This is a genomic window from Alphaproteobacteria bacterium (assembly GCA_041396705.1).
In the GTDB taxonomy this organism is placed as follows: domain Bacteria; phylum Pseudomonadota; class Alphaproteobacteria; order CALKHQ01; family CALKHQ01; genus CALKHQ01.
The window spans coordinates 113,503-171,173 of the sequence record JAWKYB010000002.1; the positions used below are offsets into that span (position 1 = coordinate 113,503).

The 57,671-nt window shown below is 71.2% G+C and carries 44 protein-coding genes and 2 pseudogenes (2 of these 46 only partly in view); 18 read left to right on the forward strand and 28 right to left on the reverse strand.

What is annotated here, in order from left to right; all coding sequences use genetic code 11:
• The 4 genes in view from R3F55_00585 to R3F55_00600 are tightly spaced (at most 5 nt apart) and all read left to right on the forward strand, a layout consistent with a single transcriptional unit that may run on beyond the window.
• A protein-coding gene (locus R3F55_00585; protein MEZ5665940.1) for a sugar ABC transporter permease crosses the window boundary here: on the forward strand, positions 1-637 show its 3' portion. The gene continues 242 nt to the left of window position 1, outside the view; only the last 637 of its 879 coding nucleotides appear in the window; the start codon falls outside the window, past its left edge; the stop codon is at positions 635-637.
• 3 nt (positions 638-640) lie between these two features.
• Positions 641-1,504, forward strand: coding sequence for a carbohydrate ABC transporter permease (locus tag R3F55_00590; protein MEZ5665941.1), 864 nt, complete (start codon positions 641-643; stop codon positions 1,502-1,504).
• A gap of 2 nt (positions 1,505-1,506) precedes the next feature.
• Positions 1,507-2,616, forward strand: coding sequence for an ABC transporter ATP-binding protein (locus R3F55_00595; GenBank protein MEZ5665942.1), 1,110 nt, complete (start codon positions 1,507-1,509; stop codon positions 2,614-2,616).
• Positions 2,617-2,621: 5 nt separating this feature from the next.
• Positions 2,622-3,728: an ABC transporter ATP-binding protein gene (locus R3F55_00600; GenBank protein ID MEZ5665943.1), complete on the forward strand. Its 1,107-nt coding sequence runs from the start codon at positions 2,622-2,624 to the stop codon at positions 3,726-3,728.
• A 186-nt stretch (positions 3,729-3,914) separates the two neighbouring features.
• On the opposite strand, the gene R3F55_00605 is transcribed toward R3F55_00600, so the two are convergent.
• The 5 genes from R3F55_00605 to R3F55_00625 form a co-directional block, all read right to left on the reverse strand.
• Entirely contained in the window at positions 3,915-4,673 is a 759-nt protein-coding gene (locus tag R3F55_00605; protein ID MEZ5665944.1) for an ABC transporter ATP-binding protein, read from the reverse strand.
• Complete coding sequence (locus R3F55_00610) at positions 4,670-5,425, reverse strand: ABC transporter ATP-binding protein (GenBank protein ID MEZ5665945.1); 756 nt, start codon at positions 5,423-5,425, stop codon at positions 4,670-4,672. The genes R3F55_00605 and R3F55_00610 overlap by 4 nt, the downstream gene beginning before the upstream one ends.
• A 14-nt stretch (positions 5,426-5,439) precedes the next feature.
• Positions 5,440-6,609: a branched-chain amino acid ABC transporter permease gene (locus R3F55_00615; GenBank protein ID MEZ5665946.1), complete on the reverse strand. Its 1,170-nt coding sequence runs from the start codon at positions 6,607-6,609 to the stop codon at positions 5,440-5,442.
• Between the two features lie 3 nt (positions 6,610-6,612).
• The gene (locus R3F55_00620) at positions 6,613-7,629 is read right to left on the reverse strand and encodes a branched-chain amino acid ABC transporter permease (GenBank protein ID MEZ5665947.1); all 1,017 of its coding nucleotides are present in this window, start codon (positions 7,627-7,629) and stop codon (positions 6,613-6,615) included.
• Between the two features lie 107 nt (positions 7,630-7,736).
• Positions 7,737-9,080: a substrate-binding protein gene (locus R3F55_00625; protein ID MEZ5665948.1), complete on the reverse strand. Its 1,344-nt coding sequence runs from the start codon at positions 9,078-9,080 to the stop codon at positions 7,737-7,739.
• Positions 9,081-9,287: 207 nt separating this feature from the next.
• On the opposite strand from R3F55_00625, the gene R3F55_00630 reads away from it, so the two are divergent.
• The 8 genes from R3F55_00630 to R3F55_00665 all read left to right on the forward strand — a co-directional run bounded on the left by R3F55_00630 (position 9,288) and on the right by R3F55_00665 (position 27,990).
• A complete protein-coding gene (locus R3F55_00630) occupies positions 9,288-10,859 on the forward strand; it encodes a short-chain fatty acyl-CoA regulator family protein (protein MEZ5665949.1) in 1,572 nt (523 codons plus the stop codon).
• 92 nt (positions 10,860-10,951) lie between these two features.
• A complete protein-coding gene (locus R3F55_00635; GenBank protein ID MEZ5665950.1) occupies positions 10,952-11,353 on the forward strand; it encodes a response regulator in 402 nt (133 codons plus the stop codon).
• 22 nt (positions 11,354-11,375) lie between these two features.
• Positions 11,376-11,639 carry a hypothetical protein gene (locus R3F55_00640; protein MEZ5665951.1) on the forward strand — a complete coding sequence of 88 codons (264 nt, stop codon included), beginning with the start codon at positions 11,376-11,378 and terminating at the stop codon, positions 11,637-11,639.
• Between the two features lie 5 nt (positions 11,640-11,644).
• Positions 11,645-14,392, forward strand: coding sequence for a sensor histidine kinase (locus tag R3F55_00645; protein ID MEZ5665952.1), 2,748 nt, complete (start codon positions 11,645-11,647; stop codon positions 14,390-14,392).
• A gap of 272 nt (positions 14,393-14,664) precedes the next feature.
• Positions 14,665-17,211 (forward strand): hypothetical protein, encoded by a 2,547-nt coding sequence (locus R3F55_00650; GenBank protein MEZ5665953.1) that lies wholly within the window; start codon positions 14,665-14,667, stop codon positions 17,209-17,211.
• Between the two features lie 344 nt (positions 17,212-17,555).
• Positions 17,556-19,883 carry a hypothetical protein gene (locus R3F55_00655; protein MEZ5665954.1) on the forward strand — a complete coding sequence of 776 codons (2,328 nt, stop codon included), beginning with the start codon at positions 17,556-17,558 and terminating at the stop codon, positions 19,881-19,883.
• A gap of 52 nt (positions 19,884-19,935) precedes the next feature.
• Positions 19,936-22,665, forward strand: coding sequence for a hypothetical protein (locus R3F55_00660; GenBank protein MEZ5665955.1), 2,730 nt, complete (start codon positions 19,936-19,938; stop codon positions 22,663-22,665).
• An 87-nt stretch (positions 22,666-22,752) separates the two neighbouring features.
• A complete protein-coding gene (locus R3F55_00665; GenBank protein MEZ5665956.1) occupies positions 22,753-27,990 on the forward strand; it encodes a VWA domain-containing protein in 5,238 nt (1,745 codons plus the stop codon).
• Between the two features lie 10 nt (positions 27,991-28,000).
• On the opposite strand, the gene R3F55_00670 is transcribed toward R3F55_00665, so the two are convergent.
• The 9 genes and pseudogenes from R3F55_00670 to R3F55_00710 form a co-directional block, all read right to left on the reverse strand.
• A complete protein-coding gene (locus R3F55_00670) occupies positions 28,001-28,414 on the reverse strand; it encodes a GNAT family N-acetyltransferase (GenBank protein MEZ5665957.1) in 414 nt (137 codons plus the stop codon).
• 118 nt (positions 28,415-28,532) lie between these two features.
• Positions 28,533-29,426: an SMP-30/gluconolactonase/LRE family protein gene (locus R3F55_00675; GenBank protein MEZ5665958.1), complete on the reverse strand. Its 894-nt coding sequence runs from the start codon at positions 29,424-29,426 to the stop codon at positions 28,533-28,535.
• A 51-nt stretch (positions 29,427-29,477) separates the two neighbouring features.
• A complete protein-coding gene (locus R3F55_00680) occupies positions 29,478-30,410 on the reverse strand; it encodes a 3-keto-5-aminohexanoate cleavage protein (GenBank protein MEZ5665959.1) in 933 nt (310 codons plus the stop codon).
• Positions 30,411-30,422: 12 nt separating this feature from the next.
• Positions 30,423-31,373 (reverse strand): 3-hydroxyacyl-CoA dehydrogenase, encoded by a 951-nt coding sequence (locus R3F55_00685; protein ID MEZ5665960.1) that lies wholly within the window; start codon positions 31,371-31,373, stop codon positions 30,423-30,425.
• A gap of 14 nt (positions 31,374-31,387) precedes the next feature.
• Positions 31,388-32,179, reverse strand: coding sequence for an SDR family oxidoreductase (locus R3F55_00690; protein ID MEZ5665961.1), 792 nt, complete (start codon positions 32,177-32,179; stop codon positions 31,388-31,390).
• Between the two features lie 15 nt (positions 32,180-32,194).
• Positions 32,195-33,160, reverse strand: coding sequence for an ABC transporter permease (locus R3F55_00695; GenBank protein ID MEZ5665962.1), 966 nt, complete (start codon positions 33,158-33,160; stop codon positions 32,195-32,197).
• 205 nt (positions 33,161-33,365) lie between these two features.
• Positions 33,366-34,059, reverse strand: a pseudogene (locus R3F55_00700) (ABC transporter permease).
• A gap of 203 nt (positions 34,060-34,262) precedes the next feature.
• Complete coding sequence (locus R3F55_00705) at positions 34,263-35,786, reverse strand: sugar ABC transporter ATP-binding protein (GenBank protein ID MEZ5665963.1); 1,524 nt, start codon at positions 35,784-35,786, stop codon at positions 34,263-34,265.
• Positions 35,787-35,882: 96 nt separating this feature from the next.
• Positions 35,883-36,971 carry a sugar ABC transporter substrate-binding protein gene (locus tag R3F55_00710; GenBank protein ID MEZ5665964.1) on the reverse strand — a complete coding sequence of 363 codons (1,089 nt, stop codon included), beginning with the start codon at positions 36,969-36,971 and terminating at the stop codon, positions 35,883-35,885.
• A 380-nt stretch (positions 36,972-37,351) separates the two neighbouring features.
• Here R3F55_00710 and R3F55_00715 point away from each other — a divergent pair.
• A pseudogene (locus R3F55_00715) lies at positions 37,352-37,816 on the forward strand (GntR family transcriptional regulator).
• Between the two features lie 132 nt (positions 37,817-37,948).
• Here the strand turns inward: R3F55_00715 and R3F55_00720 are convergent.
• From R3F55_00720 to R3F55_00745, 6 genes are read right to left on the reverse strand one after another with little or no spacing between them, the layout of a single operon-like run.
• On the reverse strand, positions 37,949-38,674 hold the full coding sequence (locus R3F55_00720; protein MEZ5665965.1) for a glucosamine-6-phosphate deaminase: 726 nt from the start codon (positions 38,672-38,674) through the stop codon (positions 37,949-37,951).
• Between the two features lie 31 nt (positions 38,675-38,705).
• Entirely contained in the window at positions 38,706-39,767 is a 1,062-nt protein-coding gene (locus R3F55_00725) for an iron-containing alcohol dehydrogenase (protein ID MEZ5665966.1), read from the reverse strand.
• A gap of 28 nt (positions 39,768-39,795) precedes the next feature.
• Positions 39,796-40,863, reverse strand: coding sequence for an ABC transporter ATP-binding protein (locus R3F55_00730; GenBank protein ID MEZ5665967.1), 1,068 nt, complete (start codon positions 40,861-40,863; stop codon positions 39,796-39,798).
• Positions 40,864-40,871: 8 nt separating this feature from the next.
• The gene (locus R3F55_00735; GenBank protein ID MEZ5665968.1) at positions 40,872-41,720 is read right to left on the reverse strand and encodes a carbohydrate ABC transporter permease; all 849 of its coding nucleotides are present in this window, start codon (positions 41,718-41,720) and stop codon (positions 40,872-40,874) included.
• The gene (locus R3F55_00740) at positions 41,717-42,625 is read right to left on the reverse strand and encodes a sugar ABC transporter permease (protein MEZ5665969.1); all 909 of its coding nucleotides are present in this window, start codon (positions 42,623-42,625) and stop codon (positions 41,717-41,719) included. Before R3F55_00740 ends, R3F55_00735 begins: the two co-directional genes overlap by 4 nt.
• Before the next feature lie 46 nt (positions 42,626-42,671).
• Positions 42,672-43,961 (reverse strand): extracellular solute-binding protein, encoded by a 1,290-nt coding sequence (locus R3F55_00745; protein ID MEZ5665970.1) that lies wholly within the window; start codon positions 43,959-43,961, stop codon positions 42,672-42,674.
• Positions 43,962-44,075: 114 nt separating this feature from the next.
• On the opposite strand from R3F55_00745, the gene R3F55_00750 reads away from it, so the two are divergent.
• Together R3F55_00750 and R3F55_00755 are read left to right on the forward strand one after the other, a co-directional pair.
• Positions 44,076-45,245, forward strand: a complete 1,170-nt coding sequence (locus R3F55_00750) for an ROK family transcriptional regulator (GenBank protein MEZ5665971.1) — start codon at positions 44,076-44,078, stop codon at positions 45,243-45,245.
• Between the two features lie 106 nt (positions 45,246-45,351).
• Positions 45,352-46,527, forward strand: a complete 1,176-nt coding sequence (locus R3F55_00755; protein ID MEZ5665972.1) for a Gfo/Idh/MocA family oxidoreductase — start codon at positions 45,352-45,354, stop codon at positions 46,525-46,527.
• Positions 46,528-46,536: 9 nt separating this feature from the next.
• Here the strand turns inward: R3F55_00755 and R3F55_00760 are convergent, their stop codons facing one another.
• The 8 genes from R3F55_00760 to R3F55_00795 all read right to left on the reverse strand — a co-directional run bounded on the left by R3F55_00760 (position 46,537) and on the right by R3F55_00795 (position 54,977).
• Positions 46,537-47,319 (reverse strand): SDR family oxidoreductase, encoded by a 783-nt coding sequence (locus R3F55_00760; GenBank protein MEZ5665973.1) that lies wholly within the window; start codon positions 47,317-47,319, stop codon positions 46,537-46,539.
• Between the two features lie 24 nt (positions 47,320-47,343).
• On the reverse strand, positions 47,344-48,135 hold the full coding sequence (locus R3F55_00765) for an ABC transporter permease (GenBank protein ID MEZ5665974.1): 792 nt from the start codon (positions 48,133-48,135) through the stop codon (positions 47,344-47,346).
• Positions 48,132-48,992 carry an ABC transporter permease gene (locus R3F55_00770; protein MEZ5665975.1) on the reverse strand — a complete coding sequence of 287 codons (861 nt, stop codon included), beginning with the start codon at positions 48,990-48,992 and terminating at the stop codon, positions 48,132-48,134. The genes R3F55_00765 and R3F55_00770 overlap by 4 nt, the downstream gene beginning before the upstream one ends.
• Entirely contained in the window at positions 48,989-50,086 is a 1,098-nt protein-coding gene (locus R3F55_00775; GenBank protein ID MEZ5665976.1) for an ABC transporter ATP-binding protein, read from the reverse strand. Before R3F55_00775 ends, R3F55_00770 begins: the two co-directional genes overlap by 4 nt.
• A gap of 156 nt (positions 50,087-50,242) precedes the next feature.
• The gene (locus R3F55_00780; GenBank protein ID MEZ5665977.1) at positions 50,243-51,265 is read right to left on the reverse strand and encodes an extracellular solute-binding protein; all 1,023 of its coding nucleotides are present in this window, start codon (positions 51,263-51,265) and stop codon (positions 50,243-50,245) included.
• Positions 51,266-51,437: 172 nt separating this feature from the next.
• Positions 51,438-52,658 carry an ABC transporter substrate-binding protein gene (locus R3F55_00785; GenBank protein MEZ5665978.1) on the reverse strand — a complete coding sequence of 407 codons (1,221 nt, stop codon included), beginning with the start codon at positions 52,656-52,658 and terminating at the stop codon, positions 51,438-51,440.
• Positions 52,659-52,678: 20 nt separating this feature from the next.
• On the reverse strand, positions 52,679-54,268 hold the full coding sequence (locus tag R3F55_00790; protein MEZ5665979.1) for an ATP-binding protein: 1,590 nt from the start codon (positions 54,266-54,268) through the stop codon (positions 52,679-52,681).
• 7 nt (positions 54,269-54,275) lie between these two features.
• Positions 54,276-54,977, reverse strand: coding sequence for a response regulator transcription factor (locus R3F55_00795; protein ID MEZ5665980.1), 702 nt, complete (start codon positions 54,975-54,977; stop codon positions 54,276-54,278).
• Between the two features lie 460 nt (positions 54,978-55,437).
• Here R3F55_00795 and R3F55_00800 point away from each other — a divergent pair, with 460 nt between their 5' ends.
• The 3 genes in view from R3F55_00800 to R3F55_00810 are tightly spaced (at most 29 nt apart) and all read left to right on the forward strand, a layout consistent with a single transcriptional unit that may run on beyond the window.
• Positions 55,438-56,748, forward strand: coding sequence for an ABC transporter substrate-binding protein (locus tag R3F55_00800; protein MEZ5665981.1), 1,311 nt, complete (start codon positions 55,438-55,440; stop codon positions 56,746-56,748).
• Positions 56,749-56,777: 29 nt separating this feature from the next.
• Positions 56,778-57,512 (forward strand): ATP-binding cassette domain-containing protein, encoded by a 735-nt coding sequence (locus R3F55_00805; GenBank protein ID MEZ5665982.1) that lies wholly within the window; start codon positions 56,778-56,780, stop codon positions 57,510-57,512.
• 22 nt (positions 57,513-57,534) lie between these two features.
• Positions 57,535-57,671: the 5' portion of an ATP-binding cassette domain-containing protein gene (locus R3F55_00810; GenBank protein MEZ5665983.1), read on the forward strand. The gene runs 571 nt beyond the window's last position; 137 of the gene's 708 nt are visible here — the first part of the coding sequence; its start codon is at positions 57,535-57,537; its stop codon lies beyond the right edge, outside the window.

Genomic DNA, 57,671 nt, shown 5'->3' on the forward strand with positions numbered 1-57,671 from the left:
CGTCGCGGTCGAATTCGTGCTCGGCTTCCTGCTGGCCTTCCTGTTCAGCGCGAAGGTCCGCGGCCTCGGCACCCTGCGCAAGATCTACATCCTGCCGATCATGGTCATGCCGATGGTGGCCGGCCTGGTCTGGTTCTACATGTTCAACGAGAATTTCGGGGTGGTGAACTGGCTGGTCACCCTGTTCGGCTCGGAACGGCTCGGCTTCCTCACCGACAACGCGCTGGCGATGGTCAGCCTGGTGATCGCCGACATGTGGCAATGGACGCCGTTCGTCATGCTGGTGCTGTTCGCCGCCATCCAGTCGCTGCCGGAATATGTCTACGAGGCCGCCAAGATGGACGGGCTCGACCGGTGGCAGACCTTCTGGCGCGTCACCGTGCCGTTGCTGCGGCCGGCGATGATCATCGTGGTGCTGATCCGCTTCGTCGATGCCTTCCGCATGGTCGAGCTCGTGTTCATGATGACCCAGGGCGGCCCCGGCGGCCGCACCGAGGTGATGCCCTGGTACCTCTACACCACCGGTTTCCGGTCGATGCAGCTCGGCTACGCCGCGGCGATGGCGGTGCTGATGATCGTGCTGATCACGATCCTGACCCAGTTGTTCGTCCGCCGCCTCGGCTATCGCGAGGCCTGAGCGATGGCCGACGCAACGATCGTCACACCGGCTGCGCGGCGGGGCTTTCCGGTCCGCAACGCCGCGGTGCTGATGGCCGCCTGCGCCGCCGTCGGCTTCAGCCTGCTGCCGCTCTACATCATCCTCACCACCGCGCTCAAATCCGAGAACGCGATCTTCGCCTGGCCGCCGGACTGGCTGTTCGAGCCGACGCTCGACAACTTCTACAGCGCCTTCTTCGTCTTCGGCGGGCGCAGCGCCGCGCTGTTCATCCTGAACAGCGTGGTGATCACCGCCGCCAGCACGCTGGTCGCCGTCACCCTCGGGGCGATGGCCGCCTACGGCCTTGCCCGCTTCCGCTTCGCCGCCAACAAGCACCTGGCCTTCTACATCCTGTCGACGCGGTTCGCGCCGCCGGTGGCCTTCATCGTGCCGATCTACCTGATGGTGAACGGGGTCGGCCTGATCGACAGCCACATCGCGCTGATCCTGATCTACGCCAGCATGAACCTGTCCTTCGTCGTCTGGATCCTGCGCGGATTCTTCCTGGAGATCCCGATCGAGATGGAGGAGGCCGCGCTGGTCGACGGCTACACGCGCTGGCAGATCTTCTGGCGGGTCGCCCTGCCGCTGGTCCGGCCCGGGCTGGCGGCGACCGCCATCCTGTCGGCGATCTTCGCCTGGAACGAGTTCCTGTTCGCGTCGGTCCTCACCCAGACCGGCGCGGCCACCCTGCCGGTCTACCTGGCCGGCTTCTCCGCCTCGATGGGCCTGGCCTGGGGCGAATTCATGGCGGTCGGGTTCTTCGCCATCCTGCCGATCATGATCTTCACCATCGTCCTGCAGCGCCACCTGGTGCGCGGGCTGACCTTCGGCGCCGTGCGCTGACCATGGCCGAGGTCGCGTTCAGCCACGTCGAGAAGGTCTACCCGGACGGTACCCAGGCCGTGTTCGACCTCGAGCTCACGCTGGCCGACCGCGAGCTGCTGTGCGTGCTCGGCCCGTCCGGATGCGGCAAGTCTTCCACCCTGCGCATGCTCGCCGGCCTGGAAACGGTGACCCGCGGCGAGATCCGGATCGACGGCGCCCGCATCAACGAGGTCCCGCCGCAGCGGCGCGACATCGCCATGGTGTTCGAGAACTACGCGCTCTATCCGCATCTCAACGTGTTCGACAATCTGGCGATGCCGCTGCGCGCCCAGGGCGTCGAGCGGGCGGCGATCCGCAGCCGGGTCCAGGCCGTGGCCGAGACGCTGCAGATCACCGACCAGCTGCGCAAGCGGCCGTCGCAGCTCAGCGGCGGTCAGCGCCAGCGCGTCGGCCTCGGCCGCGCGATCGTGCGCACGCCGCGCATCTTCCTGATGGACGAGCCGCTGGGCCATCTGGAGGCGTATCTGCGGGTGCAGCTGCGTTCCGAGCTGCGCCGGCTGCACGAGCGCCTCGGCGCCACCACCTTCTACATCACCCATGACCAGGAGGAGGCGGCCGCCATCTCGGATCGGATCGCGGTGATGAGCGAGGGCCGGCTGCAGCAGACCGGCAGCCTGCTGGAGCTGCTCGACAACCCGGCGAACCGCTTCGTCGCGGAGTTCATCGGCAACCTGCCGATCAACATCCTGCCCGCCGCGTTGCGCGGCGGCGCCGGCAGCGTGGCCGTCGCGGTCGATGGCGCCAGCGTGGCGCTGCCGGCCGCGAAGGCGGCGATGCTGGCCGAGGCCGCGGCGGACACGGCCGCAGGCCTCGAACTGGGTATCCGCCCGGTCGACATGCGCCTGCACCGCCAGCCCGGACCGGACCGGATCGCCGCCACCGTGGCCGTGCTCGAACCGCAGGGCGACACCACCGTGGTGATCGCCGACGGCCCGGGCGGACGCATCAGTGCGGTCGCGGCCGACGACGACGTGCCGGCCGTCGGCACGGCGGTCTTCGCCGCGCTGGACGCCGACCGCATCCACCTGTTCGGTGCCGACGGCCGCAACCTGCTGGCTCGGACGGGCTGACGGCGATGACCGAAATCCGCTTCGAGAAGGTCGGCAAGAGCTTCGGCACCGTGCACGTGTTCAGCGACATCGACCTGACCTGCCCGGCGCACGCCTATCTGTGCCTGCTCGGTCCGTCCGGCTGCGGCAAGACCACGCTGATGCGGCTGGTGGCCGGGCTGGAGGCGCCCGATGCCGGCGACATCTACATCGGCGGCAGGCGCGTGAACGACCTCGCGCCCGCGGCGCGCAATGTCGGTTTGGCGTTCCAGAACTATGCGCTCTATCCCCATCTCTCGGTGGCGGAGAACCTGGCCTTTCCGCTGCGCGCGCCGATCCGGCGCAAGGACTTCAGCCCGGAAGAGGTCGCGCGGCGGGTCGACGAGGTGGCCGCGCTGCTGCGGATCGAGTGGCTGATGAAGCGGTCGGTCAACGCGCTGTCCGGCGGCCAGCAGCAGCGGGTCGCGCTCGGCCGCGCGCTGGTGCGCAAGCCGCCGGTGCTGCTGCTCGACGAGCCGATCACCCATCTCGACGCGCGGTTGCGCTATGAGATGCGTGCCGAGCTGAAGACACTGCACCGCCGGATCGGCACGACGACCATCCATGTCACCCACGACCAGAGCGAGGCGCTGGCCGTCTCCGACCTGATCGCGGTGATGAACGAGGGCCGGATCGAGCAGCTCGGTTCGCCGCAGGAGGTCTACCGCAATCCGCGCACCGCCTTCGTCGCCGGCTTCGTGGGCGATCCGCCGATGAGCGTGATCGAGGCCGAGCTGGTCGACGGAAGCGCGGTCAGTCTCGGCGGCCAGATCCTGCCGCTGCCCGCCCGGGTTGCCGGAGCACTGGCCGGCAATCGCGCGCCGGCCGTCAGGCTGGGCCTTCGGCCGGCGCAGGTGTCGCTCTGCCCCGACGACGCACCGGGCGCGGTGGCCGCGACCGTCTACGGACATGAGATGATCGGACGGAGCCTGCAGCTGATGCTGCAGATCGGCACTGCGATCGTGCGCTACCGCACCGAGGACGTCCGGCCCTGCGCGGTCGGCGACCGAGTTCGCTGCCGCCTCGATCTCAACGACGTCAGGCTGTTCTCGGCAGACACCGGCGCAGCCCTCGCAGCGCCGAAGGGCGACTGACGGCGGCTCGCGCGGTGAATGCGACCTGCCGTCGGGGCCGCCCTCGCGACAGCGACCGGGGCGGGCACGTTCTTGATTTGTCCGACGGCGCGGCGCAGGTTCTACCTTTGTCCTGTGTGATTGGGATTTTTTGACGAAAAGGCCGAATATGCCATTGGCCGCTGCCGGCGGCGGCCGGAGTGCGCTTCAGATCGCCAGATACTGCAGGCGCAGGTCCTCGTCGTCGAGGACGTCGCGGGCGGCGCCGTCGAACACCACCTCGCCCATGTCGAGGATGATCGCGCGGTCGGCCAGGTGCAGCGCGGCGATCGCGTTCTGCTCGACGATCAGGATGGTGAAGCCGAGGCCCTTGATCTCCTCCAGGATGCGCTCGATCTCGTGCACGATCACCGGGGCCAGGCCCTCATAGGGCTCGTCGAGCAGCAGCAGCTTGAGGTCGCGGGCCAGCGCGCGGGCCACCGCCAGCATCTGCTGCTCGCCGCCCGACATGGTGACCGCCTCCTGCCGCCGGCGCTCGGCCAGCCGCGGGAAATGCTGGTAGATGCGCTCGATCGACCAGCCGACCGGCGCGGCGATCTGGGCCAGCTTCAGGTTCTCCTCGACCGTCAGGCCGGGAATGATGCGCCGGTCCTCCGGCACAAGTCCGACGCCGAGGCGGGCCGCCTGGAACGCGTTCATCCGGTGCAGCGGCTGGCCGTCCAGCCAGATCTCGCCCTCCTTCAGCTCCGGGTTGGCCAGCCGGGCGATGGTGCGCAGGGTCGAGGTCTTGCCGGCGCCGTTGCGCCCGAGCAGGGCGACGATCTCGTGCTGGTTGATGTCGAAGCCGACGCCCTGGACGATATAGCTCTCGCCGTAGAAGGCCTTCATGCCGCGGCAGGAGAAATAGGCCCGCCCGCCCGCAGCGGGACCGGCGGCGGTGCGCCCGGCTTCGGCGACGTCGCTCATAGATGCGCCCCCCCGAGATAGGCTTCCTGCACCTTGGCGTCGCCCTTGATCGCCTCCGGCGGCCCCTCGGCGATCACCCGCCCCTGCGCCAGCACGGTGATCTTGTGCGCCAGCGAAAACACCACGTGCATGTCGTGCTCGATCACCACCTTGGTCACGCCGCGCTCGCCGATCTTCTTCAGCAGGTCGATGGTGGCATTGGTGTCGGCCCGCGACATGCCGGCGGTCGGCTCGTCGAGCAGCAGCAGTTTCGGGTTCTGCACCAGGCACATCGCCAGCTCCAGCCGGCGCTTGTCGCCGCGCGACAGCGTGCCGGCGTGGTCGTCCTTCTTGTCGCCCAGCCCGACGTCCTCCAGCATCGCCTCGGCCTGGTCGCGGATCTCGGCCTCGCCGTCGATCCGCCGCCAGCCGTGCAGGCTGAAGGCGCCGTAGCGCTTGGCGATCGCCGGGATCTTGACGTTTTCCAGCACGCTGAGGTCGCCGAAGATCTCCGGCGTCTGGAACACCCGCGCCACCCCGGCCTGGTTGATCCGGTGCGGCGCGATGCCGAGCAGCGAGTGACCGTCGCACATGACGATGCCGGTGTCGGGCTTGAGCCGGCCGACGAAGCAGTTCAGCAGCGTCGACTTGCCGGCGCCGTTGGGCCCGATGATGGCGTGGACGGTGCCGCGCTCGACGTTGAGGTTGACGTCGCTCAGCGCCTGCAGCCCGCGAAAATGCTTGCTGACGCCGCGCACCTCGAGGAAGGACATCGCCCCGGCCTCCCCTATTCCGCCGGCTGCCGGCCGGCGGTGGCGCCGTCCTTGGCGCGGCCGCCTTCGACCGCCGCAGGCGCCGATCGCGACCGCGACGCGCGCCGGCTGATGCGGCGGATGCCCTCGACCAGCCCGCCCGGCCAGAAGATCACGATCAGCATGAACAGCACGCCCAGCGTCAGCTGCCAGCCCTCGCCGACGAACAGGCCGATCACGCCGACCACCACCGATTCCACGCCGTCGGGCAGGAACGCGAAGGTGTCGTGCAGCAGCTGATCGTTGAACTGCGAGAAGATGTTCTGCGAGTACTTGATGATGCCGGCGCCCAGCACCGGGCCGACCAGCGTGCCGCTGCCGCCGAGGATGGTCATCAGCACCACCTCGCCCGACGCGGTCCACTGCATGCGCTCGGCGCCGGCCAGCGGGTCGGTCACCGCCAGCAGCGAGCCGGCCAGCCCGGCATACATGCCGGAGATGACGAAGGCGGCGAGCGTGTAGGGCCGGGTGTCGAAGCCGGTGTAGCGCATCCGGTTCTGGTTCGACTTGATCGCGCGCAGCGCCATGCCGAACGGCGAGCGGGTGATGCGCATGGCCACGTAATAGGCCAGGATCAGCATCGCCGCGCAGAAGTAGAAGCCCTCGTACCCGTTCATCGGCAGGCCGAACAGGTTGGTCGAAGGCAGGCCCTCGCCGGCCTCGACGAACATGGCGTCGATCACCCGCGGGTCCTCGCGCGTCAGCTGCAGCCCGGTCTCGCCGTTGGTGATCGGCGTCAGCACCGAATAGGCGAGGTTGTAGCACATCTGCGCGAACGCCAGCGTCAGGATCGAGAAGTAGATCCCGGTGCGGCGCAGGCTGACATAGCCGATCACCGCGGCGAACAGGCCGGCCAGCACCACCGCGAAGATCACCGCCGGGATGACGTTCATGGTCAGAAGCTTGAACGACCACACCGCGGTGTAGGAGCCGACGCCGAGGAAGGCGGCGTGACCGAAGGAGAGATAGCCGGTCAGCCCGAACAGGATGTTGAAGCCGACCGCGAAGATGCCGAAGATCGCGAACTTCTGCAGCAGGTCGGGATAGGCCGCGCCGATCGGCATCAGCCACAGCGGCATCGCCAGCACGGCGACCGCGAAGATCAGGAACCACAGGTGGTCCCGGCGCGAGGCGCTGCCGCCCATGGCTCAGCTCTCCATCATGCCCCGCCGCCCCATCAGGCCGCGCGGGCGCACCAGCAGGATGACCACCGCCACCAGGTAGATCACGATCTGGTCGATGCCGGGGAAGATCGCCTTGACCTCGTTCATCGAGGCGAAGGACTGCAGGATGCCGAGCAGGAAGCCGGCGACCACGGCGCCGGCCAGCGAGCCCATGCCGCCGGCCACCACCACCACGAAGGACAGCACCAGGAAGTCCATGCCCATGTGGTAGTCGGGCGACAGGATCGGCGTGTACATCGAGCCGGCCAGGCCTGCGACGATGGCGGCGATGCCGAACACGATGGTGAAGCGGCGGTCGATGTCGATGCCGAGCAGGCCGACGGTCTCGCGATCCTGCATGCCGGCACGCACCACCATGCCGAAGGTGGTGAAGCGCAGGAAGGCGAAGACGGCGCCGATCACCGCCAGCGAGAAGGCGAGGTAGACCAGTCGCCACCAGGGATAGACCACGTGGCTGCCCAGCCCGACCCACTCGCCGACGGCGGCGCTACCCGACAGCGCGTCCGGGGCCGGCGTCGGAATCGGGTTGGCGCCGAAGAAGGCCTTGATGATCTCCTGCAGCACGATGGCCAGGCCGAAGGTGACCAGGATCTGCTCGGCGTGCGGGCGCTTGTAGAAGTGCTTGATCAGGCCGCGTTCCATCACCAGGCCGAACAGCAGCATCAGCGGCACGGTCAGCAGCAGCGAGATCGGCACGGCGAGGTCGATGATGGTGTCGCCGGCGTCGCCGAACCACAGCCGCATATAGGGCTCTTCCTTGAACGCGGCGAAGGCGGTGATGCTCTCGTCCTTGATCTGCTTCGACAGGGTCAGCAGCTTGGCCACCGTCACCGTGCAGAATGCGCCGAGCATGAACAGGGCGCCGTGGGCGAAGTTGACCACGCCCAGGGTGCCGAAGATCAGGGTGAGCCCGAGGGCGATCAGCGCATAGGCGCCGCCCTTGTCGAGGCCGTTCAGGATCTGCAGGACGATGGCGTCCATCGGTCAGCGATACCCCACCCGTTCAGCGCTGGCCTGGCAGCGAAACCGGACCGGCGGCGGCGGAGGAGAGGAGAACCGCCGCCGATCCGTTTCGTCGGCCGGACGGCTCAGACCTCGTAGGGCCCGAGCTCGCCGCCGAAGATCGAGGAGTCGTACTCGACCTGGGCCCGCGGGACGATCTGCACGACCTCCAGCAGGTCGAACTGGCTGGTCGGGTTCTCGTTGCCGCGCACGACCAGCACGTCCTTGAAGCACTGGTGGTCCTCGCCGCGATACAGCGTCGGCCCGTTGCCCATGCCGTCGAAGTTGAAGTCCTCCAGCGCCCGGATCACCTCGGGCGGATAGAAGGTGCCGGCCATCTCGCACGCATTGGCATAGAGCAGCGCCTGCACGTAGCAGGTGTGCGCGGCCTGCGACGGCGGGAAGCCGTATTCCTGGCCGAACGACGAAACGAAGGCCTGCGAGCCGGCGTCCTGCAGCGACCAGTGCCAGTTGGTGGTGCCGAGGATGCCCTTGATCGCCTCGCCGGCGCCCTGCGCCATCAGGCGCGAATACAAAGGCACCACGATCTCGAAGTTCTTGCCGTTGACCTGCATGTCGCGCAGCCCGAACTGCACGGCCTGGGTCAGCGAGTTGACCATGTCCTTGCCGTAGTGGTTCAGGATCAGCACGTCGGCGCCGCTGTTCAGCACCGGCGTGATGTACTGCGAGAAGTCGCCGGCGCCCAGCGGGGTGCGCACCGTCTCCACCGTCTGCCAGCCCAGCGCCTCTGTCGCCGCCTTGATCGACTCCTCCTGGGTCCAGCCCCAGGTATAGTCGGCGGTCAGGTGATAGGCGCGGCGATCGTTGCCCATCTCGGCCTCGAGCACCGGGCCGAGCGCCTGGCCCGACATGTAGGCGTTGAAGAAGTGCCGGAAGCCGTAGCGGCGGCGGTCCTTGCCGGTGGTGTCGTTGGAGTGGGTCAGGCCGCACATGAAGACGACGCCCATCTCCTGCGCCAGGCTCTGCACCGCGACAGCGACCGCCGACGACGAGCCGCCGGAGAACATGATCACGCCGTCGGCCTCGATCATGCGCTTGGCCGAGGCCCGGGCCTCGTCGGCCTTGGTCTGGGTGTCGCCGGTGACGAACTCGACCCGCTTGCCGAGCACGCCGTTGCCGGTCAGCGACAGCGGCTGCATCGTGTTCAGCAGGCCGCCGTCGCCCTCGCCGTTCAGGTGCTTGACCGCAAGCTGGTAGGCGCGCAGTTCGTCGGCGCCCTCGTCGGCATAGGCACCGGTCTGCGGCACGTTGAAGCCGAAGGTGACGGTCGGGCTGTCCCCGGGGTTGTTGCGGAACTCCTGCGCCCACGCGCCGCGCGTGAACACCGTCGGCGCCATGCCGGCGCCGACCAGGCCCGCGCCGGCCTTCAGCACCCGGCGGCGGTTCCAGTGACCCTTGTTTGCAGACATGAAGTCCTCCCTTGCTGTTGCCCGGCGTGCCCGCGGCACGCGCCCGCGCTGCGGACTCCGGGTGGTTCTTCTTGTCGGCACCCTAGGACCGGTTCATGACAGTCCTCAACAACCGGTTGATACCATTGTGATTTTTTGTCAATATATCAGAGACGTGAAGTGCGATCTGTAAAAGAGTGAAAATTCCTCCAGACTCGCGGGTGGGTCATGGCGCGGATTCCGATCGGTTACCGCCTGCGTGAGCGCCGGCGGGCGCTGGGCATGACCCAGACCGAGCTGGCACAGGCGGTCGGCATCTCGCCCAGCTACGCCAACCTGATCGAGCACGACCGCCGCCAGATCGGCGGCGCGCTGCTGGCCAACCTCGCCCGCGTGCTCGGCCTCGACCTCGACAGCCTGACCGGGGCGCAGGAGGCGCGGCTGATCCAGGCGCTGGGCGAGCTGGCCGGCGACCCGGCGCTGCGCGGGCTCGACCTGCCGCCGGGCGATGCCGCCGACCTGGTCGCCCGTCACCCGGCCTGGAGCCGGGCGCTGCTGACCCTCTATCGCAGCCTGGTCGACACCCGCGGCCAGGTCGCGGCGCTGACCGAGCGGCTGAGCCAGGATTCGGTGCTGATGGACATCGGCCACCAGATCCTCACCCACATCACCTCGATCCGCTCCTCGGCGGAGATCCTGGAGGAGTTCACCGACCTCGACGATGCGCGCCGGCGCCAGTTCCTGGCGGTGGTCGCCGGCGAGAGCACGCGGCTCGCCGCCGCCGCGCAGGCGCTGTTCGCCTTCTTCAAGGACGCCAGCGCCGATGCACGCACCTCCTCGCCGATGGAGGAGGTCGACGACTTCATCATCGACAACCGCAACTACTTTCCCGCCCTGGAAGAGGCGGCCGCGGCGCTGCGCCGGCGGCTCGACGCGCCGGAACGGCTGGAGACGGCGGCGCTGGCCGCGCACCTGGAAGGCCGCCACGGCATCGCCTGCCGCACCGTCGCCGCCGGCGGAGCGGACGAGGCGGCGTCGGCCGCCGCCTGCCGCTACGACCGGGCGGGTGCGGTCATGCTGATCCCAGAGGGGCTGCCGGCGATGACGGTGCGCTTCCAGCTCGCCCACCTGGTCGCCGAGCTGGAGGCGGCAGACGCCATCGCTGCACAGGTGGCGGGCGCGCGCCTGAGCAGCGAGGAGGCGCGCCGCCGCGCCGAGCGGGCGCTGGCCTCCTATGTCGCCGGCGCCGTGCTGTTCCCCTACGAGGCGTTCCACGACGCCGCCACCCGCACCCGCTACGACATCGACGTGCTGGAGCACCGCTTCGGCGGCAGCTTCGAGCAGGTCTGCCACCGGCTGGTCACTCTGCGCCGGCAGGACCTCAGCGGCGTGCCGTTCGCCTTCATGCGCGCGGACCCCGCCGGCAACGTCACCAAGCGCTTCAGCATCCCCGGGCTCAGCCTGCCGCGCTATGGCACCGCCTGTCCGCTGTGGGCGATCTACCGCGCGCTGCAGGCACCCAACCAGACGGTGGCGCAGATGGCGTGCATGCCCGACGACAGCGCCTTCCTGTTCATCGCGCGCGCCATCGTCAAGCGGCCGCCCGCGCACCGGCGGCCGGGCACCGCGTTCAGCGTGATGATCTGCTGCGAGGCGCTGTATGCCGACCGCATCGTCTACGGCGACGGGCTCGACCCCGGCCGCCCGTCGCTGCTGACCCCGGTCGGCACCACCTGCCGGCTGTGCCCGCGCGACGACTGCGCCCAGCGCGCCTATCCGCGCGTTCTCGCCCCGGCATGAAACGGCCGGCGTTGCGGGCATGGCCAATCTGACCTACGCTTCACGCAACAAATTGGGGAGCGGCGCCCGCGAAGGCGCCGCCGGTTGGGGGAGTGAGCCGTGTGGGATCGTCGATCCTGATCGTCGAGGACGAGCCTTTTATCGTCGAATCCCTGCGCTTCCTGCTGGAGCGCGAGGGCCACACGGTGCAGGCAGTGAGGGACGGCGCCGCCGCGATCGCGGCGATCGACCGGGCGCGGCCGGACCTGATCGTGCTCGACGTCATGCTGCCCAAGCGCAACGGTTTCGAGATCCTGAAATGGGTGCGCGGCCATCGCACAGTCAGTGACGTCCCCGTGCTGATCCTGACCGCCAAGGGCCAGGACGCCGACCGCAGGAAGGCGGAGGAGTTCGGCGTGGACGCCTTCGTCACCAAGCCGTTCTCAAACCGCGACGTCATCCGCCAGGTCACCGACCTGCTCGCCGCCGGCCGGGCGCAGGCGGCGGCGCACTAGGCCAGCGGCGGATGCCGGCCGGATGACCAGGTTCACCCGCGCCAAGGAGGCGGCCTTCGTCGTCCCGCTGTTCGGGTTGTTCCTGCTGCTGCCGCCGATCCTGGCGCTGTTCGACACCGACAGCACCCTGTTCGGCATTCCGGTGCTGCACGTCTATGTCTTCGCGGTGTGGTTCGGCCTGGTCGCCGCCGGCTGGTGGCTGTCGCGCCGGCTCGCCGCCGGCGAGGCCGATGCGACAGGCGGCGACACGGCCGACAAGGGCCGGCCGGCCGACGGCCCGGACTGAGCGCCGTGCTCGACACCGGGCTCGTCCTCTTCACCGCGCTGTCCTATGTGGCGCTGCTGTTCGTGCTCGCCTTCCTCAGCGACCGCCGCGCCAAGGCCGGCCAGCGCGGCCTGCTCGGCTCGCCCGCGGTCTACACCCTGTCGATCGCGGTCTACTGCACCTCGTGGACCTTCTACGGCGCGGTCGGCTCTGCCGCGCGCAACGGGCTGGAGTTCGCGGCGATCTACCTGGGCCCGACCCTGGTGTTCATCGGCTGGTGGTTCCTGCTGCGCAAGCTGGTGCGGATCAGCAAGACCCACCGCATCACCTCGATCGCCGACTTCGTCTCCTCGCGCTACGGCAAGAGCACCTCGCTGTCGGTGCTGGTCACCCTGATCGCGGTGATCGGCACCACGCCCTATATCGCGCTGCAGCTGAAGGCGGTCACCATCAGCTTCGGCGTGGTCGCCCAGGCGGCCGGCAGCGTCGACCCCGACGGCTTCGCCGGCCCGCTGTTCGACACCGCCTTCTGGGTCGCCGTCGCCATGGCGGCATTCACCATCCTGTTCGGCACCCGCAATGTCGACGCCGACGAGCATCACCCCGGCGTCGTCGCCGCCATCGCCTTCGAATCCCTGGTCAAGCTGATGGCGCTGGTCGCCGTCGGCCTGTTCGTGGTGTTCGGGCTCGGCGGGGTCGGGCTGGCCGGCGTGATCGACGGCGCTGCGCTGGGCCGGGCGATGGACCAGCTGGTCCACCTGCCCGACGGCTTCGCGCCGCGCTGGATCACCATCACCTTCCTGTCGGCGACCGCGATCCTGTGCCTGCCGCGCCAGTTCCAGGTGACGGTGGTGGAGATCTCCAACGAGCGCCACCTCTACACCGCCTCCTGGCTGTTCCCGCTGTATCTGCTGCTGATCAGCCTGTTCATCATCCCGATCGCCGCGGCCGGGCTGATCACCCAGCCGGCCGGCGCCAATCCCGACCTGTTCGTGCTGACGGTGCCGATGTCGGAGGGGCAGAACGGACTGGCGCTGTTCGCCTTCATCGGCGGCTTCTCGTCGGCCACCTCGATGGTGATCGTGGCCTGCATCGCGCTGTCGATCATGATCTCCAACCACATCGTCATCCCGGTGCTGCTGCGGGTGCCCGGGCTGTCGGCCAGCCCGCGCTGGAACGTGAAGACGCTGCTGCTGGCCAGCCGGCGGATCAGCATCGTGCTGATCCTGCTGCTCGGCTGGCTCTACTACCGGATCAGCGCCCAGTCCGACGCGCTCGCCTCGATCGGGCTGATCTCCTTCGCCGGCGTCGCCCAGTTCCTGCCGGCGATGCTGGGCGGGCTGTTCTGGCGCGGCGGCACCGCGCGCGGCGCCATCGCCGGGCTCAGCGCCGGCTTCCTGCTGTGGGCCTACACCCTGCTGGTGCCCAGCCTGGAGCGCTCCGGCTGGGCCTTCGCCGGACTGATCGAGCACGGCCCTTGGAACGTCGCCCTGCTGCGGCCGGAGGCGCTGTTCGGCGCCGAGGGCTGGGACCCGCTGGTCCACGCGCTGTTCTGGTGCCTCAGCGCCAACGTGTTCTTCTACGTGGCGGTGTCGCTGCTCAGCGAGGCCAAGCCGCTGGAGCGCCTGCAGGGCACGCTGTTCGTCGACGTGTTCCGCAACCCGCCGGGCAGCGAACCGCGGGTGTGGCAGCGCTCGGCCGCGGTCGAGGACCTCTACATGCTGGCCCAGCGCATCATCGGGCCGGAGCAGGCGGTGCGCATCTTCCAGGACTATGCCCGCGGCCAGGGTGGCGGCGACAGCCTGCCCGACCCCGACCCCGAATTCATCGCCTTCGTCGAGCGCCAGCTCGCCGGCTCGATCGGCGCCGCCTCGGCGCGGGCGATGGTGTCGCGGGTGGCGACGGGCGAGACCATCAGCCTGGACCAGGTGATGAAGATCCTCGACGAGACCCAGCAGCTGATCGAGTACAGCCGCCGGCTGGAGGAGAAGTCGCGCGAGCTGGAACTGACCGCCGAGCAGCTGCGCAACGCCAACGAGCAGCTGAAGCGGCTGGACATCATGAAGGACGACTTCCTCAGCCGGGTCAGCCACGAGGTGCGCACGCCGATGACCTCGATCCGCTCCTTCTCCGAGATCCTGCTGGAGCTGAAGGATCTGGACAGCGAGCAGGCGCGCCGCTTCCTCGACATCATCGTCAACGAGAGCCAGCGGCTGACCCGCCTGCTCGACGAGATCCTCGACCTGAGCCGGCTGGAGAATGCCGACGTGCCGTGGCCGGTGCAGGTGTTCGACCCCGACGCGGTGCTGGCCGACGCCGTCGCCACCATGTCCGGCCTGGCCGAGCGCGCGGCCACCCGGATCGAGACGGCGCCGCCCGGCCGCGCCGCCCTGGTCCGCGCCGACCGCGACCGGCTGAAGCAGGTGTTCATCAACCTGCTGTCCAATGCGATCAAGTACAACGACGCCGCCGACCCGCGCGTCTCCGTGCGCAGCGAGGTGCGCGACGGCCGCTACCAGGTGCACATCGCCGACAACGGGCCCGGCATCGCCGAGGCCGACCAGGCGGTGATCTTCTCCAAGTTCGCGCGCGGCTGGGACGCCGGCGAGCGCAGCTCCGGCGGCAGCGGGCTGGGGCTGGCCATCGCCCGCCAGATCGTCCAGCAGTTCGGCGGGCGGATCTGGGTGGTGTCGACCAAGGGTGCCGGCGCCACCTTCTCGGTCAGCCTGCCGCTGGTGCGGGCCGAGGCGCGCGGCGAGACCCAGGCGGCATAGGGCGGCGCCGGCCCCCGGCGCAATCCGCGAGACAACGCCCCCGCCCGGGTATAATGTAGCAGCCGCATCTGCACATCTGCCGAGGGTCCGGCGGTGCGTCGCGGTTCCGTGCTCGCTTTCGCGTTCATCGCCGTGGGGCTCGTCGCCGCGCGCGGGCAGGATGCCGCCGCGGACGACGCATCCGCAGCCGACTGCGACCGGCTGGCCGCGCTGCCGGGTACGGTGCCGGCGTCGCCGGCGTCGCCTTTGCCGACATCGATGCCGAAGCCGCCATGGCCGCCTGTGCGGCCGCGGTGCAGGCCCAGCCGGGCACCGCCCGCTTTGCCTTCCAGTATGCGCGCGCCCTGCACCGCGCCGGCCAGGCGCCGGCCGCCGCCCGACTGTACGAATGGGCGGCCGGCGACGGCTTCGCGCCGGCGCAATATGCGCTCGGCATCATGTTACAGACCGGCGACGGCGTGCCGGCCGACCCGGCGGCGGCGCGCCGCTGGCTGGACGCGGCGGCGGCCCAGGGCTATGCCGCGGACCCTGTCGTCGCGTCGGGCCCGCCGGCGGCCGCAACCCCCGTCGCCGCAGTCGCCGACCCGTCGCCGACCGACCTGCCGGACGGGCTGGAAGCGCTCGCGGACGCCCTCGACGGCGTGCGCCGCGACGCATCGCGCGATCGGTTCGACCTCGATGCGGTGCCGCTGCCGGCCGGCGCGCCGGTCGAGGCCGTCACCGCCTGGGTGGCCGACCAGACCGCGCTGGTGCCCTATCGCGGCAGCCTGCGCGGCGCCCGCGGCACGCTGATCGACCGGACCGGCAACAGCCTGGATCGCGCCCTGCTGCTGGCCGCGCTGCTGTCGGCCGCCGGCTACGAGGTCAGGCTGGCCCGTACCACGCTCGACGCCGCGACGGCCGCGGCGCTGCTCGACGCCTATGCCGCGCCGCCGGACGAGCCGGCGCCGGCGTTGTCCGCCGAAGCGCTCGCGCAACGCCTGACCGCGGCGGCCGGCGGTGCGGTGCCGGACCTGCCCGCGGCGCTGGCGCGCGCGGCAGCCGACGATCGTGCCGTCGCCGACGCCGTGCAGCGGCGTTCGGACGCGATGAGCCGCGACCTGCTCGCCCGGCTCGGCGACGTCGCGGTCGGGACCGCCGCCGCCGACCGCGCCGCCGCGATCGCGGCGTTGCAGGATCACTGGTGGGTCCAGGTCCGACGCACCGGCGGCCTGCTGCCCGGCTGGACCGACGCCGACCCATCGGCCGGCACGGTCGGGCATGTCGACGCGGCGGAAACGCTGTCACCGACCGATCTGCCGACAGCGCTGCAGCACGCGGTCGTGCTGCGCGTGGTGGTGGCGTTCTGGGTCGACGGCGGGCTGCGCGAGGAAACGGTGCTGGAGCACCGGCTGGTGCCGGCGGACCTGCTCGACCGGCCGGTGGTGCTGCGCCAACTGCCGGTCAGCGCGCTGCCGGCGTTCCGGGCGACGCCCGGTGCCGATGCCACCGAGACGGCGCTGGCGGCGGCAACGGAGGCCTGGGTCTGGCAACCGGAACTCAGCATCGGCGGCGAGGTGTTTGCCGACCGTCTGTTCACAACGGCCGGCACGGTGCTGCCGGCGAACGCCGACTCGCTGCGCGAACTCGGCCTCGGACCGACCCTGTTCGGCGACACCAACGCGGTCTCGCAGGATGCGGTCTCGATGCTGAGCGACGAGCCGGTTGCCGCCGAGCCCGTCGCGCCGGACGAGGCCAACGCGCCGGTGCGGGTCGCGGCCGAGTGGCTGGCGATCGAGATCGACGTGCCTGGCGCCGCGCCGGTGCTGCAGCGGCGCACGGTGTTCGACCTGCTCGGCCCGGTCGCACGTTCGGCGTCCCCGGTCCCTGCACCGACGCTCGACCGCGCCGAACGGCAGCGCCGGGCGCTGGCGCTGCTGCGCGAGGTCGACATCCAGATCGCCGGCGCCTCGACGCTGGCCGACTTCGTCCGCGGCGTGCTGGCCCGCGACATGGCGGCGCTGCTGCGCGCATTGGCGCCGGCGCTGCGGGACGGCGCGGAACCGACGGCGGAGCCGACCGTCGGCCTGCCGCGGATCCCGCTGCCGCTCTACCGCTACGCGGCGCTGCGCTTCGCCGGTACCGCCGCCCGGCCTTATCTCGACCGCCCCAACGTCTCGCTGCTGTGGACCGGCCTCGACGGCGAGCGGGCAGACGCGCTGCAGCCTTGGCAACAATACGACATCGTCGCCAACGACGTCGGCGTGGTGGCGGCCGACGGATTTGCGGCACGGCTGGCCCAGGGCGTGCGCGACTCCGTCACCGAGGACGAACTGGCCGGTACCGGGGTTCCCGGCAGCACCGCCTCGCTCTACGAGGCCGGCCTCGCCGCCGGACGGCCTTGGCTGCTGCTCGACCCCGCCGACCCCGGCGCAGTCGGCGGGCTGGCGCTGCCGGACGCGGCACGGGCCGCCATCGCCGCCGACCTTGCCGGCGGCGCCTACGTGGTGGCACCGCCCAGCCCGGTCGAGACGGACGCCGGGCCGAAGGTCGCATGGTGGCGGATCGATGCACGCAGCGGCACGACCCTGGGCATGACCCCGCACGGCGGTGCCGACATGGTCGAGAACGCCTTTCTGGTCGCCCAGGGCGTGCAGACCGGCCTGTGCTTCATGATGCTCGGCAGGGCCATTGCCGGCAACGACGCCGGCGGCGCCGCCGCCGGCATGGCCTGTGCCGCGGGCGGGGTCGGCGGCGCGGTGGCCGGCGGCATCGGCGGCGGCGTGATTGCCATGGTCACGGCGATGCTGGCCACCGGAATCCTGATCGGGACCGGCTAGCCGGCAGGCCTGGGGGGCAAGGTGACCGGAACAATGCGATCGCGACAACCGGCGTCCCTGTCGGGCGTCGTTTCCGGGCGGAACGCCGGCCTGCTGTGCCGGACCGCCGCCCTGGCGTGCGCCGCCATCGTGGCCGCATCGGCGGCGCGCGCCGACGAGAGCGCCGCGGACGCCTGCGACCGGCTGGCGGCGGAGCCCGGCGGCGTGGCGGGCGTGCCGGGCGTCGCGCTTGCGGACATCGACGCCGCGGCCGCGCTGGACGCATGCGCGCAGGCGCTGCGGGACTTCCCCGCCGAACCGCGCCTGGCCTACCAATATGCCCGCGCGCTGGGCGCAGCGGCGACGTGGAGGCGGCGGCGCGGCTCTATGCCTGGGCCGCCGACGACGGCCTGGCCGGCGCGGCCGAGGCGCTGGCGCGGGTACGGGCGGCGGCCGCCGCCGGCGCGGAGCCGGTCGGCGACGATGCGCTGGCCGCGGGCCTGGACCGCGTGGCCGAGGTCCTCGACGCGCTCGGCCGCGACGCCCCGCGCAGCCGCATCGACCCGGTGGCGGTGTTGCAGGCGGCAGGACCGTCGGTCGAGGCGCTGACCGGCTGGGTCGCCGACAACGTGGCGCTGGTCGGCTATCGCGGCAGCCTGCGCGGCGCCCGCGGCGCCTTGCTGGACCGCCACGCCAACAGCCTGGACCGCGCGCTGCTGCTGGCCGAGCTGCTCGGCATGGCCGGATACCAGGTGCGGCTGGCGCACGCGACGTTGGACGCCGCTTCCGCGGCCGCCCTGCGCGATGCCTCCGCCGTCGCCATCGCCGACGACCCGGCGCCGGACCGGGCCGCCACCGTTGCCCGGCTTGCCGAAGCTGCCGGCGACGCGCTGGCGCCGCTGGCCGAAACGGTGGCGCGCGAGACCGAGGGGCAACGCGCGCTGGCCGAGACGGTCGACCGGCGCAGCGACACCATCGCCGCCGATCTGCTGGCAGCACTGGGCGAGCGCGGGACCGGCGCCAGCGGCGACTTCGACGCGGCCCTCGCCGACCATTGGTGGGTCCAGGTCGCCGAGGGCGACGGCTGGGTCGACGCCGATCCGTCCGCAGCACTTGTCGCCGCACCGGCGGCGCAGGAGAGCTTCGCCGCCGACGCCCTGCCGGACGCGCTGCAGCACCGCGTCACCCTGCGGCTGGTGGTCGAGTTCTGGGAGCAGGGGCGCCTGCGCGAGCAGACGGTGATGACCGAGCCGCTGGTCCCGGCCGCGCTGATCGGCCGACCGGTGGTGCTGCGCCACATCCCGATGAGCGCGCCGCCGGCCGCGTCCGTGCTTTCGGACACCCCGGCGGATCTCGCGACGACGGCGCTTGCCGCCGCCGCCGACGCCTGGGTGTGGCAACCGGTGCTGACCGTCGGCGACGAGGCGCTGGAGGAGAACCTGTTCACCACCCGCGGCGAGGTGCTCCCGGCCGGCCCCGAGACGCTGCGTGGCCTGGGCATCGGCACCGGCATCTTCGGCGACCTCGGCGACCGCCTCGGCACCGTGTTCGACGAGCAGCCGGCCGAGCCGGCGTCGCCGCCCGACGAGGCGACCGCGCCGCTGCGGCTGACCGCGGAATGGCTGGAATTCACGGTCGAGGTGCCGGGCGCGCCGGCCGCGGTTCACCGCCGGCCGGTATTCGACCTGATCGGGCCCGCCGCGCGCGCCGCGGGCGTGCCGGCCGCGCCGGCCGTGGGTCCGGCCGAACGGCTGCAGCGGGCGCTCGGCATGATGCGCGAGGTCGACATTCTGGTGACCGGTGCGGCCCTGCCGGCCAGCTTCGTCCGCGCCACGATGGGCCGCGACGCCGCCGCGCTGCTGCGCGCGCTGCCCGCCCTGCTCGGCCAGGGCCCGGATGCGGCGGTGGCGCCGATGGACACCATCCCGCGCATCCAGCTGCCGCTGTACCGCCATGCGCTGCTGCGCCAGGACAGCCGCGCGGACGCGCAGCCGTACCTGGACCGGCCGAACATCGTGCTGGCCTGGAGCGGCTGGGCCGGGACCGGCAGGGACGACCTGCGCGCCACCCTGCTTTATGACATCGTCGAGAACGGCGTCGGCACGCCGGCCGGCGCCGACGGCTTCGCGGCCCGGCTCGCCCAGGGCGTGCGCGACACCGTCGCCGAGGACGCGCTGGCCGGGCCCGGCCCGACCGGCAACGCCGCCGCCCTGTTCGAGGCCGACATGGCCGCAGGCCAGGACTGGGTGGTCGTGCGGCCGGGCGATGCCGGCACGCTGCGTGGCCTGGCGCTGGCAGACGACGTGCGCACCGCCATCGCCGCGCAGACCGAGGCCGGCGCCGTCGTCCTCGCACCGCCGGCGCCGGTCGCCACGCTGGCGGGGCCGCAGGTCGCGTGGTGGCGGATCGACCCGGCGACCGGCACCACCCTCGGCATGAATCTCGCCGGCGGCGCGGCGATGACCGAGCGCGCGGTGCTGCTGGCGCAGGGCGTTCAGGTCGGCGGCTGCTTCGTCGCGCTGGGCATGGCGATCAGCGGCGGCATGGGCGGGGTCGCGGTGGGTGCGGCGCTGTGCATCGCCGGCGGGATCACCAGCGCCGTCGCCATTGTCGACGGCGCGGCGATGGCCGCGCTGATCGGCGCCTCGGTGGCGTTGGGCGGCACGGTCGCCGCCGCCGTTGCCGGCATATGAGACCACGACGCTCCGGCATGCAGCCGGGGCCGACAGCGGAGTTGCGAAAATCTTGAAGCAGGAAGTCAGGTCGCCCTTGCCCCGGCGCGCCACGGTCGCACGGTGCGTTCTTGCCGCGGCCTTCGTCGCCGCATCGGCCGCGCCGCTGGCCGCTGCGACACCGTCGGAGGACTGCGACCGGCTGGCCGCCGCGCCCGACCCGGCTGCGGGCGTGGCCGGGATCGCCCTCGAGGCCATCGACGCCGAAGCCGCGATCGCGGCCTGCGCCCAGGCGCTGCGCGACCATCCGGATTCGTCGCGGCTGGCCTTCCAGTACGGGCGCGCGCTGCAGCGCGACGGCCAGGCCGACGCGGCGGCGCAGCTCTATGCCTGGGCCGCCACCGACGGACTTGCCGACGCCCAATATGCGCTGGGCGTCATGCTGCAGACCGGCGACGGCGTCGCCGCAGACCCGGTCGCGGCCGCGCGCTGGCTGACGGCGGCCGCCGACCAGGGCTTTGCCCCTGCGGCCGAGGCGCTTGCCAGCCCGCCGCCTCCGGTGGCGACTGCCGCCGCGGATGCAGCCGATCCCGGCCTGGTCGCGCTGGCCGACGACCTCGACGGCCTGGCCGGTGCGCTCGATGCATTCGTCCGCGACGCGCCGCGGAGCCGCTTCGATCCGCTGGCAACGGTGCAGGCCGCCGGCCTCTCGGTCGACGCACTGACCGACTGGACCCGGCAGAACATCGTGCTGGTGCCCTATCGCGGCAGCCTGCGGGGCGCCCGCGGCACGCTGATGGACCGCCACGGCAACAGCCTCGACCGGGCGCTGCTGCTCGCCACGATGCTGGCGGACGCCGGCTACGAGGTGCGGCTGGCCCGCGCCGCCCTCTCGGCCGATGCCGCCGCGGCGCTGCGCGACGCTCCGGCGACGGCGGTCGCCGATGCCGCCGATCCGGCCGGCCGGGCGATCCTGGCCACCCAGATGACCGATGCGTCGGCAGACTTCGCGCAGGCGCTGGCCGCCGACGTGGCGGCGGCGCAGGAGCGCGCGCGCGCCGATGCCGCGACCATCGACAGCCGCAGCGCCCGCCTGGCCGATGCGGTGCTCGCCGCGCTTGGCGACGTGTCCGCCGGTGCCGATGCCGGCGCGGATGCCGAGGCCGTCGCCGCCTTGCAGGATCACTGGTGGGTGCAGGTCCGCGACGGCGACGGCTGGGTCGATGCCGATCCCTCCGCGCCGACCGTGGTCGCGCCGCCGCCGCACGAGACGATGGCGCCGGAGGCACTGCCCGACGAACTGCGCCATGCCGTCGCCCTGCGGCTGGTCGTCGAGATCTGGCAGGACGGGCAGCTGCACGAGGAGACCATTCTCGACCATCGCCTGGTCCCCGGCCTGCTCGACGGGCAGGCAATAACGCTGCGCCAGGCGCCCCTGGGCACCCCCCCGGCCCAGCGGCTGCTCGAGCAGCCCGACCCCGTCGCCGCGGTGCTGCAGGCCGCGGCCGACGCCTGGGTCTGGCAGCCGGAGCTGCGCATCGGCGACGAGCTGGTGACGGACCGGCTGTTCACCATGCGCGGCGAGGTGCTGCCCGCCGACCGCGCGACCATGCAGGCGCTCGGCATCGAGCCGACCATGTTCGGCGACTTCGAGCAGCGGGTCGGCGGCCTGTTCGACGACGATGCACCGGAGCCGCAGGCCGCGCCGGACGAAGCCAACGCGCCGGTCCGCATCACCGCCGAGTGGCTGGAGATCGCGGTGGAGCGGCCGGGGGCCGCCGCCGCGGTGCAGCGCCGCACCGTGTTCGACCTGCTCGGCCCGGACGCGCGCGCCAGCGGCGCCGCGCCCGACCTGTCCGCGGCCCAGCGCATGCGGCGCGCGCTGGGGCTGATGCGCGAGGTCGACGTCATGGTGCTCGGGGCGGCGCCGGCGCCCAGCGCGCTGCGGCACGACCTCGCCCGCGACAGCGCGGGGTTGCTGCGGGCCGTGGCTCCGCTGCTGCGGGAGTCTGACCCGACGGCGGCCGGGGCGGCGACCGACCTGCCGCGCATCCAGTTGCCGATGCTGCGCTTCGCCCTCAACCGGTTTGCGCCGTCTGGCGCCACACCCGATCTCTATCTCGACCGACCCAATGTCGTGCTCACCTGGCAGGGAATCGCCGGGACCGGCGCGGCCGACCTGACCGCGAGCCTGCTGTTCGACATCGTCGCCAACGACGTGGCGGTGTCCGGCGCGGACGCCTTTGCCAGCCGGGTCGCGCAGGGCGTGCGCGACACCGTGGTCGAGGACACGCTGGCCGGCGACGGCGCCATCGGCAATGCGGCGGCGCTGCACGAGGCCGACCTGGCCGCCGGCCGCGGCTGGCAGCGGCTCATTTCGCCCGATCCGGCCGCGCTGGCGGCCTTCGATCTGCCGCCGGAGGCAACGGCCGCGATCGCACGCGACCTGGCCGACGGTGCCGTCGTCCTGCTGCCGCCCGGCGCGACCGCGGGCCCGGCCGGGCCGCTGGCGGCCTGGTGGCGCGTCGACCCGGCCACCGGCACGACCCTGGGCATGAACCCGGCCGGCGGTGCGGTGATGACCGAAGAGGCCTTTCTGGTCTGGTTCCAGGGCATCCAGGTCGGCGGCTGCTTCGCACTGATGGCGCTGACGATCGCCGCCGGCATGCCCGGTGCCTATGCCGGCGCCGCCATCTGCGTGGCCGGCGGCATTACCGGCGCGGTCGCGGGTGGCATCGGTGGCTTCGTCCTGTCCGGTGCGAGTTCGCTGATCGGCGGCGTCGTCGCGGTGATTGCCGGCTGAACCGGCGGTCGACCACAGGGGCGGCCGCAGCGGCGCGCGCAGGCAGTGAGGGCGGACGGAATGCGGTGCAGGCGGGGGATCTGGTTGTTGCTGGCCGGGCTCGTGGTCCTGGCGGCGGATCGGGCGACGGCCGCCTGCATCGCCGAGGTCGAGCCCAACGACGCCATGGCCGACGCCCAGGCCGTCGCCGAAGCGTTCTGCGTGGCCGGTTCGGTCGACGGACCGGACCAGGACACCCTGCTGTGGCAGGTCGACGAGGCAGCCACCTGGCAGCTGTCGCTGCAGGGCCTGCCCGGCCAGCAGGCCCACCTGCAGCTGTTCGCCCTGTTCTTCGCCGACGACGGCACCACCGCGATCCAGGCCGAGACGCTGGCGGACATCGCCGCCGACGGCGCGGCGGAGACGCCGCCAGCGGTGCTGCTGCCCGGGCGCTACGGCGTCCTCGTATCCAGCGACACCGGCGCCCTGTTCTACCGGCTCAACGCCGTGGCGACGCCGGCGCCGCTGCCGCAGCCGGAGCCGCCGGGCGCGCAGGCCGGCGCCTTCGCGCTGACCGCCGCGGCAACCGCCCAGGTCGAGGTGCCGTGGACGCTCGATGCGGACGCCGCCGCCATGCGCTGGTCCTTGACGGCGACCGGCCCGCTCGGCGTGCCGCTGTTCGTCCAGCTGCGCGACGCAGACGGCCTGGTCCTGGTCAACGCGGTCGCGGCGGATGCCGCCGGCACGGTGCGCATCGCCGACCTCGGCCTCGCCGCCGGCGACTACACCATCGTCGCGCTCGGCGCGCCGGAGGGCTCGGCCCTGGCCATCGCCGCCGCGGCCGAGGGCGCCCGCGCGCCGGACCGCGAGGAGGAACCCAACGACGACGCCGACCGCGCCTTCCCGGTCGCGGCCGGCGTGGCGCTGGCCGGCCGGCTGATCGGCTCGATCGCGGCCGAGGACAGCGACTGCTTCGCCATCGCGGTCGACGCCGCCGGGGCCGGCCGGCGCTACGACATCGCGGCGCGCGCGCCGGACGGTGCCGGCCTGACCCTCGCCTTCGTCGGCGCCGACGGCATGCCGGCGCAGCAGCGCCGCGGCGACGGCGCCGTGCGCATCGCCGACGCCACGCTGGCCGAGGGGCGCCATGTCGTCTGCCTGTCCGGCAGCCTGCCGGTCGATGCCGGCTACGTGCTGACCGTCGCCGACCGCGGGGCCCCGGTGGCCGGCGCCGAGATCGAGCCGAACGACGACGCCGCCAATGCCGGCCGCCTCGCCGACGACGGCGCAGCATTCGGCACGCTGGACGGCGACGACGTCGACGCGTTCCGCTTCGCGGTCGACGGCGCGGCGCAGCTGTGGCTGGTCCAGGCGGCCGGCGAAGGGCTGCAGCGGCTGACGCTCTACGATTCCACCGCCACGCCGGTGGCGGAAGCGTCCGATCCGGACGGCACGGCCCTGCTGCGCATCGCCGACCTGCCGCTGGCGGCAGGCGACTATGTCGTCGAGGTCGCCGGCCGCGACGGCCGCTATCTGCTGCGGGCGACCGCGACCGGACCGGCCAACCGCACCACCGACCCCGACGCGGTGCCGGAGCAGGAGCCGAACGGGTCGGCGGTCGATGGCATGGCGCTGGCCGGGGGTCGCGCCGTCGAGGGCCGGCTCGCCGACGCCGCCGACATCGACGTCTACCGGCTGTCGCTGGCCAACGACACCCATGTGCGGCTGGCCATCGACCTGCCCGGCGCGGTCGGGCTGCAGGCGACGCTGAGCTGGGGCGAGACCGGCTTCGACCTCGGCAGCCTGGGCGCCTCCGCCACGGCGGACGAGACCCGCACGGTCTCCTGGGACGGCCTGCTGCCGGCCGGCGAAATCTATCTTGCGCTCAGCTCCTACGACGCGGCGGCGACGCCATATCGGCTGACCGCGGAGCAGGCCTCCTATTTCGCGTTGCCGGCAGACCTGGAGCCGAACGACCGCTGGTGGCAGGCCGCGCCGTTGCCGGCCGACGGCCGCATCGCCGGCACCCTCGGCGCGCAGGAGGGCGACTGGTACCGCCTGCCGCCGCTGGCCGCGGCGACCACGCTGTCGCTGACGCCCGATGCGCCGGGCGGCGCACTCGACCGCGCCTTCGTCCGCGTGGCGCAGGCGATCGACCTGCCCGGCAGCTGGCCGCCCGACGACGTGACGACCCTGGTCGCGCTGACCTTCGACGGCACCGCCTGGACCGCCGAGCTGCCCGCCGCCGACCGGCTGTTCCTGGCCATCGAGGCGGCGGAGGGGCCCTATGCCGGAACGGTGGCGCTGGCCGGCACCGCCGCGGCGGCAACGCCGCCCGACGTGCTGCGGGCCGAACTGACGCTGGACAGCGCCACCGTCGCCGCCTTCGTGCCGCAGGCGCAGTCCGTCGCCGGCTCCCTGCGCCTGGCCAACGCCGGCGGCAGCCCGCTGGACGTCACGCTGCACGCCCATCTCGGCGACAGCCAGTGGCGGCTGGCGCTGCCGCCCGGTCCGGTGGCGCTGGCGGCCGGCGCCGACGTCGCGCTGCCCGTCGCGCTGACCGTGGCGCCGCTCGCCGCCGACAACGGGCCGGTGCAGGTGGAAATCGCGGCCAGCGCCGACGGCACCGCCCCGGCGGTGGCCGGGGCGTCGATCGCGCCGGCCGTCGGCGCCGTCGTCGTCGGTCCGCAGCGCGCCTGGCGGCTGCCGGACCCGCTGCTCGGCGGCGTCGATGTCGCCTGGGCGGCGCTCGGCGCCGTCACCGTCGACGGCCGGCCGGAAATGACCGACGGCTTCGTCAACGCGATCGGCACCGCGCAGATCGCCGGCTACGAGCTGGCCACGGTCCAGCCGACGGTCGACCTGGCCGGCGACGCGCCGGTGGACCTGATAGGCTTCGCCCTGGACCCCGGCAGCCTGCCGGTCGAGGACCGGCTGCGCGACTTCGCCATCGAAACCTCGCTGGACGGCGCGGCCTACACACAGGCGCTGCGCGGCACGCTGTCGCCGCGGCCGGGCTTGCAGGGCTTCGTGCTGCCGGCGCCGGTGGCCGCCCGCTTCGTCAGGCTGGTGCCGCTCAGCAACCAGGCACGCGGCTCCTATGTCACCCTGGCCGAGCTGCAGGCCATCGCCGCGCCCGACGCGTTGCCGTCCGACCTGGTCGGCGATGGCGGGCCCGACATTGCCCGGCCGGACCTGGGCGGCCACGTGGTCTGGCGGCTGCCGCAGGCCGACGACGGCGTCGACATCGCCGCCGATGCACCGGCGGATGCGGCCGCGGCGGAATGGGTGATCGGCTTCGCCCACGGCCGCGCCGCGCGGATTGCCGGCTTCGCCTGGCAGGACGACCCGGCGGCGCCGGCCGAGACGCTGGCCGGTGCCGTCGCCCTTGCCGCCTCGGCGGATTCGGCGACCGGGCCCTGGCAGGACATCGGCCGCTGGCCGCTGCCCGCCGCCGGACCGCTGCGGTTCGACGCGCCGGTCTGGGCCCGCTATCTCCGCGTCACCGCCTTTGCCGCCGCTGGCGCCACCCGCATGGCGTATCCGCAGCATGTCGCGGTCACCGAGGCGCCGGTCGGCGACGACTACCGCTCGATCCTCGGCAGCTGGGGCGACGACGGGGCCGCGGCCGCGTTCGAGTGGACTCATCCGGAGGCGATTGCGACCGGGCCGCTGCCGCCGGCGGCCGGACCGGGCCCACGCCCGCTGCCGTTCAACGAGACGCGGACCGGGCTGCTCGCCGGCGCCGATGCCCGCGACAGCTTCGTCGTCGACGTGCCCGACGGCATGGACCGACTGGCGCTGACCGTCGACGAGCCGTCGGGCGGCCGCGTCGGCATCGCGATGACCGCGGCCGACGGCAGCGCGGCAGCGCTGGAGCGCACCGAGGCCACGGCGCAGCACACCCGCTACGTCGCGCCGGTCGCACCCGGCGCCTACACGGTGACGCTGTTCCAGCCGCCGGCCGCGGTCGCCGTGCTGTGGGACACCAGCGGCAGCGTGCAGCAGCTGCAGCCGGTGATGCGGGCGGCGCTGGCCGACCTGATCAACCGGCTCGACCCGGCGCGCACCGCGCTGAACCTGTTCCCGTTCCGTGGCGAGGTGGCACCGCTGCTCGGCGACTTCACCGCCGACCGGCGGGCGCTGAACCGCGCGCTCGCCGCCTATGACTGGCTCGACAGCTCCAGCGACGTCGAGCTGGTGATGTCCGCCGCCACCGAGGCGCTGTTCCAGGCCGACGGCCGCCGCGCCGTCGTGCTGCTGACCGACGGCGAGAGCGAGCCGAGCCCGCTGGCCAGCGAGCTGTGGCAGCGGCTGGCGGCGCAGCGGCCCGCCGTCTACGGCCTGCTGATGCCGTCGATCGTGCCGGGTGAAGACCGCTGGCGGCCGGCCGGGCTGCTGCGCGACTGGACGCTCGCCACCGGTGGGTTCGACCTGGCCGTCGCCGCCTCGATCGGCGACTACCAGACGGCGTGGCGGCGCCTCGCCGCCGTGCTGGAGGCGCCGATGGCCTATGGCCTGACCGCCGGCATCCCGCCGGAACCGGGACCGGCCGAGACGGGGCGCGGCAGCATTGCGGTGGTCGCCGGCGACGACGGCACCGCGCTGTCGGCAGCGAGCTACGGAGCGGTGGAGGTGCTGCTCGACGTCTCCGGCAGCATGCTGCAGCGCACGCCGGACGGCCGGCGCATCGCTGTGGCCCAGGCCACCCTCGCCCGGCTGGCCGGCGAGATCGTGCCCGCCGGCGCGCCGTTCGCGCTGCGGCTGTTCGGTCAGGGCGCGGAGGGTAGCTGCGACACCACGCTGGCGGTGCCGCCCGGCCCGCTCGATCCTGTCGCCGCGCAGGCGGCCATCGCCGGGCTGCAGCCGGTCGACGGCGCGCGCACGCCGATCGCCCAGGCGCTGGCGCTGGTCGCCGAGGACCTGGCGGCCGCGACGCCGCCGCGGCTGGTGATCCTGGTCACCGACGGCGAGGAGACCTGCGACGGCGACCCCGCTGCCGAGATCGCACGCCTGGCCGAGGCCGGGATCGAGACACGCATCAACATCGTCGGCTTCGCCGTCGACGACGCCGGACTGGCCGACACCTTCCGCGCCTGGGCCGCCGCTTCGGGCGGCGTGTACCTGCAGGCCGAGGATTCCGCCAGCTTCGACCGGGCAATCGCCGATGCGATGCGGCCGCTGTGTGCGATCCGCGGCGCGGACGGAGCCGATGTCGCCACCGTCGCCGTCGGCGGCCCACCGGCGGAGGTGCCTGCCGGCCGTTACGCGGTGACCTGCGGCGAGGCCGAGCCGATTCCGGCCAGCGTAGCCGACGGCGAGGCCGCGACCGTGCGCCTGCCCTGAGCGGGCTGCACTACAGCGTCTTGTACATCACCGTGGTGGCGTCCAGCCGCTCGGCGAACGGGTCGCGGCAATAGCCGGGGATGGTGCCGGCCACCTGGTAGCCGAGCGCGGCGTAGAGCGGCTCGGCGGCGTCGCCGGTGCGGGTGTCGAGCACGAGCAGGCTGCGGCCGCGCGCCCGCGCCGCGTCCTCCAGCGCCAGCATCAGGGCGCGGGCGATGCCGCGGCGGCGCGCGTCGGGATGGACCAGCAGCTTGGAGACCTCGGCGCGGTGGCGGCCGTTGGCCGGGGTGTCGCAGCCGAGCTGGCCTGAGCCGACGATCCGGCCGCCTTCCTCCGCCACCAGCAGCACGCGGCTGCCGGCCTGCACCGCCGGCAGCACCTTGTCGCGCCAGAACGCCGCCGCTTCCGCGAGCGGGCACGGCATCACGAAGCCGATGCTGGCGCCGGCATGGACGCAGGCGTGCAGCAGGCCGGCCAGCGCGTCCAGCCGCGCGGCCGTCTGCTCGGCATCGAGAGCGCGGATGGCGAGCGAGGCGCGTCCCCTACCCGGCGAAGCGCGCCTCGGGCACGCCGCGGATGCCGAGGCCGGTGATGCGGAACAGGCTGCCGCGCAGCGGGCCGTCGCCGGGGAAGCGCGGCAGCGGCGGGCGGGCCATCGAGGTGACGTAGAGCTCGTCCATGTCGGGGCCGCCGAACATCACGCTGGTCACCTTCTTCACCGGCATGTCGATGCGGCGGTCGAGCGAGCCGTCGGGCGCATAGCGCAGCAGGTAGCCGGCATAGACCAGCGCGGTCCAGACGCAGCCCTCGGCGTCGACGGTGGCGCCGTCATAGGCGCCGTACTGGCCGGTCAGTTCGGCGCCGAGGTCCTTCACCCGGGTGAAGCAGCGCTTGTTCGACGGCGTGCCGCTGGCGGTGTCGTAGTCGTAGACCGAGATCTCGCCCGACCAGGTGTCGGTGAAATAGAAGGTGCGGCCGTCGGGGCTGAAGCACGGGCCGTTCGAGCAGATGATGCCGCCCTCCAGCTTGGTCACCGACAGGTCGGGGTCGAGGCGGTACAGCGCGCCGACGCCGTCGTCCTCGTTCATGTCCATCGAGCCGACCAGGAAGCGGCCCTGGCGGTCGACCTTGCCGTCGTTCAGCCGCGTGCTGGGCAGGTCGGCTTCAGGGTCGGCGATCGGCGTGCAGTCGCCGCTGTCGAAGTCGAGGGCATGCAGCCCGGTGCGCAGCGAGACGATGGCGCCGCCGCCCTTGCGCAGCGCCATCGAGCCGATCTTCTCCGGCACCTCCCAGGCGCGCACCTCCGAGCCGTCGGGCGCGCAGCGGAACACCTTGGCGCCGAAGCTGTCGATCCAGTACAGCCGCTGTTCGTCGACGTCCCACAGCGGCCCCTCGCCCAGCTCGGTCTTCACGTCGACCAGCACTTCGATGTTCATCGTTCTCCTCCCCGGTTGCCCCTTGCGGCAAAGGCTGACGCCGGCCGGCGCCTAGAAGCCAACCGCGTCGCCACCCTTCAGCGACAGCATCTCGCGCGCCTCGTCCGGCGTCGCCACCTCCAGCGACAGGCCTTCCAGCACGTGGCGGATCATGCGGACCTGCTGGGCGTTGGATTCGGCCAGCTTGCCGGGGCCGGCCCACAGCGAATCCTCCAGCCCGACGCGGACGTTGCTGCCCATGCTGGCGCCCATCGTCGCCAGCGGGATCTGGTGGCGGCCGGCGGCGAGGATCGACCAGTGATAGTCGTCGCCGAACAGCCGGTCGGCGGTCCGCTTCATGTGCATCAGGTCCTCGGGATGGGTGCCGATGCCGCCGAGGATGCCGAACACCGACTGGATGAACATCGGCGGCTTGACCAGCCCGCGGTCGCGGAAATGGGCCAGGTTGTACAGATGCGAGATGTCGTAGCACTCGAACTCGAAGCGGGTGCGGTTGCCGGAACAGGTGGTCAGCACCGTCTCGATGTCCTGAAAGGTGTTCTTGAACACCAGGTCGCGGCTGTTGACCAGGTGCTGGCGTTCCCAGTCGTGCTTGAACTCCTTGAAACGTTCCAGCATCGGGAACAGGCCGAAGTTCATCGAGCCCATGTTCAGCGAGGCGACCTCCGGCTGCAGCTCGGCCGCCGGACGCAGGCGCTCGGCCACGGTCATGGTCGGCGCGCCGCCGGTGGTCAGGTTGATCACCGCGTCGCAGGCCTGCTTGATCCGCGGCAGGAACTGCATGAACACCGCCGGGTCCTGGGTCGGCCGGCCGTCGTTGGGGTCGCGCGCGTGCAGGTGGATGATCGCCGCGCCGGCCTCGGCCGCGCCGATCGCGGCCTCGGCGATCTCGGTCGGCGTCACCGGCAGGGCGGCCGACATCGACGGCGTGTGGATCGCCCCCGTCACGGCGCAGGTGATGATGACCTTGCGTTTTGCTGCCATGTCGGCGGTCTCCTACTTCCCGTACTTGCTGTCCATCGCGCGCTTGTGGGCGACCAGGCCCATCAGCCGGCGGTCGCGCCACAGCGCGCGCTCGCCCAGCCTGTCGCGCGGCACCTTCTTCGCCCGCTCGGCCTGGATCGAGTCGGCCAGCGGGCCGACCCAGTCCACTCGCCTTGTCTGGCTGGGAAAGATGCCGGCGTAAAGCGGCTCGTAGCGCGCGGCATAGTCGGCCAGGCCGCCCGGCGCATTGAGGTCGATGGTCTCGAACGGGCCCATGAACGACCAGCGCAGCCCGATGCCGTCCTTCAGCGCGATGTCGACGTCCTCGGCGCCGACCACGCCGTCGGCGACCAGCCGGAACGCCTCGTGCAGCAGCGCGCCCTGCAGCCGGTTCATCACGAAGCCTTCGATCTCCTTGCCCATGACGATCGGCGCCTGGCCGACCCGGCGCATCAGCGCGGCGGTACGCTCCATCACCGCCCTGTCGGTCCACGGCGCCGGCACCAGCTCGACGGCCGGCACCACGAAGGGCGGATTGATCGGATGGGCGACCAGGCAGCGCCGGCCGCCGGCCAATCCCTCGGTGAAGCTGGACGGCAACAGGCCGGAGGTGGAACTGGCCAGCACGGTGTCGGGCCCCGCGGCCGCGTCCAGCCCGCGCCAGACCTCGCGCTTGATCTCGAGGATCTCGGGCGTGCTCTCCTGCACGTGGACCGCGCCGTCGACCGCATCCGCCAGGCCGGTCGCGGCCCGCATGCGCCCCCGCACCGAGGCCGCGTCGCCGCCGGCCAGCAGGTCCTGCGCCTCCAGGTCGGGCAGCAGCGCGTCGACCGCCTTCAGCGAGGCCGCGGCGGCGCCGTCGACGCTGTCGTACAGCACGACGTCGCATCCGGCGCGCGCGAACACGATGGCCCAGGCCCGGCCGATCAGGCCGCCGCCGACGAGACCGACCTTTTCGGCCATGACAGTTCTCCTCCCTACAGCGAGATCACGCCGGCGCAGACGCTGAGCGCCTGCCCGGTGATGTTGGCGCCGGCCGGCGAGCACAGGAACAGCGCCGTGTTGGCGATGTCGCGGGCGGTGACCATCTTCTTCATCGCCACCTTCGACAGGTTGCGCGTGCGCATCTCCTCGAAGCTGACGCCCTCCTCCGCCGCGCGGGCGGCGATCACCCGGTCGATGCGCGGGCCCTCGACGATGCCCGGCTGGATGCAGTTCACCCGGATGCCGTCCGGGCCCAGCTCGATCGCTAGGCTCTCGGTCATGCCGACGATCGCCCACTTGGTCGCCGAATAGGGCAGCCGCCGGGCGAAGCCCAGCCGCCCGGCAACCGACGACAGCGCGACGATCGAGGCGTCCGACGACCGCTTCAGCAGCGGCACCGCCCGGCGCAGGCAATAGAACTGGCCATTCAGGTTGATGTCGACCGTACGCCGCCAGTCGTCCGGGTCCATCGCCTCCACCGTGGTGGTCGGGCCGGCGATTCCGGCGTTGTTGATCAGCACGTCGAGCCCGCCGAGCTCGCGCTCGAGCTGGTCGAACATGGCGTCGACATCGGCCTGGTCGGCAACGTCGCAATGGGTCGTCAGCGCCGCGGGGTGCGCGGCCTTGAATGCCACCAGCGCCGCCTCGTCGATATCGCAGACGAACACGCGCGCGCCGTTGCGCAGGAAGCCCTCGGCGATCTCGCGGCCGATGCCGGCGGCGCCGGCGGTGACCAGCACGCGCAGGCCGGGGCGGGGGCGGAACTCGTCGGCGGGTTCGGTCATGTCCTGTCTCTTCGGTTAGCGGGCGCGCTCGCGCAGCACCAGCACGGCGGCCAGCACGACCAGCCCGAAAATGATGTCGCGGAACGCGACCGGCAGGGTGGTGCCGGCCAGCAGGGTCTGCAGCGCGACCAGCAGCAGCACGCCGCCGATCATGCCGACATAGGAGCCGCGGCCGCCGGTGATCAGCGTGCCGCCGACCACCACGACCGCGATCGACGGCAGCAGATAGTCGTCGCCCATGCCCAGGCTGGCCTGGCCGCTGAAGCCGGCCAGCATCACGCCGACCAGCGCCGAGCACAGGCCGCTCAGCATGTAGACGCCGACCATGGTGCGGCCGGTGTCGACCCCGGACAGGCGCGCCACCCGCAGGCTGTTGCCGACCGCGAACACCCGCCGGCCGAAGGCGGTGTGACCGAGCAGCAGGACGGCAAGGCCCACGAACAGCACCATGCTCAGCACCACCGGCGTCACGCCGATCGACTGGTCGGTCATGAACCAGCGCAGGCCCGGCGCGGCGAAGCCGTCCGGCGTGCCGTTGCTGTAGAGCAGCGCCAGCCCCTGCAGGATGCCGTTGGCGGCCAGCGTTGTGACGATCGGCGACAGCCCGAGCAGCACGACGCCGAGCCCGTTGAACAGGCCGGCGAGCAGCCCCGCGCCCAGCGCAGCCGCCAGCGCCAGCGGGATGTTGCCGTTGGTCCCGGCCATGATGCCGGCGGCGAGGATGCCGCACAGCCCGATGGTCCATGGCACCGACAGGTCGAGCCCGCCGGTCAGGATCACCGCGCCCTGGCCCAGCGCCAGCACCAGCATGAACGACGACAGCACCACCAGCGAGTTGTAGTAGCCCCAGCTGAACAGGGTGTCGCCATAGACCAGCTGGGTCGCGACCAGCACCACCGCGAAGCAGGCATAGGCCGGCCAGATGAAACGCAGGATGTGCCGGTTGCGGGCCAGCCAGCCCGGGGTCGCGGTGTCGGCCAAGGCCGCCGGCCGCGGCAGGGCCGGCGGGGTGCCGCGCGTCGACCTGGCGCGGCAGCACGCCGCGGCGCGCCGCGTCCAGCCGGCGCCACAGGTGGCGGACCGAGGAGAACAGCGGCGATGTGCGGTCCAGCGAGGCGGCGATCACCGCCAGCAGCAGGATCACGCCCTCGACGATGGTGGTGAACAGGGCGGAGACCGACAGCACGAAGATGATGCTGGCGACCACGGCCAGGATGTAGGCGCCGATGGCGGAGCCGACCAGGCTGCCGCGCCCGCCGCCCAGCCGGGTTCCGCCGATGACGATGGCGGCGAACATCGGCAGCAGCATCGGCCGGCCGACCAGCGGGTCGCCGGCGCCGATCTGGGCGGTGAAGAACACGCCGGCGGCGCCGTAGCACATGCCGGCCATGACATAGGCGGCCAGCTTGGTCAGCCGCACGCGCACCGGCCGCGGCGGCCGCGGCCTCGTCGCTGCCGACAGCATAGAGCGCGGTGCCGAGCCGCGAGCCGGCGACCAGGCGCCACAGCGCGATCGCCACCAGCACCACCAGCACCGGCGCCGGCAGCACGCCGGCGATCACGTCGCCGGTGAAGAAGATCGAGAACTCGAACGGCGTGAAGCCGCCGGGCTTGTCCATGATCAGCAGGGTCAGGCCCTGGACGATGAACATGGTCGACAGCGTCACCACGATCGGCTGTAGCCGGAGGAACGCGACCAGCACGCCGTTGACCAGCCCGACGCAGCCGCCGATGCCGACGCCGGCCAGCGCCAGCAGGACCATCGTCGTCGGATCGGCGGTCATGCCCATCTCGCTGGCCAGCGTGACGTTGACCAGCGAGATGACGGCGCCGGCCGACAGGTCGAAGCCGCCGGTCAGCACCACCAGCGTCTGTCCCATCGCCGCCAGCGCGCTGGCGGTGCCGGTGGCCGACACCAGCGACTGCGCGTCGAAATAGGTCAGGCCGTAGGCGGTGATCGCCTCGACCACCAGCAGCAGGCCGACGAAGACCAGCACGGCGACGCCGAGCCCGCGGTTGCGGTCCGCCCAGCGCCGCAGCGCGGCCTGGCCGCCGTGCGACGCGCCGGCTGCGGTCTCGGCGCTCACGCCGCCGCCTCGCTCGGCGCGGTCCCGCCGAGGGCGGCGCGCATGATCGCCTCCTCGGTGATGGCCTCGCCGGCCAGTTCGGCCACCATGCGGCCGCGATACATCACCAGCACCCGGTCGCACAGGTTGACCAGCTCGGCGATCTCGGTGGAATGGAACAGCACGGCGCCGCCGGCCTCGGCGAAGGCGCGGATCAGCACATAGAGCTCGTGCTTGGTGCCGATGTCGACGCCGCGGGTCGGGTCGAACATCATCAGGGTGGCGCTGCGCGCCAGCAGCCACTTGGCGATCGCCACCTTCTGCTGGTTGCCGCCGCTGAACGCGGCCAGCGGCGTGTAAAGCGCGCGCCGGTGCACCTGGACCAGGTCCAGCATCTCGTTGACCGCCGCCGCCTCGCGGCCGCGCTGGACGATGCCGAAGCGGGTGAAGCGGTCGACCACCGGCAGGCTGACGTTGACGCGGCCGTCCAGCTCCAGCAGCAGCGCCTCGGTCTTGCGCTCCTCCGGCACCAGGCTGATGCCGATGCTGGCACGCACCGCGTCCACCGGCGTGGTGATCGCGACCTCCTTGCCGTTGACGGCGATGCTGCCCGCGGTCGCCTCGGCCATGCCGAAGCAGGACAGGAACAGGTCCTGCTGGCCCATGCCCTGCAGCGCGGCGACGCCGAGCACCTCGCCCACCTGCAGGTCGAAGCTGGCGTCGCGCAGCTTGCCCATGGTGGCCAGGCCCCGCGCCGACAGTGCCGGCGGCAGGTCCGGCCGCACCGCCCGGCGCCGCTCCGGGAAGGTCGCGGCCAGCGAGCGGCCGATGATCATGCGGATCACCGCGTCGTCGTCGAGCTCGCCGACCGGCGCGGTGCCGACGTCCTTGCCGTTGCGCAGCACCGTCAGCGTGTCGCAGAAGCGCCGCACCTCGGGCATGCGGTGCGAGATGAACAGGATGGTGGTGCCGGCCGCCTTCTGCTCCGCGATCAGCCCGCCGAGCCAGTCGATGTCGCGGCCGGACAGGCTCGACGTCGGCTCGTCGAGCAGCAGGATGCGCGGCTGGCGGAAGATGGCGCGGGCAATCTCGATCTTCTGGCGGATCGACAAGTCGAGCCGCCGCACCTCCTCGCGCGGATGGACCTCGCCCAGGCCCAGGCGCTCCAGATGGGCGACCACCGCCGCTTCCGCCCGCCGCCGCCGCACCTGGCCCAGCAGGTTCACCGGCGCATAGGGCATCAGCATGTTCTCGGCCACCGTCAGCTCGGCGACCTGGGTCAGCTCCTGGAACGCCGTCTGCACCCCGGCCCTGGGCGCCGCGCGCGGCGCGCCGAACCGGGCCGGCCGGTCGAGGATGGCGAGCTCGCCGGCGTCGGGCCGCAGCAGGCCGCTCAGCATCTTGACGATGGTCGACTTGCCGGCGCCGTTCTCGCCCAGCAGCGCGTGCACCGCCCCTTCCGCCACCGCGAAGGAGACGTCGTCCAGCGCCACGGTGGCGCCGAACGCCTTGCGGATGTTGCGGACCGAGATCGCGGTCACCGGCGGGTCCCCCTGCGCCCGGCCCCTGCGGCAAACGGGGCGGCCGCGAGGGCCGCCCCGTGCGCGGAGCGTCGGCGCGCGCTCAGGCTGCGCCGATCAGTTCTCGGGCTGGCCGACCAGCGCCGCGGCAAGCCCGATCTCGGGCGTGTCGGGCGAATAGATCGACGCGAACCAGCCGGGGTTCGGCACCAGCGACGGCAGGAAGGCGTTGCAGCCGGCCGCCATCTCGTCCCAGGTCCCTTCCTGGCACAGCTGGATGGTCTCGTTGGTGACGATCGGCAGCGGCAGGACGGTCAGTTCCGGGATCTCGTTGCCGTCCAGCTTCGACACCGCCAGCTTCAGCGCCAGGCCGCCGGAATAGGGCGGCGAGGCATAGGAGATGCGCGGCGCGCCCAGCGGCGCATAGGGCGTGGACGCACCCTCGACCTCGGTGCCGAGCGGCAGCATCTGGATGCGGCCGCCGTTGGCGCCCTCGCCGGCGCAGGGCAGCAGCTGCTCGGGCGTGCGCCCGGCCTCCAGCTGCATCGCGTTGGCGGTGTAGCAGCCGACCTGCATCCACAGGCCGTCGATCGAGTCCCAGTCGTGGGTGGCCAGGATCTTCGACATCTCGGTGCGGGCGACCGCCTGGCTCCACATGCCGACCGCCTCGGCGATCACGTTGATGCCGGGGTGCTGGGCGAACACTTCCATCGCCGCCTGGGTGCGCAGCTGGTCGACCGAGGTGCCGGGCACGCCGGTGACCACCACGATGTCGCCTTCGCCGCCCAACTGCTCCACCAGCCATTCGGCGGTGACGCGGCCGGCCTCGAGCTGGTCGATCGACACGTTGTAGGCGCAGGGCTCGGTGATCTCCGCGTCATAGGCGATGATCAGCACGCCCTGATCGCAGGCGTTGCGCACCACGTTGTTCAGGGCGGTCGGCGAGATCGGGTAGACGACGATGGCGTCGGCGCCGGCCTGGACCATGGAGTTGATCTGCTGGATCTGGCGCTGGGCGTTCGGGCCGGCGACCTGGACCTCCAGATCGACCCGGTCGCGCATGCTGGCGTGGGCGGCCATCGCCTGCACCATGTTCGCCGCCTCGGCCTGCCAGTCGTTGCCGATATAGCTCATGCTCAGGAAGATCTTGTAGGGCTCCTGCGCCTGGCCTGCGCCGGCCAGCGCCAGGCTGCCGGCGACCCCCATCGCGGCCGCCGCCGCGAACTTGCGTCCCACTGTCATGCTGGTCTCCTCCCTCAGGAAACGGTTGCGGTTCGTTGGGCCGTAAGCCGCCCGCGCCCGCCTGCGCCGACGACCCTGCACCCCGCCAAGGACGGGGCCAAGCTCTTGATCAAATATCATAGATCGCGGATCATTGCAGGGTCAAGGCGCCGCGGCCCGGCCCGAGCCGCGGCTTGCCACCCGGCCGGACGGGCCGATATTTTGCCGCGGCGGCGCCCGCCGGCGCCCGCGCAAGCCAGGAACCGCGCATGACCAGCCAGCGTGCGATCAACCAGACCGGACTGCGTCCCATCGTCCGCGAGACGGTGACGGACCAGGTCTATGCGCGGCTTCGCGACGGCATCATGCGCGGCGAGCTTGCGCCCGGACAAAACGTCACCATCCACGGGCTCGCCGCCGACCTCGGCGTCAGCGCGATGCCGGTGCGCGAGGCGTTGCACCGGCTCAGCGCCACCCGCGCGCTGATGGTGCTGTCGGGCCGCTCGGTCGGCGTGCCGGAATTGAGCGCGGAACGGCTGGCCGACCTCAGGCGCGTGCGGCGCGAGATCGAGGGCATGGCCGCGGCCTGGGCGGCCGAGACCGCCGATCCGCACGCCATCGCGGAGCTGACCCGTTTCATCGACGCGATGTGGCGGGCCGAGCGGGAAACCGACCGGGCCGGCTATCTCGCCGCTAACCAGCAGTTCCATTTCCGCATCTATGCGATGTCCGGTTCGCCGACGATCATGCCGATCGTCGAGAGCCTGTGGCTGCAGATCGGGCCCTACCTCAACCTGCTGCACAACTCCGGCAACTTCGAGACCAGCAACCACATCCACGAGGCGGTGCGCGACGCGCTTGCGGCCGGCGACGCCGCCGCGGCGCGTGGCGGTCGCCAGCGACATCGACGTGGCCGCCGAGGCGCTGACCCCGCTGCTGCAGACCGCGCCGGAGGCCTGAACTCAGGCCTCGCCGACCGCGACGGGGTCGCACAGCACGGTGACATCCGGGTGGTCGCGCAGGACCGCGACCGGCCAGTCTTCCACCAGGCCGCCGCGGAACAGCGCGCCGAGCGGCTCCGCTTTGGTCGCGCCGTGGGCGATGACCAGGATGCGGCGCGCATCCATGATCGTGCCGAGGCCGATGGTGATCGCCCGGTCCGGCGGCGTCCGGCCGGCAGGCCAGTCGGCGGCGTTGGCGACCAGCGTATCCGGCGCCAGCGCGATCACCCGGGTGCGCGAGCCGCGCGGCGATCCCGGCTCGTTGAAGCCGATATGGCCGTTGCGGCCGACGCCGAGGACCATCAGGTCGATGCCGCCATACGCCGCGATCAGCCCCTCGTAGCGCGCCGCCTCCGCCGCCATGTCGCCGGCCTTGCCGTCCGGCGCGAAGCAGCGGCCGCGGTCGGCGTCGACGTGGTCGAGCAGCGCCTCCGCGATATAGGTGGCGAAACCGCCCGGATCGCCGGCGCCGAGACCGACATATTCGTCGAGGATGAAGATCGCCGCCTGGGCGAAGCTGACCTTGCCGGCGCGGCAGTCCGCGATCAGCCGGCGATAGACGGCAAGCGGCGTGCGGCCGGTCGGCAGGCACAGGCTGAGCCCGGGGTCCGCCCGGACTGCCGCGACGATCCTGTCTGCCGCCGCCTCGGCAACCGCATCCGCATCACGGCAAACGATCCTGTTCATTCCGCTCCTCTTCGCCAGCGCATCGGCCCGCTCAACCGCGATAGGCCGCCTCGATCCGTTCGCGCAGTTCCGCCACGAAGGCCGGGGTCAGGTCAACATCGTGGGCGATCGAATGCCACAGCCCGGCCTCGCGCACGAACCCGCGCAGGCCGAGCAGCGCCTCCGTCACCGTATCCCAGCCGATGCCCATCGCCTCCGGCCGGATGTCGACGCCGATGTTGACGATGGCCTTCAGCATCTCGTCGGTGCGGCTGTCGTGCATCATGCAGCCGACGACGATGCCCAGGCACACCGGCTGGCCGTGCAGGAACGCCTTATGGGTCAGCTTCTCCAGCGCGTAGAACACGAAATGGTCGACGCCCTCGATGTGGCGCGGACACCAGCCGGAACCGTGGTAGCTGGTGCCCCACTGCAGGCCGTCGACCAGTACCGCGAGGCCGGTCTCGTTCAGGTCCCGGATGTCGTCCTGGTGGCGCAGGATCGCCTCGGCCTTGGCCAGCGACTGCCGTGCCAGATGCTCGTCATAGGGCCACTTCGGCTCGCAGGCGCCGCGGTCCCAGGCGTATTTCCAGTCCAGCACGCCGGTGTGGAAGCACAGCACGTCGCAGATGCCGGAATGGTTCAGCCGGGCCGGCGCCTGCTGCAGGATGTCGTAGTCGAGGAACACGCATTCCGGCACCGCCCAGCCGACATAGCGCACGTCGCCGCCGATGCGCACGCCCGAGCGCTGGCCGAAGGCGGCGTTGACGCTGAGCGCGGTCGGCACGGTGAACAGCGGCCGGCGCAGCTTCCAGGAGAAGAACTTGGCCGCATCCAGCGCCTGGCCGCCGCCGAGACCGACGAAGGCCTCGAACCGCCTCAGCCCGTCCAGGGCCGCGATCAGGTCGTCCTGGGCGACGGAGCGGACCAGGTACGGCGCACAGTCGGCGTTGGCCAGCTGGTCGCGGAACATCGGCCACAGGTCTTCCATCGTCACCACCGCGAACGGGCTGTGCACGAAGTTGCCGAGCTCGCCGACCAGATTGCGGCCGAACACCGTGGGGAAGCCGTAGCTGAGCGGGACGCGGGTCGGGGCCGCGGCGGTCGAGGTCATCGGAATCTCCTTTCGATGGCGCGCACGGTCAGGCGCCGATGCGCAGACCGGTTTCCCGGTCGAAGACGAGCAGGTACTCGGCCGGCAGGCCGATGGCGACGGTGCCGCCGGCGACGATATGGGCGATGCCGGGCAGCGAGGCGACCAGGCTGCCGCCGGCCCAGTCCACGGTGACGTGGGTGGCCGGGCCGACCGGTTGGACCAGGCGGATGCGGCCTTCCAGCGGCCCGGCGCCCAGGCGGACATGTTCCGGCCGGATCGCGAGGTCGACGGCCTGGTCCCGGGTCACCGGCAGCGTCGGCGGCAGCGCGACCGCCGCGTCGCCGACCCGGCACAGCGGCCAGTCGCCGCCGTCCTCGATGCGGCCGGCGGCGAACTCGACCTGCGGGCTGCCGATGAAGCGCGCCACCGTGCGGCTGGCCGGCCTGGCATAGATCTCCTCCGGCGTCGCGATCTGCTCGATCCGTCCCTCGCTCATCACCGCGATCCGGTCGGAGATCGACATCGCCTCCTCCTGGTCGTGGGTGACGAACACCGAGGTCACGCCCAGCTTCTGGTGCAGCTCCTTGACCTCGGCCCGCATCCGCACCCGCAGCGCGGCATCCAGGTTGGAGAACGGCTCGTCGAACAGGAAGATGCGCGGCTCGCGCACCAGCGCGCGGCCGATGGCGACGCGCTGCTGCTGGCCGCCGGACAGCTGCGCCGGCAGCCGGGCCAGCACGTGCTGCAGCTCCAGCGATTCCGCCACCGCGGCGACCCGGCGGCGGATTTCCATCGTGCCGATGCCGCGCATGCGCAAGGTGAAGCCGATGTTCTGCGCCACCGTCATGTGCGGGTAGAGCGCGTAATTCTGGAACACCATGGCGACGTCGCGCTCGACCGGCGTGCGCTCGTTGACCCGCGCGCCGTCGATCAGGATGTCGCCGCCGGACGGGTCCTCCAGCCCGGCGATCAGGTTCAGGGTCGTGGTCTTGCCGCAGCCCGACGGGCCGAGCAGCGTGACGAAGGCGCCGCTCGCGATATCCAGGTCGACGTCGCGGCAGACCTGGGTCGCGCCGAACGCCTTCGAGATGTTGCGCAGTTCGAGGTGGGCCATGCGTCCTCTCAGCCCTTGATCAGGCCGTCGGTGAAGCCGCGCACGATGCGGTCCTTGAACACCACCGCGAGCAGGATGATGGGGGCGATGCCGAGCAGGGCCGCGGCCATCATCTGGCCGAAGGCGGTCTGGTACTGGCCGGCGAACTGCGAGATCACCAGCGGCACCGTCTGAGCGTCCTGCCGGGTCAGCACCAGGGCGAAGAAGAACTCGTTCCACGCCTCGATGAAGGCGAACAGGGCGGCGGCGGCCAGCGGCGGCGCCGAGATCGGCAGGATGATGTGCACGAAGGTGCGCAGCGGCCCGGCGCCGTCGACCGCGGCGGCGCGCTCCAGCCCTGCCGGGATGCCGGCGAAGAAGCCGCGCAGGATCCAGATCACGATCGGCAGGTTGAACGACAGATAGACCACGCCCAGCGACAGCACGCTGTCGATCAGGCCGACCCGGCTGATCACGATGAACAGCGGGATCGCGATGGCGATCGCCGGCAGCATCTGCGTGGCCAGCACCATGAAGGCGATGACGTTGGCGCGCGGCAGCGACAGCCGCGCCAGCGCATAGGCCGCCGGCGCGCCGAGCGCCAGCGCCAGCGCGGTCGACAGCGTCGCCACTGCCAGCGAGTTCAGCATGCCGGCACCCAGGCTGGCCGCCGATTCGAACACCTCGACGAAGTTCTGCCAGGTGAACTCCGACGGCGACAGGTCGGGCGGCTGGGCGATCAGGGCGCGCTTGGTCAGGAAGCCCGACAGCACCATCCACAGGATCGGCGCCATCGACCACAGCACGAACACCGCGATGCCGGCGACGATGCCGGCCTTGGCGAGCGGGCCGAAGCGGCGCGGGTCGGCCCGGCTCATGCCGCCCGCCCCGCCCGGCGCGGCCGCATCAGCCAGATGTAGAGGATGGCCAGCGCGAATGTCAGCGCGAACACCAGGTTGGCGATGGCCGCGCCATAGCCGAGGTCGAGGAAGTTGAAGGTGACGCGATAGGCCAGGAAGTTCAGCAGCACGGTCGCGTCGGCCGGGCCGCCGCGGGTCAGCACGAACACCAGGTCGAACACCCGCAGCGACCAGATCGTCTGCAGCACGGTGGCGATGGCCAGCGCCGTGCCGATATTGGGCAGCGTGATGTGGAAGAAGGTCTGCACCCGGCTGGCGCCGTCCAGATAGGCCGCGCGATACAGGATCGAGGGCACCTGGCTGAGGCCCGCCAGCATCAGCAGCACCACGAAGGGCAACGATTTCCAAACGTCGACCAGCAGCAGGAACCCCAGCGCCATGTTCGGCGCGCCGAGCCAGACCTGGTTGGTGTCGAGGATGCCCAGCGAGACCAGCACGCCGTTGAGCACGCCGTAGTTGGCGTTCAGGATCCACTTCCACAGCACGGCGTTGGCGACCGGCGCGATCGCCCACGGCACCACCAGCACGACGCGCAGGAATCCGGAGCGGCCGATCGGGTTGTTCAGCAGCAGCGCGATGCCCAGCCCCAGCCCGACCACCAGCACCACCTCGGCGCCCGAGAAGTACAGGGTGTTGAGCAGCGCGTTGTGCACGGCCTGGTCGTCGAACAGCCGCTCGAAATTGCCCAGCCCGTTCCACGTGCGGTCGATCTGGCCGGCGGCCATCGAGACGTCCTGGAACGCCAGCACGATGGAATCGACGATCGGATAGCCCAGCACCGCCGCCAGCACCGCCAGCGCCGGCGCGACGAAAGCGGCGCCGGCGAGACGCCGGCGCCGCGCGACGGTCTGCGACTCGCGCATGTCAGTCCTGCGACACGGGGCCCGTCCGCGTCGCCGCCGTCATGCCTCAGCCGCGCCGCCTGACGATGGCCGCCACCTGGTCGGCGGCATCGGCGATGGCCTGGGCCGCCGATTTCTGCTTCTGCAGCGCCAGCTGCACCTCGGTGCCGACCGCCTGGGTCACCTCGTTGAAATCCGGGGTGACGTAGCTGTCGTAGGGATGGGTCGCCTGGTCAAGCACCACCGAGGCGTTGGGCAGCGCCGCCTGCACCTCCGGGTCGGCCAGCACCGACAGCCGGATCGGCAGCCAGCCGGTGTCGATCGCCTGCCGCTTCTGGATGTCGGCGTCGAGGTAGAACTCGATCAGCGACTGCGCCAGTTCCGGGTTCTGGCTGGACTTCAGGATGGTCCAGGCGTCGGTGCCGTCGATGGAGGCCGAGCCCGCCGGGCCGGCCGGCAGGATGGCGCCGCCCAGCTTGCCGACGATCTGCGACTGCTCCGGGTCTTGCGCCGGCGTCCACATGAACGGCCAGTTCATCATCATCGACGCCCGGCCGGCGAGCAGCACGTTGGTGGCATCGTTGATGCCGATGTAGGAGATCGCGCCCGGGTCGGTGCCGGCGTCCATCAGGTCGACCATCATCTGCAGCCCGGCGACGCCGGCGTCCGAGTTGAACGCGGGCATGCCGTCCTCGCCGTACATCGTGCCGCCGGCCTGCTGCAGGAAGCACATCCAGTAGCTGGCGGTGCCGCCGATGCCGGCAGGGTCGCCGTAGTTGGCCACCCAGCCGAAGCGGCCGTCGCGGGTCAGCTCCCTGGTGTAGCGCAGCAGATCGTCCCAGGTGGCCGGCGGGCCGCCGAGCCCGGCCTGTTCGAGATGCTCGGTATTGTAGAACAGCGTCAGCAGCGACAGGGTGAACACCGCGCCGTAGCCCTGCCCGTCCCAGGTCACCGTGGTGAAGCTGGACTGCGGCATGTCGGCCAGCAGGTCGGCCGGCAGGTCGCCGACGAACGGGTGCAGGTAGGACACGAATTCCGGGACCCAGGCACAGTTGTAGACCACGTCCCACGGCGCCGAGCCGGAAGCATAGGCGGTCGCCATGCGGTCGTGCAGCTGCGGCCAGGCGACGAGGTCGTAGTTGACCGAGGCGCCGTTGGACGCCTGCCAGGCCTCGAACCGGTCGAGCGAGAACTCGGCCGCGCCGGGCGGCGCCGGGTCCGGCGGCAGCGGCCCGAACACGTTCAGCTCCACGTCCGCGGCATGCGCCGCGCGGATCAGACCGGGCCCGGCGGTCGCGGCAAGCCCGGCGCCCGCCGCCCCGCGCAGCAGCCCACGGCGCGTCGTTTTCACAAGCATGGCTGTCTCCTCCCGATTATTGTCGCCCACTCCCTGCGATCGAGGTTGCTGACGGCTCGCGGGTCTGTCAACAGTTAATCCATCATCTTGACTTACTAACCGGGGTCCGTCGCCTTGCTGCTGAACGCGACCAACATCGTCGCCGCCAAACAGATCAACCTGTGGGTTGTGTTCGAGGCGATCCGACTGCACCAGCCGATCCCGCGCACACGCATCGCCGACGTCACCGGCCTGTCGAAGCAGGCGGTGTCGAACCTGGTCGACGAGCTGGAGCGCGACGGCCTGGTGGTGGCCGAGGAGGCGCGCGACCGGCGCATCGGCAAGCCGCCCTCGCCGCTGCGGATCAATCCCGCCGGGCCGCAGCTGATCGGCTGCCATATCAACCACGGCCGCCTGGTGCTGGTGGTCACCAACCTGGCCGGTGACGTGCTGGAACGGACGTCCGATCCGGTCGGCCAGCTGTCCGCCGAGGCGGCGGCATCGACGATCCGAGACGGCATCGAGGCCCTGATCGCGCGCAGCGGGCTGGCCCGCGAAGCCTTCCTCGGCATCGGCGTGGCGACGCCGGGACCGTTCGGCGTCGAGGGCATCAGCCCGCCGCGGCTGCCCGGCTGGGACGGCCTGGTGTTGCGCCGCCGGCTGGCCGGCCTGTTCGATCGGCCTGTGGTGTTGGCAAACGACGGCCAGTGCGCCGTCACAGCCGAATGGCGCTTCGGCGCCGCGCGCGACCTGAAGAGCTTCGTCTACGTCTTCCTCGGCACCGGCCTGGGCAGCGGCGTGATGATCAACGGCTCGGCCTTTGGCGGGATGTCGGGCAACGCGGGCGAGTTCGGCCACCTGATCGTGGTGCCGGACGGGCACGCCTGCATCTGCGGCAACCGCGGCTGCCTGGAGACCTACATGTCGGTCGATGCCGCCATGCGCTTCCTGGCCGAAAGCGGCGTCGACGTGCCGTCGACCGTGGCGTTCGAGGAAGCGTTCGATGCCGGTCACCCGCAGGTCGCGGCATGGCTGGACCAGGCGATCGGGCCGCTGCGCATCGGGCTGAACGCGCTGGAGAACCTGTTCGACCCGGAGACGGTGATGCTCGGCGGCGACGCGCCGGCCTGGCTGATCGACGCGGTGCTGGCGCGGCTGCAACCGCTGCTGCCCTCGGTCAGCCGCAGCGCGCCGGCCCATGCCCGGGTGACCCGCGCCGGCCTGGACCAGGATGCCGTCGCCCGCGGCGCCGCGGCGCTGCCGCTGCTCGCGGCGCTGAACCCGCGCTTTCAGCAGCTGGTCTGACACGCACGGTCATCGCAGCGCCTTTGACAAGCGCGCGTCGTCCTGCCCCACTGGCGCGGCGGACCGCGCCAACGCCGTGCGGTCGCCAAGAGCGGGAGGAAAGGCAATGGCAGACGTGCGCGTGGCGATCCTGGGTGCCGGCGGCTGGATGGGCAAGGTGCACAGCCTCGGCTACCGCAACACTGCCCTGCTGTTCGGCGGGCGGCGGGGATCCGCCGAGATCGCGATGCTGGTCGACGAGAACGCCGGCCGGCTGAAGGAGATGGCGGCGGCCATCGGCAACCCGCGGATCGAGAGCGACTGGCGGGTCGCGGTCGCCGACCCCGACATCGACCTGATCGACATCTGCCTGCCCGACTATCTGCACTATCCGGTCGCCAAGGCGGCGCTCGAGGCCGGCAAGAACGTCTATTGCGAGAAGCCGTTCACCGACACCGCGGCGGAGGCGAAGGAACTGGCCGACCTTGCAACGCGCAAGGGCGTCGTCACCCGCATCGGCCACAATTTCCCGAAGAACCCGGCGCACGAGATCGCGCGCGACCTGATCCGCAGCGGTGAGATCGGCGACATCCAGCTGTTCCGCGCCTGGATGCATGTCGACGTGCTGGCCGACCCGGCGGCGCCGTTCATGTGGCGCTGCGACGGCGAGCTAGCCCCGACCGGCGCGGTCGGCGACATCGCGACCCACGTGTTCAGCCTGGTCGACTATCTGGTCGGCGACATCCGCACGCTGACCGCCGATGCCGGCGTGACGGCGGCGGAGCGGCCGTATCAAGCGGGCTTCGGCTACGGCGTCAAGGCCGGCGAACTGAAGGACGCACCGATGAAGGCGGTGACCAACCCCGACTTCGTCAACATCCTGTGTCGCCTGAAAAACGGCGGGCGCGGCGTGATCGACGTCAGCCGCGTCGCCACCGGCCGCCGCTTCCAGCAGGGCTACGACATCTACGGCACCAGGGGTGCGCTCAGCTTCGACTACGACGAGGTCAACCGCATCCGCTTCTACTCCGGCGCCGATCCGGTCGGCCGCCAGGGCTGGCGGGCGATCGACGCCGGGCCGGAGAGCGAGACCTATGCCGCGTTCAACCCGGTGGCCAATTTCGGCGTCGGCTACAACGAGTTCAAGGCGATCGAGGTCAGCGAGGTGGTCAACGCGGTCGCCACCGGCACCCCGGTCTGGCCGACTTTCCACGACGGCGCGCGGCTCATGCGCATCGTCGACGCCTGCCTCAAGTCCGCCGCCGAGGGCGGCTGGGTCACCGTGGAGGGCGGCAACGCCTGACCGCCGCGTTCAGATCCAGCCGGCGTCGACGACGAAGGCCTGCTTCGAGCACATCCGGCTGTCGTCGGAGGCCAGCCACAGCGCCATCCGGGCGATGTCGGGCGGGTAGAGGCGGCCGGGCAGCACCTGGCGTTCCTCGAGCTGGCGTTCGCCGGCGGCGTCGAGCCAGTTCTCGACCTGGCGCTCGGTCATCACCCAGCCCGGCATGATCGAGTTGACGCGGATGTTGTCGGGGCCGAGCTCGGTGGCCAGCGCCCGGGTCATGCCGTGCACCGCCGCCTTGGCCGTGACGTAGCAGACGCAGTCGCCGTCCGCCTCGACCCAGGTGATCGAACCCAGGTTGACGATCGAGCCGCCGCCGTTGTCGCGCATCTGCGGTCGCACCGCGCGGGCGGCGAACAGCTGATGGCGCAGGTTGACCGCGATGCGGTCGTCGAAATAGGCGGCGTCGACCCGCTCCAGCCGGTGGCGGTCGTCGTTGCCTGCATTGTTGACCAGCGCGCGGATCGGCCCGCGCTCCGCGCCGACCTGCCGGATGCAAGCGTCCAGCGCCTCGACGTCGCGCAGGTCGAGGTGGCGATAGAGCGGCCGCTCGGCGCCGGTGGCGGCGATGCGGTCGGCCAAGGCCTCGCCGGCCGCATCGGCGATGTCGACGAAGCTGACCCGCGCACCCTGGTCGGCGAAATGCTCCACCATCGCGCGGCCGATGCCGGTGGCACCGCCGGTGACGAACACATGCCGGCCGGCGAGGCTGGGATAGCGCGCACGGCCGTCGAGCAGGTCGTAGTTCACCGGGTTTCTCCCCTTCCCTTCGGCCTAACGCACCAGTTGGCGCGGGTCGAGATGCCGCGCCGCGACCAGGCACAACACCGTGGTGATCAGCAGGATCACCGCGACCAGGGCGTTGATGTCGGGCGTGAAGCCCAGGCGCATCATCGCCCACAACCGCACCGGCAGCGTGCTCTCCGTTCCGGTGACCAGCAGCGTGATCATGGTCTCGTCGAACGAGAGCACGAAGGCGAGGACGCCGCCGCCGATCACCGCACCCATCAGGTTCGGGCGCAGCACGTGCCAGAAGGTCTGCCAGCGGCTGGCGCCGAGATCGAGCGATGCCTCGACCAACGAGGGCCCGAGCACGGCAAGGCGCACGGCGACCGTGCGATAGACCAGCGCCAGCACGAACACCGTATGGCCGATCACCACGGTCAGCAGCGAGCGGTCGACATCGACCTCGCGGAAGAACACCAGCAGCGAGAGCCCGGTGATGATCGGCGGCATCAGGAACGGCAGGAAGACGAGGAACGACAGCAGCGTTCGGCCGATCGCCTGTTCCGACTCGCTGTACAGCGCCAGGCCGACGCCGATCGCGACCGACAGGCAGACGGCGCTGGCGCCGACGACGAAGGTATTGAGCAGGGCGTCGAGCACGCTTTCGTTGGCCAGCAGCAGGCCATAGGATTCGACGCTCGGCGCGGACCAGTCGACCACGCCGTACTTCACCTCGAAGAACGACGAGGCGATCGGCAGCAGGATCGGCACGTACAGCACGGCGAAGACCAGCGCCGCGAACAGCGCCAGCGCGATGCGGGCCGGCACCGAACCCGTCATCGCGGCACCCTCACGCTACGGACGACCGCGCCGGCCAGGCCGATCGACAGCACCACGGCGCAGGCCAGGATCGCCGACAGCGCGGCGCCGAACGGCCAGTTGTAGGCCAGCCCGAACTGGCTGAAGATGACGCGGCCGAAGGTGAAGCCGGACTGGCCGCCGACCATCTGCGGCGTCAGGAAATCGCCGATGGCGAGCACGAACACGAAACAGAGCCCGGTGGCGAGGCCGGGCAGGCTGAGCGGCAGCACGACGGTGGCGAAGCGGCGCCAGGCCGGGGCGCCCAAGTCGGCCGACGCCTCCAGCAGCGACGGCGGGATGCGTTCCAGCGACAGGAAGATCGGCAGCACCGCGAAGGGCAGCAGCAGCACAGACTGGGTCAGCAGGATCGCATTGAGGTTGAACACGAACAGCGTGGTCGGCTCGTCGAGCAGCCCCAGGCCCATCAACGCGTCGTTGAGGAAACCCTTGCTGCCGAGGATCGCCCGCATCGCATAGATCTTGATGACGTAGCTCATCAGCATCGGCACGACCGTCAGCATCAGCAGCCGGTATTTCCAGCGGCCGCCGAGGCTCGAGAACAGATAGGCGACGGGATAGCCGACGAGCCCGGCGATCGCGGCAACAGCGAGGCACAGCAGGATCGTCTGCAGGAACACCTGCGGAAAGGTCGGGTCGGTAAAGAAGCGGACGTAGTTGTCGAGCGAGTAGATGGCGACGATCTCGCCGTCCTCGACCGCCATCAGGCTGGTGACCAGGAAGCCGGCCAGCGGCGCGACGATCAGCGCCAGCGGCACGCCATAGGCCAGCAGCGCCAGCAGGCCGCGCCCGGCGATCCCCTCCGTCGCTCCGGTCACGCCGCGACGAGCCGGCATTCCTCGACCCGCCAGGCGACGGTGACCTCATCGTCGGTCCGCACCGGCTGGCGGTCGACCCTGCTGGGGAAGCGCAGCCGGATCCCGAGAGCGCCGGTGGCGGCCGGCACGGCGACCTCGACGGACGTCAGCGCGCCGTTGAAGACCACGCCGGCCACGCGGCCGGCGGTGCGATTGGCCGCGGACGCCTCGCCGCTGCCGAGCGTCACGGCCTCGGGCCTGAACACGGCGAAGGCCCGGCTGCCGTCCGCCGCCGCCGCCATCGCCGGCTGGCCGTCGATGCTGCAGCGCAGCCGGCCGACCGGCGTGTCGATGGCGCGCACCGTGCCGTCGACCGGTCCGAGCACGCCCTCGATCAGGTTGTTCTCGCCGAAGAAGCGGGCGACGAATTCCGACGCCGGCCGGTAGTACAGCTCGTCCACCGGGCCGAGTTGCAGGATCTCGCCGGCGCGCATGATGCAGATGCGGTCGGCGATCGCGATCGCTTCCTGCTGGTCGTGGGTCACGAACAGGAAGGTGGTCCGGATCCGGTGCTGGATGTCCTTGAGGAACAACTGCATCTGCTGGCGCAGCTCGACGTCCAGCGCCGCCAGCGGCTCGTCGAGCAGGATCAGCCGCGGCCGGCAGACGATGGCGCGGGCCAGCGCCACCCGCTGCTGCTGGCCGCCGGACAGCTGGGTCGGAAACCGACTCTCCAGCCCGGTCAGCTGGACCAGTTCCAGCGCCTCGCGCACCTGCGCGACGACCTCGTGCCGCGCCACCCCGCGCATGCGCAGCCCGTAGGAGACGTTGCCCGCCACCGTCATGTGCGGGAACAGGGCGTAGTCCTGGAACACGGTGTTGAACGGCCGGCGATTGATCGGCATCCGGGTGATGTCGCGGTCGTCGAGCAGGATGGTGCCCGCGTCGGGCCGCACAAAACCGGCAATGATGCGCAGCACCGTGGTCTTGCCGGAGCCGGACGGCCCCAGCACGGTGATGAACTCGCCCTCGCGCACAGCCAGGCTGAACGCCGGCAGCACCGTCGTCTCGCCATAGCGCTTGGAGACTTCACGCAGTTCGAGCAGGGGGGTCATGCGCGGATCGGACGCGTTGGGCCGTCGCGGCCGTTGGGCGGACGGGAAAAGACCGGCCGCGGATCGGTGCGGGCGGGCCGATCGCGATCGGACCCGCCCGGGACTGGACCGGCGGTCAAGGCCGTCGACGCCGCCGTGCGTCCGAAGGCCAGGTCGCTACTGCGCCGCCTTGACCTCGTTCCACAGATCCGACCGCATGGTCGGATCCTCGACGGCCTCCAGCCAGACCAGCTTGTCGTCCGCACCTGCCGATCCCGAGGGCACCGCTACGTTACCAAACCCCGTTCTCTCAGAGAGTTGCGAGCCGATCTTTCCATCGAGGACGAAATTGACCCATTGTTCGGCGAGGTCCTTGTTTCGCACGCCGCTGGTCATCGCCCAGGTGTCGAGCCAGCTCAGCGCGCCCTCGCCCGGATTGACGTAGGCGACGTTGGCGTTGGCGTCCTGCATCGACTTGACCTGCTGCTGGCCGTAGTTGGCGAAGATCAGGGCGACATCGTTGGTCATGTAGATCTGGGTGGCCTCGTCGGCGGTGGTGTAGAGGCTGAGCGCGTTGTGGACCTCGTCGACCAGCCGTCCCTTCAGCATCTGCATCTGGTCCGCGCCGAGCTGGAACGGGTTGTCGATCCCCGCCTCCAGCGCCGCCACCGAAAAATTGTGCTCGCCATTGTCGTACAGCAGCGTGCGGCCCTGATACTGCGGGTCCCACAGCACGCTCCACGACGTCGGTGCCGGCGAGACCTTGTCGACATCGTAGATCAGCCCGATGGAATCGAAGGCATAGGGAATGCCGTAGACGTTGCCGTCGCGCATGGTGCCGGAAACCTGGGTCAGGTCGCGGAACCGCGGCAGCGCGTTCTGCAGGTTGGGCAGCTTGTCCAGGTCGTGCGGCGTCACCAGCCCGGCGTCGATATAGCGCTGCAACTGCGCGGTGTTGACCGCGAACAGGTCGAAATCCTGGCCGTCGCTGCCGCGGATCTTCGCCCAGATCTCGTCGTCCGTGCCGATGAAGACGACGCTGACATCGGCGCCGGTCTCAGCCTCGAATGCCTCCACCCAGTCGGGATCGGCATAGCCTTCCCAGGCGAGAATGCGCAATTCCTCGGCCGCGGCCGACACGGCCAGGCCGGCCGACAGCGCCACGGCGGCAGTCGACAGCACGATTGCCCGCGCAGACACAGTCCCTCGCTTCGACATCGCTCTCCCCCTCTGCTCCTGCCCCGCGCCCGGCAACGCCGGGACCGGCGGCAACGCGACCTCGCGGTCCGCGGCGGGGCACGCGATCATCCTATGCCTCTCGCTTCGGCACGGTCCATCGCGACGTCGACGCCGAGCCCGCGTCCGGCGCGGCTCAGCGCCGCAGCCAGTCCGGCAGTTCGAAGCGTGCGTCGACATAGGGTTCCGGCGCGACCAGGGCGCGCTGCTGGTCGGCACCGCGCACCTGGTAGAACAGGTGCGGCAGCCCCATCGACGGGTCGTGCTCTGCGTCGGGATAGGGCACGGCAGACTGCCAGTCGCGGTGATAGCGCACGGTGCCGGACACGCTGCGATAGATGGTCGACTTCAGCCGTGCGGCGACCCGGCGGTTGGCCTCGAACGCGCCCGGCGCGCCGGAGCCGCCGGCCATCGCCGCGGCGATCGCGTAGTGATGCATCGAGGTATAGGGCTGGCAGCCGACCTCCGGCGTCGCGTTGGCGCCGAACCGCTCCATGTAGCGGCGGGCGAACTGGCGGCCCAGCTCGTCGCGCGGCAGGCCGATGACCGTGCCGACGATCACCCCCTTGCCCTTGTCGCCGACGATGTCGGTGAAGGTGCGATGCAGCGCGCCGTACTGCAGGTAGAGCAGGCTGGGGATCGGCCGCTCCATGAACTGCAGGTGGAAGTTGGCCAGGTCGCCGGCATAGAAGTGCGTGTTGGCCAGCACCGCCGGATCGAGCGCGCGGATCTCGTCCAGGATCGGCCGCCAGTCGGCCGTCGGCGCCTTCACCACCCGCGGCCCGTAGGTCAGGGTCCAGCCGAACTGCGCCGAGGCCGAGGCCATCGCGTTAGCGATGACGATGCTGTAGGGCTTGGCGCCGGAAATGATGGCGATCCGGCTGTTGCGCGGCTGCCATTGCCCGCTGTCGCGCAGCCACGAGATGAACTTGATGAAGCCCTGGCCGTACCAGTACTCGGCCGGGTCGCCCATGAAGCAGCCGAAATAGCGCTCCGGGTTGCTCATCACCGTGTCGTGGTGCTGCAACAGCGTGTTGTGGTGGATGTAGATGATGCCGGCGTCGGCGATCGGCTCGTATTCCGAGTTCTGCGGGCCGATGTTGTAGCCGTTGATGATGGCGTGGACGCCGTGCTCCTCGATCAGCACGCGGGTGGCGCGCACCACCTCCTCCGCCGACTGGCTGCCGGAATCGACGAACACCGGCCGGATCGGCCGGCCGAGCACGCCGCCGTCGCGGTTGATCTCCTCGACCGCCAGGGTCAGGCCGTTGCGGAACTCGCGCCCGTCCGCGGCCGACGGGCCGCTCAGCGGGACCATGCTGCCGATCGGGATGACGGACTCGCCCGCGCGCCCCATCGCTGCCTCCGCGCCGGCCGCTAGTCCGCCGGCACGCGGTCGGCGCCGGCCTTCGCGAACTCCTGCACCAGCTCGGGCTCGAACAGGATGTTGTGCATCAGCACGCGCAGGCTCGGCGGGCTGACCGGCTTGATCAGCACCGGGAAACCGTCCTCGCGGATCGAGCGGATCAGCTTCGGGTTGGTGTCGGCGGTAACCACGATGGCTGGGCAGTCCGTGCCCATTCGCGCCCGCAGCTGATGCACCACCTGGGTACCCTCGACCCCGCCGCGCAGGCGATAGTCGGTGATGATGAAGTCGGGTGCGGCCTCCAGCTTGTCGAACTGGGCGGCGATGTCGCCGAAGGCGCTGAGGCTGGCAACGACGATGCCCCAGCGTTCCAGCAGCTCGGTCAGCGCGGCGCGCAGGTTCTCGTCGTCCTCCAGCACCAGCGCCGACAGGCCCATGAATTCGCCGCCGATGCGCTCGTTGATCTCCGGCTCGCCGATATCGCTGTGCCAGATGTCGCCGAGCGGCAGGCCGATCGAGAAGATCGCGCCGCGCCCCGGCTCCGACCGCACCGCGATGCGGTGGTCGAGGATGTCGGCCAGCCGCTTGGCGATGTTGAGCCCGAGCCCCAGGCTGTGCTTGTGCCGGCTCTGCTCCGGCGCCACGCGGAAGAACTCGTCGAAGATTGCCTGCTGGTCGGCCGCGGCGATGCCGCAGCCGGAATCGCGCACTTCCAGCCGGATGCCGCGGCCCTCGCGGCGGCAACCGACGACGATGCCGCCGGTCTCGGTATAGCGGATGGCGTTGGCGACGAAGTTGGAGACGATGCGCTCCAGCAGCACGCGGTCACTGACCACGGCGAACTTGGACGGGACCAGCCGGAACGCCAGGCCCTTCTCGCGCGCCTGGTGGGCGAACTGCACGTCCAGCCGCTCCAGCAGCGTCGACAGCTGGAAGGTGGTGATCCGGGGCGACACCTTGCCGGCGTCGAGCTGGCCGATGTTGAGCAGCGCGCCGAGCAGATCGTCCATGATCGACACCGACACGTCCATCGCGTGCAGCAGGTGGGCGCGGTGCTCCTCGTCCTCGGCCGACATGCAGTTGTAGATCAGGATCTTCAGCGAGGCGAGCGGCTGGCGCAGGTCGTGGTTGGCCGCGCGCAGGAAGCGCGACTTGGTGCGGTCCGCCGTCTCGGAATCGCTGCGCGCCTTCTGCAGCGCCCGCTGCTCGCGCCGCACCTCGGTGACGTCGCTGGCCATGGCGACGAAGCCGCCGGAGCTCAGCGGCCAGCGCTCGATCTGGTAGACCGTGCCGTCGCGGAAGGTATAGGCGCTGGTGCGGCGCTCGCGCGCGGCGGCAAGCTCGTCCGTCACCCAGCTCTGCTCGGAGTGCGCCAGCACCAGCAGGCCGGAGCGCGCCAGGTCGGCGAGGAACGCGGCGTGGCCGACCCCGGGGGTTAGGCCGGCGCGGCCCGCCTGGAAGCGGCGGCGGAACGCCTCGTTGCAGAAGGCCAGCGTGTCGTCCGCCTGCCAGATCGCCACGCCGTGGCCGAGCGCGTCGAAGCCGTCGACCAGCGGGCCGATGCTGACCCCCGGCTGTGCGGAAGTGACCTGTAACGGCAAGGCAGTATCAGCTCCCGCCGACCAAGGCGCGGACGTTGTTGACCGCGAAGTGGATCGCCTCCTCGCGGTTCTTCAGGTCCAGCTTCTTCATGGCGTTGCCCAGGTGCACGCGCACCGTCTGCGGGCTGATCGACAGCTTGATCGCGATCTTCGAGACCGGCGTGCCCTCGCCGATCAGCGCCAACACGTCGCGCTCCCGGCTAGTCAAAACATCTAGATCTACGCCGCCGTCGGCGTCGCCGCGGCGGCCGCCGCGCCCCGGTTCCAGCCCCGAACGCTCGATGATATGGCGCGGGAACGAGACCTCGCCGGAGATCACCCGCGTCAGCGAGCGGATGATCTCCTCCGCACTGGCGGTCTTGGGGATATAGCCGATGACGCCGTGGCTGATCGCGTCGAGCACGTATTCCGGGTCGTCGTGAATCGAGATCACGACGATGGGGATCTCGGGAAAGCGCGAGCGCAGGATGCGCAAGCCGTCGAACTCGGCAAATCCCGGCATGATCAGGTCGATCAGCATCAGGCCGATGCCGCGGTCCTGCTCCAGGATCGCCAGCGCCTCGTTGAAGTCGGCCGCCTCGATCGGCTCGAAATTGCGGCTCAGCTGCTTGGTGACCTGCTTCAGCGACTCCCGCACGACCCAATGATCGTCGGCGATCAGGATCTTCATCGACGGTTCTTCAGCCAAGCCGGTCTTGGTATTCACCATGGGGCGCCGCGCTCATTGTCGACAGGTGCTCGATGCATCGGACCTCGCGATCGTCCTGCCGCGGCCCGTGCGTTCGCTCGGAACGCGCCGACTGCGATATCCCGAAACCGACCCTCGGTCAAAACCCCAATTCCGCCCGCAAAGCGGGACGACCGCAGGCCCAGGCGGGCGACGGCGGCGCGCCGGCCGCGTCGATCGACGGGCCGCCGCGACGTCCGTCCATTGAAATTGCCTGTTGAACATAGTGGATTGCACGGATACGATCTAGACGTTTTCGCTAGCCAGTTTGTGGGGTGCACATAAGGCGCATTGCGAGAGGCTCCACAAGCCGGCGCAGCCGTGGGGCTGGAGCCGATGCCGCACACCCGCAAGATGCGGCCGCGGCGCGTCGGCGGGTGGGGTCGAGAAGAAGGGTCGCCACAGCGGACCGGAACCGGTCTGCCGGAACAGGGAGAGGGAAATGAGCGGGAGAAAGCTGAGCCGTCGCGGCGCGATCAAGACCGCGGGCCTGACCGGGGCCGCACTGGCGGCGTCAAACCTGCCGATGCCGTGGGTCCGGCGGGTCAAGGCCGCGGATTCCATCCTGCTCGGCGTGCCGTCGTCGCTGTCCACCCCCTATGGCGTGGCCGACGACACCGACCACCTGAACGGCACCACCCTGGCGATGGAGGAGATCAATGCCGGCGGCGGCATCCTCGGCCGCGAGCTGGAGCTGTTCGTGCCGGACGTCGACAAGCTGTCGCCGGAGAGCTGCCGCCAGGCAATCGCCGCCTGTATCGACGAAAAGGTGCACGCGATCTCCAACGCATTCCTGTTCGCGCCGATCCCGGCGATGGACGAGTCGGCCAAGTACAAGTGCCCCTATCTGCAGGGCAACACCCAGCGCAACGCGACCGAGGCCTACAAGGCCGATCCGGAGCGCTACAGCCACGTGCTGCAGACCGACCCGTCGGAGGTCAACTACGGCTGGACCTATCCGCTGTGGCTGCAGGAGATGGAGAAGGTCCAGGGCTGGACGCCGAAGAACCGCAAGATCCACATCGTCGCCGAGCAGGTCGGCTACAACCAGACCATCCTGAAAGCGGCGCGCGAGTCGATCCCGAACTACGACTTCGAGCTGGCCGAGGTCACCGACATCCAGTACCCGGTCAACGACTGGTCGCCGGTGCTGCAGCGGCTGAAGGAGGTCGACGCCGGCGCGATCATGATCGACCACTGGGTCGCCGCCGAATACGCCGCCTTCTGCAAGCAGTTCATCGCCGATCCCGTCCGCGATTCGCTGGTGTACCTGCAATACGGCCCGTCGCAGCCGGAGTTCCTGGAGCTTGGCGGCCGCGCCACCGAAGGCTTCTGCTGGAGCACGGTGCTGGGCGTCTACGGCGACCAGATCGGCCAGGACTTCCGCGCCAAGTACCTGGAGCGCTTCCCGGAGTACGAGGGCAACATGGGGCTGGTCTACACCGGCAACGGCTACGACATCGTCAAGTACCTGCAGCTGGCCTGGGAGGCGACCGGCGACCCCGACGACTTCGCCGCCAACGTCGCCTGGATCCGCAACAACCCCTATCGCGGGGTGTGCGGCATGATCGACATGAACAACGAGTACCAGGAGGCGCTGCACTATCCCGACAACGGCTTCGGCAACCAGGCGGATTCGCACGAGACCGGCATGAGCCAGCTGTTCGTCCAGGTGCAGGACGGCGAGCACAAGATCATCTGGCCGGACGCGATCGCGGAATCGAAGCTGCGGCCGGCGCCCTGGTGGGGCTGATCGGAGGCTAGGCGACGGCGGGGGGCGGCGTGGTGATCGACGGAGCGACCGCCCCCCTGTTCGCCGCGCGCGCGCTGTCGCTGGACCTCGGCGGGCGCGAGGTGCTGAGCAACGTCAGCCTGGAGGTGCGCGCCGGCGAGGTGCTGGGCATCATCGGGCCGAACGGCGCCGGCAAGACCAGTCTGCTGGAGATCCTGTCCGGCCGCCACGTGCAGAAGGCCGGCGACGTGTTCTTCGACGGCCGCAACATCAACGGCCTGCGCCTGTACCAGCGGGCGCGGATGGGCATCGGCCGCACCTACCAGGCACCGGTGGTCTGCGAGGACCTGACCGTCGGCGAGACCTTCAAGGCCGCGCGCCAGGCCTACAGGCCCTACCTCACCCGGTTCGACGCCGAGTATGCGGCGGCGCTGGTCAACTTCGTCATCGACGAGGACGCACGCAACGCGCAGCTGAAGACCTTCGCGCGGCGCAAGCTGCTGCTGGCCAACATCCTGATGCGCAGCCCGCGGCTGCTGCTGATGGACGAGCCGGCGGCCGGGCTGATCAACTCCGAGATCGACGAGATCGACCAGATCCTGCGCATGCTGTCGAAGGAGATGAATATCGCGGTGATCATCGTCGAGCACCGCATGGAACTGCTCGAGACCATCGCCGACCGGGTGATGGTGATGGATGCCGGCGAGGTGATCGCCGCCGGCCTGATGGCCGACATCATCGACAGCCCGGCGGTGCGCGCCGCCTATTTCGAGGCCGTCGCGTGACCGGCGGAGCCGCGCGCGCGGCATGAGCGAGATCCTCAACATCAACGGCCTGTCCGCCGGCTACGGCCCGCTGCGGGTGATCCACGACCTCGACCTGGTCATCAACACCGGCGAGCGCGTCGGCCTAGTCGGCCTCAACGGCCACGGCAAGACCACGCT

Excerpts from the sequence above, each read along its gene's own strand:
- R3F55_00590 (MEZ5665941.1), top strand. The coding sequence starts at position 641 with ATGGCCGACGCAACGATCGTCACACCGGCTGCGCGGCGGGGCTTTCCG.
- R3F55_00595 (MEZ5665942.1), top strand. The coding sequence starts at position 1,507 with ATGGCCGAGGTCGCGTTCAGCCACGTCGAGAAGGTCTACCCGGACGGT.
- R3F55_00600 (MEZ5665943.1), top strand. The coding sequence starts at position 2,622 with ATGACCGAAATCCGCTTCGAGAAGGTCGGCAAGAGCTTCGGCACCGTG.
- R3F55_00605 (MEZ5665944.1), bottom strand. The coding sequence starts at position 4,673 with ATGAGCGACGTCGCCGAAGCCGGGCGCACCGCCGCCGGTCCCGCTGCG.
- R3F55_00610 (MEZ5665945.1), bottom strand. The coding sequence starts at position 5,425 with ATGTCCTTCCTCGAGGTGCGCGGCGTCAGCAAGCATTTTCGCGGGCTG.
- R3F55_00615 (MEZ5665946.1), bottom strand. The coding sequence starts at position 6,609 with ATGGGCGGCAGCGCCTCGCGCCGGGACCACCTGTGGTTCCTGATCTTC.
- R3F55_00620 (MEZ5665947.1), bottom strand. The coding sequence starts at position 7,629 with ATGGACGCCATCGTCCTGCAGATCCTGAACGGCCTCGACAAGGGCGGC.
- R3F55_00625 (MEZ5665948.1), bottom strand. The coding sequence starts at position 9,080 with ATGTCTGCAAACAAGGGTCACTGGAACCGCCGCCGGGTGCTGAAGGCC.
- R3F55_00630 (MEZ5665949.1), top strand. The coding sequence starts at position 9,288 with ATGGCGCGGATTCCGATCGGTTACCGCCTGCGTGAGCGCCGGCGGGCG.
- R3F55_00640 (MEZ5665951.1), top strand. The coding sequence starts at position 11,376 with ATGACCAGGTTCACCCGCGCCAAGGAGGCGGCCTTCGTCGTCCCGCTG.
- R3F55_00650 (MEZ5665953.1), top strand. The coding sequence starts at position 14,665 with ATGGCCGCCTGTGCGGCCGCGGTGCAGGCCCAGCCGGGCACCGCCCGC.
- R3F55_00670 (MEZ5665957.1), bottom strand. The coding sequence starts at position 28,414 with ATGCCGTGCCCGCTCGCGGAAGCGGCGGCGTTCTGGCGCGACAAGGTG.
- R3F55_00675 (MEZ5665958.1), bottom strand. The coding sequence starts at position 29,426 with ATGAACATCGAAGTGCTGGTCGACGTGAAGACCGAGCTGGGCGAGGGG.
- R3F55_00680 (MEZ5665959.1), bottom strand. The coding sequence starts at position 30,410 with ATGGCAGCAAAACGCAAGGTCATCATCACCTGCGCCGTGACGGGGGCG.
- R3F55_00685 (MEZ5665960.1), bottom strand. The coding sequence starts at position 31,373 with ATGGCCGAAAAGGTCGGTCTCGTCGGCGGCGGCCTGATCGGCCGGGCC.
- R3F55_00690 (MEZ5665961.1), bottom strand. The coding sequence starts at position 32,179 with ATGACCGAACCCGCCGACGAGTTCCGCCCCCGCCCCGGCCTGCGCGTG.
- R3F55_00710 (MEZ5665964.1), bottom strand. The coding sequence starts at position 36,971 with ATGGGGGTCGCCGGCAGCCTGGCGCTGGCCGGCGCAGGCCAGGCGCAG.
- R3F55_00720 (MEZ5665965.1), bottom strand. The coding sequence starts at position 38,674 with ATGAACAGGATCGTTTGCCGTGATGCGGATGCGGTTGCCGAGGCGGCG.
- R3F55_00725 (MEZ5665966.1), bottom strand. The coding sequence starts at position 39,767 with ATGACCTCGACCGCCGCGGCCCCGACCCGCGTCCCGCTCAGCTACGGC.
- R3F55_00730 (MEZ5665967.1), bottom strand. The coding sequence starts at position 40,863 with ATGGCCCACCTCGAACTGCGCAACATCTCGAAGGCGTTCGGCGCGACC.
- R3F55_00735 (MEZ5665968.1), bottom strand. The coding sequence starts at position 41,720 with ATGAGCCGGGCCGACCCGCGCCGCTTCGGCCCGCTCGCCAAGGCCGGC.
- R3F55_00740 (MEZ5665969.1), bottom strand. The coding sequence starts at position 42,625 with ATGCGCGAGTCGCAGACCGTCGCGCGGCGCCGGCGTCTCGCCGGCGCC.
- R3F55_00745 (MEZ5665970.1), bottom strand. The coding sequence starts at position 43,961 with ATGCTTGTGAAAACGACGCGCCGTGGGCTGCTGCGCGGGGCGGCGGGC.
- R3F55_00755 (MEZ5665972.1), top strand. The coding sequence starts at position 45,352 with ATGGCAGACGTGCGCGTGGCGATCCTGGGTGCCGGCGGCTGGATGGGC.
- R3F55_00765 (MEZ5665974.1), bottom strand. The coding sequence starts at position 48,135 with ATGACGGGTTCGGTGCCGGCCCGCATCGCGCTGGCGCTGTTCGCGGCG.
- R3F55_00775 (MEZ5665976.1), bottom strand. The coding sequence starts at position 50,086 with ATGACCCCCCTGCTCGAACTGCGTGAAGTCTCCAAGCGCTATGGCGAG.
- R3F55_00785 (MEZ5665978.1), bottom strand. The coding sequence starts at position 52,658 with ATGGGGCGCGCGGGCGAGTCCGTCATCCCGATCGGCAGCATGGTCCCG.
- R3F55_00795 (MEZ5665980.1), bottom strand. The coding sequence starts at position 54,977 with ATGGTGAATACCAAGACCGGCTTGGCTGAAGAACCGTCGATGAAGATC.
- R3F55_00800 (MEZ5665981.1), top strand. The coding sequence starts at position 55,438 with ATGAGCGGGAGAAAGCTGAGCCGTCGCGGCGCGATCAAGACCGCGGGC.